The following is a 56,269-nucleotide window of genomic DNA, read 5'->3' as shown; positions in this document are numbered from 1 at the left end:
CCTGCCCCGCAGCCGGCCGAGGTGGGCGACGAAGGCCTCGGCCTCCGGTCCCGCAGCCCCGAGCGCGAACGGGCCGAGGACCGAGGCGAGGGCGAGGGCGTGCTCTCCCACGCCGGGGTCGGCGGGATAGGCGCTCCTCGGCGCCGCGGACAGCAGCCCCCTCGCCGCGGCCGGCGGCTGCCAGCTCTCGTGCACGACGTCGAAGCCTCCGATGCCTCCCACCTCGCCGAGCAGCTGGGTCACCTCGGCGGCCCGGGCGTCGAGGAGCCGGGCGAGGCGAGGTCCGGCGAGCGGGCGGGCGAAGGCCGCCAGCTTGGCCGCGGAGCTGATCGCCTGGCTGATCCCGAGGCCGGCGGTCACGGCGTCCTCGAGGACCCGGACCACGCGGCCGTCGGCCGCTGCGGCGACGTACACGGCCGCGGCCGCGCCCTGCTCGGCGAGCCGGTTCCAGCGGCGCACCGAGCTCGCGGTGCCGACCTTGAGCTGCCCCGCGGCGCTCGCGGCGAGGTAGAGCCAGTGCGGCTGCATGAGGTAGTCCCGCAGCCCGTCGGGGACCTTCCCGCTGCGGTGGAAGGCATGGATCAGGCGGGTGTCGTCGCGCTGCTCGCAGGCAGGGCACGCGACGCCGTGGGCTGCGAGCGCCCAGTCCGGGCACGGGACGCGGGTGCGCGCCTCGGCGGAGTGCACCGTGGTGAAGCCGAGGCAGTGGACGCGCGCGTCCAGCGCCCGCCAGCCCAGGCGCAGCCCGGGCGTGAGGGGGATGCCGCGCAGCGAGCCGTCCGTGCCCGCCACGCTGAGCGACGGGGCTCCGCCGTGGTCGGCGGGGCCGTCCCAGGTGATGCCGTGGACGAGCCAGGGCCCGCCTTCCATCGCGGCGGCCTGGGTGCCTAGACGGCCGGCTGGACGCCGAACGCCGTGGCGAGCTTCATGATCTTCTCGGCGCGGCCCAGGCGCGGCAGGTCGGAGCCGTCGCGGATCACGCGGCCGTTGGCCTCGAAGTCGTGCATGAAGTCGGTGGCCCACGCGACGTCGGTCGGGGTCGGGGAGATGACCTCGTTGATCACGGTGGTCTGGTCGATGGCGAGGCACAGCTTCCCGGTCATGCCCATCATCACCGTGATGGCGCTCTGCTCGCGCAGGATCGGGTGGTTCGTGCCGACCGTGGGTCCGTCGATCGGGCCCGGGAGATTGCCCACGCGGGAGGCGACCACGAGCTTCGCGCGCGGGTAGGCCATGGCCTCGGGCGTCGCGGCCATGCCGGTGTCGCGGCGGAAGTCGCCCGATCCGAAGGCGAGGCGGAAGGCACCCTGGGCCTTGGCGATGCGGTTGGCCTCCTCGATGCCCACCGCCGATTCGACGAGCGGGATGACCGGCGTCTTCCCGTCCATCCGGTGGAAGCTCTCGGTCACCTGGTCGGCGGACTCGGTCTTCGCGAGCATGACGCCGAGCAGGCCGGGGGTTCCGCGCAGCCCGGCGAGGTCATCGGCCCAGAACGGGCTCGTGGCGTCGTTGACGCGCACCCAGGCGCGGCCGCCGGCGGTCAGCCAGCGTGAGACGTTCTCGCGGGCCTCGTCCTTGTGCGACGGGTCCACGGCGTCCTCGATGTCGAGGATGATGGCGTCCGCCCGGGATCCTGCCGACTCGTCGAACAGCTCCGTGCGCATCGCGTTGACGAGCAGCCAGGAGCGGGCGATCTCCGGGCTGATGTCGCGCGCGGGGCGGGCGGGGCGGTAGGCGTCCACGGGGCGCGTCGAATCGGCGGAAGCAGGTGAGGTCATGGGTCCACCGTAGCGCCGCGGAGGCCCCGCTGGCACATCGGAGGGCCCACCTCGGGGGCCGGGCCGGACCGGCTCAGAAGACGCCCAGCTGGTAGCCCGCCGTCCAGCCGCCGCAGGCCTCCCACCAGCGGATTCCCGCCGGGAGGCGGGGCACGCAGGAGGGGACGGAATCGGCGCGGCGGCGATCGGGGGCCTTGGGCCGCCTCTCGGCGGGACGGGACGCCTCGTGGGGGGTGGGGCTGGCGACAGTCTCCTGCTCGGCCATGGGACTCTCCTGACTGACGAACGGTCGAAGAATCGGGCTCCCCAGCCAACCTCGATGCATCAAGTGCACGCCTGCGGCGGCAATATGTCAAGCGACTTTACTAATGGCACGGCGAGGGTCGGCGTGGCCTCCGGACCACAGCGGGCGCCTGCCGCTACTGGGCGAGGTACACGCGCCGGCCGCTGAGCCGGTCGGGGCGGACGCGGACGAAGGTGTCCCGCACTCCCCCGGCCCACGGCTCGTCCACCATCCGTCCGAAGAGGGCCGTGAGCTCGCCCGCGTCCTCGACGATCTCGGCCCGCCCGCTCGCGAGCACGGACCATCCGGCCTGGACGGCCGGCTGCATCGCGTCCACCTGCAGGGCGGCACCGTCCTGGGGCAGGCTGTGGGCCACGGTCCCGTCCGGCGAGGTGCGGAAGTGGATGGCGCCGCCGTAGACGAGGTACCCGACGGGGTAGACGGCGACCCGGCCCTCATGGACGAACGCGAAGCGGCCCACGCCGGAGGCGCCGAGCAGTGACCAGCACTGCTCGGCGTCCAGATCGTAGTCCTCGTGGCGGGCTCCCGGCCCGTACTGGAAGTCCGCGTTGACGTCGGCCATGGCCCCTCCCCGTCGGTGGTCTTCCCCTAGGCTCCCATGGAGCGCGCAGGCGCGGAAGGGCCCTTCGCCCCCTGCTGCCTCAGGCCCGCGTGCGCACCCAGGCCGTCGCGTCGCCGGGCAGCTTGCCGCCCTCGACCTCCACGCTCGAGAGCAGGAGCTCCCCGTCCGGCAGTTCCGTCGGAGCCGCGCCGAAATTGGCCACGACGTGCCAGGCGCCGCCCTCGGGCGCGGTGCGCGCGAAGTGCAGCACGTCCTCGTCCGCGGCGTCCGCCCACTCGAGGCGTTCCTCGCCGGCGAGCTCGCGGCGCAGCGCCAGCGCGCGGCGGTAGAAGGCCAGGGTCGAGCCGGCGTCCTCCTCCTCGACGCTCACCGCGTAGTCCTTGAACCATGCCGGCTGCGGCAGGTGCGAGCCGTTGGCCCCGAAGCCGAACGAGGTGCCGTTGGGCTCCCAGGGAAGCGGGACGCGGCAGCCGTCGCGGCCGATCTCCACGCCGCGGTTGCGGAAGTAGGTGGGGTCCTGCCGGTCCTTCTCCGGAATGCGGCCCACCTCCTGCAGGCCGAGCTCCTCCCCCTGGTAGAGGTAGGCGGACCCCGGCAGGGCGAGCATGAGCAGCGTCGCGGCCTTGGCCCGGCGCAGCCCGAGCGCGGCGTCCACCTCGGCCGGGTCGCCGCCGTCGAGGAGCCAGTCCTTGCCGTCCGCGCCGGCGCCGCCGCGGCCGGTGCCCTTGGGCAGGCCGTAGCGGGTCGCGTGCCGCACCACGTCGTGGTTCGAGAACACCCACGTCGAGGAGGCCCCGGTGGCGGCGGCCTCCGCGAGGTTCTTGGTGATGACCTCGCGGAACTGGGCCGCGTCGAACTCGGCCTGGAGGAGGTCGAAGTTGAAGGCCTGTCCGAGGCCCTCGGGCGAGGCGTACCGGGCGCGGCGGTCGGCATGGACCCAGGCCTCGGCGACGGCGGCGCGCGGGGGGTTGTACTCGTTGAACACCTTGCGCCACTCGGCGTAGATCGAGTGGACCTCGTCGCGGTCCCACAGCGGGTGCTCGCCGAGGGCGAAGAGGTCGGCGCGGTGGATCGTGGCGAGGTCGTCGTGCGCGCCGTCCATGTCCTTCTTGAGGCCATGCGCCACGTCCACGCGGAAGCCGTCGACGCCGCGGTCGGACCAGAAGCGCAGGGTCGTCAGGAAGTCCTCGTGCACCTCGGGGTTGTCCCAGTTGAGGTCCGGCTGCTCCTTGGCGAACAGGTGGAAGTACCACTGGCCCGGGGTGCCGTCCGGCTCGGTGACGCGCTCCCACGCCCCGCCGCCGAAGATCGACGTCCACTCGTTCGGAGGCAGCTCGCCGTGCTCGCCCCTGCCGTCCCGGAAGATGTAGCGGTTGCGCGCCGGGGAGCCGGGCTCCGCGGCCAGCGCCTCCTGGAACCACGCGTGGCGGTCCGAGGTGTGGTTGGGGACGATGTCCGCGATCACCTTGATGCCGGCGCCGTGCAGCGCGGAGACCATCTCGTCGAAGTCCTCGAGGGTGCCGAGGCGGGGATCCACGTTGCGGTAGTCATCCACGTCGTAGCCGCCGTCGGCGAGCGCCGAGGGGTAGAACGGGCTGAGCCAGACGGCGTCGATCCCGAGCTTCGCGAGGTAGGGCACGCGCGAGGTGATGCCAGGGATGTCCCCGAGGCCGTCCGCGTTCGAGTCGGCGAAGCTGCGGGGATAGATCTGGTAGACGGCGGCCTGGCGCCACCAGTCGGCGGACGGGTTCGTGCGGTCGGGCTCGTGGGCGGTGGTGGGCACCGGTCCTCCTGTTCCATGGGTCTGCCGCGGGTGCGCATCACGTCCCCGCGCTTTATATTTAGAATCTAAATCAATGCCGGAGTCCATTATTCGGTCGGCGCGAGGGGGAGGTCAAGCGAATGAGGAGAGGACCTGCGGCGGGGCCGCATGTGGTGCGGCTCGCCAACGCCGAGACGGTGCTGCGGAGGCTCCGGGAAGCCCCCGACGCGGGGCTCACCGCGACAGAGCTCGTGGAGGCCACTGGCCTGAGCCGCGCGACCGCGATCTCGGTCGGCGACGACCTCGTGCGCCGGGGCTGGGCGGTCGGGCTCGACCCCGAACGGGCCGAGGCCGGTCGCGGGCGGCCGCCGCGCACCTTCGCCTTCCGCGCCGACGCCGGGGTGGTCCTCGGCCTCGACATGGGCGCCGGCAAGACGACCGCCCTCGTGGCGGACCTCCGCGGACGCCCGCTCGGCTCGTCCACCGGCACCTTCCCCGGGGCCGGCGCCGCCGGGCGGGTCGACACGGTGAGCACGACGGCCCTCGCGGCCCTCGCGGCGGCCGGCACGAGGCCCGAGCGCGTGCTCGCCGTGGCTGCCGGCGTGGCAGCGCCCGTGGACCGCGACGGACGCATCGCGACCCCGCGGGACTTCTGGGAGCAGTTCGACGTGGGCCTCGCCGAGGGCCTGCGGGCGCGCCACGGGTGGCCCGTGATCCTCGAGAACGACGCCAACCTCGCGGCTCTGGCCGAACAGTGGCGCGGAGCGGCGCGCGGGGTGGACGACGTCGCCGTGGTGCTCGCCGGCGAGCGCCTCGGCGCGGGGCTGCTCGAATCGGGACGGCTCCTGCGCGGCCGCCACGGCGGCGCGGGCGAGCTGTCCTTCCTGCGCCTCGTGGAAGGCGCCGCTGGTCCCCACGGCATCGGCCAGCTCGCGCGCTCCTGGGGCGCCGAGGCCGCGGCGGAAGGCGGGCTCGCGGGCCTCGCGCCGAATCAGGTCACCGCGGAGGCGGTCTTCCGGGCCGCGCACGACGGCGATCCGGGCGCCCTGCGCGTGCTCGCGCGCCTTGCGGAGCACATGAGCCGCGTCGTCGCCGTCCTGGGCACGCTCCTCAACCCGGAGCTCGTGGTCCTGGGCGGGGCGGTGGCCGGCGCGGCAGCGGCGCTGCTGCCGCGGATCAGACAGGAGCTCCCGCGCCTCACGGACACCCCGCCGCGCGTGGAGGTGTCCTCGCTGGGGGGTGACGCGGTGGCCATCGGGGCGGTGCGCCGGGCGCTCGACGACGTGGCCGACCGCGCCCTCGCGATCGAGCTGCCCTAGCGGGACGCCCCCGGGCCGCGAGACGCCCAGAGGCGCGCCCGGGGGGGCCGCCCGGGGGGGGGCCGCCCGGGGGGCCGGTGGCGTCAGCCCGCTGCTGCGGCGGGAACGGCGGCCCGGGGCGCCCAGGTGGCTGTCCGGGCCCTGAGCCAGGCGACGAGGGGCTTGGTCGCGGCATGTGCGCCGGCCGCCAGCACGAACGAGAGCGGGCCGGCGATCGCCCCCACCTCGAGGAACTGCGAATGGGCCAGCACGCCGAGCAGGCACAGCACCGGGTAGTGCCAGAGGTAGATCTCGTAGCTGATGCGGCCCACGTAGGTCAGCGGCCGCAGCGAGAGGACGCGCTGCAGGGGGCCGACCTTGCCGCGCACGATCGCGACGATGAGCAGCAGCGTGCCCGCCGCCGCCGCGAGGGTATCGACGGTGGAGAGGGGAACGAGCGAGGAGTGCACCACGGAGAAGCCGACGAGGGCGACGCCGAGCAGGGCATGCCAGGGACGTGCCGCGCGGTGTGAGCCGTGCAGGATCAGGGCCAGCGCGCAGCCGGCGAACAGGCCGCTCGCGCGCAGGATGAAGGACATGTGGCCCGTGGTGGCCTCGAGCACGAGGGCCCAGGCGCCGAGGCCGACCGCCGCGGCTGCCGCGACGGCGATGGCGTGCCGCCGGCGCCTCCCCTGGACGGTGCGGGCGCCCTTCACGAGGAGCACGAGCGCGATCGGCCAGACGAAGTAGAACCATTCCTCGAGCCCGAGCGTCCACGTGTGGGCGTAGGCGGAGAGGCTGTCGGCGCCCGTCTCGGCGCCGACCGGCATGAGGTAGAAGAGCGCCATGAGCGAGCCCCAGGTGGCGTTGCCGGTGCCCATGAGGACGGCGATGGGCACGAACACCACGGCCAGCATGATCAGCAGCGGCGGGTACAGGCGGATGACGCGCCGCAGGTAGAACCGGCGCAGCGAGATGCCTCCGTGCGCGTCGTGCTCCTCCAGGAGCAGGGTGGTGATGAGGAAGCCGGAGAGGGCGAAGAAGACGTCCACGCCGCCGGCGCCGCCGATGTGCACCGGCATGACGGCGTGGTAGACCACAACCAGGATGATGGCGAGGGCGCGGATGCCGTCGAGCGCCGGGACATGGCCCAGGCCCCCCGCGCGGGGCCGGGTCGGCGCTGCTGGACTGACAGTGGCTGTTGCCGTCATGCTTTCCTCTCGTTCGGGTCCGAGAGAGTGTAGCGGAGATGCCTTGGGACCACTTTGAGGAAGCTTACCCAGAGGGACGCGCCAGGAATCAGACCGGGGTGCGGGGACAGGGCAGCCGGGACAGAGAAAAGGGAGCGGCCGGGACACAGAAAAGGACCCCCGGTCTCCCGGGGGTCCTGCCTGTAGCGGTGCCGGGACTCGATCCCGGGACCTCACGATTATGAGTCGTGCGCTCTAACCAGCTGAGCTACACCGCCACGACAAGGAAAAAGGGCGCGCCATCCGGTCAACACCGGTTGACGCGGACCCTCCTTGCGAGAGCCCCCCACGGGAATCGATCCCGTGACCTCCATCTTACCAAGATGGCGCTCTACCACTGAGCTAGGGGGGCAACAGACAGATACTTTACCGGAAGAGCGGCGGCCTCACCAAATCGGCAGGGCCGCGTCCGGCTCCGCCGAGCGGGCGCCCGCCGCTCCGCGCCGCGGACCGGAAGCGCGGCGGGCCCGCCCCCGGATCTCCGGGGACGGGCCCGCCGTCAGGCGCTGTGGAATCACCAGGCGCGGCTGCGGCCGCCGTCCTTGCCGTGGCGCGGCTTGCGGTCGCCGAAGCTCCCCCGGCCGGCGCCGGCGTACCCGCGGTCGTCGCGGTCGCGTCCGCCGCTGCGGCCACCACGGTCCGGACGGCCGCCGAACCCGCGGTCGCCGCCACGGTCACCGCGGTCGCTGCGGCCGCGGAAACCGCCACGCTCGCCGCCGCGCTCGCCGTCGTGGTTCGGGCGGCGGCCCGAGTCGAGCTCGAGCTTGATCAGCTCGCCGCCGATCCGGGTCTTGGACAGGGCCTTCCACTGGTCGGAGGACAGCTCCGCCGGCAGCTCCACGAGGGAGTGGTCCGCGCGGATGTCGATCCCGCCGATCTGGCTCGAGTGGAAGCCGCCCTCGTTCGCGAGCGCGCCCACGATTGAGCCCGGCATGACCCGCTGGCGACGGCCGACGGCGATGCGGTAGGTCGCGTTGCCCTCGGTCACCGAGCGGGACGGGCCGCGCGAGCCGAAGCCGTCCTTGTTGCGGTCGCGCTTCTGGAACTCCGGCGTGGAGGGAAGCTCCTTGACGAAGAGCGGCGTGTCGCCCTGCACCATGACCGCGAGCGCCGCGGCGATCTCCGCCGCGGGCACCTCGTGCTCGTTCTCGTAGGAGGCGATGAGGTCGCGGAACATCGAGACGTCCTCGGACTCGAGGGTCTCGGTGATCCGGTCGGCGAACTTGCTCATGCGCAGCGAGTTGACCGTCTCGGCCGTGGGGAGGTGCATCTGCTCGACCGGCTGGCGCGTGGCCTTCTCGATCGCCCGCAGGAGGTACTTCTCGCGCGGGGTCATGAACAGGATCGCGTCGCCCTTGCGGCCGGCGCGGCCCGTGCGGCCGATCCGGTGCACGTAGCCCTCGGTGTCGTGCGGGATGTCGTAGTTCACGACGTGGCTGATGCGCTCGACGTCGAGCCCGCGGGCGGCAACGTCGGTGGCGACGAGGATGTCGATCTTCCCGGCGCGCAGCGCCTCGACGGTGCGCTCGCGCTGGGCCTGGGCGATGTCGCCGTTGATCGCGGCGGCCTGGAAGCCCCGGGCCTTCAGCTTCTCGGCGAGGTCCTCGGTGGCCATCTTCGTCCGCACGAACGCGATGACGCCGTCGAACTCCTCGACCTCGAGGATGCGGGTGAGGGCATCCAGCTTGTGCGCGCCCATGACCTGGAGGTAGCGCTGGCGGATGTTCTTCCCGGTCGTGGTCTGGGACTTGACCGTGACCTCTTCCGGCATGTTGAGGTACTGCTTGGACAGGCGGCGGATCTGCGAGGGCATGGTCGCCGAGAACAGCGCCACCTGGCGGCCGTCCGGGGTCTCCTGGAAGATGCGCTCGACGTCCTCCGCGAAGCCCATCCGGAGCATCTCGTCGGCCTCGTCCAGCACGAGGTACTGCAGCTCGGAGAGGTCCAGGGACCCCTTCTCGATGTGGTCGATCACGCGGCCGGGCGTGCCGACTACGACCTGGGCGCCGCGGCGGAGGCCCGCGAGCTGCGGGCCGTAGGCCGAGCCGCCGTAGACCGGCAGGACGGTGAAGTCGTCGAGGTGCTTGGCGTAGGACGTGAAGGCCTCGGCCACCTGGAGCGCGAGCTCGCGGGTCGGGGCGAGCACGAGCGCCTGGGTGGCGCGGGACGGGCCGTTGAGGTCGTGGAGCTCGGCCAGGCGCGAGAGCGCGGGGACGGCGAACGCGGCGGTCTTGCCGGTGCCGGTCTGGGCCAGGCCCACGACGTCGCGGCCCTCGAGCAGGAGCGGGATCGTCGCCGCCTGGATGGGGGACGGCTTCTCGTAGCCGACGTCGGCGAGCGCCGCGAGGACGCGGCCGTCGATGCCGAGGTCCGCGAAGCGGGGGGTGCCGTCGTCCTCGGTGGAGGGCGCGGCGTCGTCCGCAGCGTCCGTGGGGGTGACCTCGTCGTCCGTGGGGGTGACCTCGGCGGCGGGGGTGGTCGTCTCGGGGGTCTCGATGGCCTCGGAGTTCTCGATGGTCTCGGGCTTCTCGATGGTTTCAGGCATGCGTGTGTCCTCGCAGGTGGGGAGCCGGGGAGGCTCGTCGTCGGTCAGTTACTCAGGCCCGGCGCTCTCTCAATCCCAGGCAGGGCTACTACGCTGCATTCGGCACCACATGCACCCGTACAGCGTTTGCTTCAGCCGGACTCCCCTATGCGATTGCCCGCATCGCGGGCCCCAACACACACCAGTCCTGCCTCAAGAATTGGGCAGGAGAAGGGAATTCCGGAAAGTGGGGGATGTATCCATCATACAGGACGCACGACGCCGCCCCTCCCCTCGGGCGATTCCGCGGCCGTGAGGTCGGGCACAGTCGTGCGACCGGCGGCGGCTACTCCCGGCCGCGCCCGGCGGCTGCCACGACGTACTTCCGCAGGGCGGGGGCCAGCCGGAGGCCGTCGTCGGCCTCGGCATCGAGGAGGGCCTCGGCCATCTCGGCCGTCGGGTCCGCGAGCCACGCCCCCACCCGGACCCCGTGGTCGGGCACGTGCTCGATCCCGAACTGCGAGCCGGCCTCGATGTCCCCCGGCGTGATGACGCGGAGGTAGGCGCCGGAGAGCCCGGCGCGGGTGAACCACGACACCCATCCGTCCTCGCCCATGCGCCGGGCGAAGGTCGCGCACGGGATGCGCGGCATCGTCACCTCGAGCACCGCGCCGGAGGAGAAGCGCCACCGCTCGCCGACCACGGCGTTGCTCGCCGTGATCCCGTCGATGCGGAGGTTCTCGCCGAAGAGCCCGGGCGGGATCTCGCGGCCGAGCTCGCGGGCCCACAGGGCGGCGTCGTCCTCCGAGTAGGCGTACACCGCCTTGTCCTCGCCGCCGTGGTTCGCGCGGTCGGCCTGGACGTCGCCGTGGAGGCCGAGGCGCCGGATCCGCACGGGGCCCTCGACGGGCCGCTTGTCGATCGCGGTCACCCCCACCGTGCCGGCGTCGGCGAGCAGCTGGTGGACGCGGCAGACGGCGACGACGCGGGCGGTCTTCATGGCCACCAGCGTACCCGCGGCACCGCCGGCGGGACCCCTCACGGGTCGAAACGGTAGCCCATTCCGGCCTCGGTGTGGAGGTGCCGGGGGCGGGCGGGGTCCTCCTCGAGCTTGCGCCGCAGCTGGGCCAGGTACACGCGCAGGTACTGGGTCTCCTTGGCGTAGGCCGGGCCCCACACCTGGGTGAGGATCTCGCGCTGGGTCACGAGCTGGCCGGCGCGGCGCACGAGGAGGGCCAGGATGTTCCACTCCGTGGGTGTGAGGCGCACCTCGGCGCCCCGGACGGCCACGCGCCGGGCGGCGAGGTCCACGCTGAGGTCGCCGGCCTGCAGGCGGGGGGCCTCCCCCGTCCTGGGCCCCCGGCGGGCAGCGGCGCGCAGCCGCGCGAGCAGCTCCTCGAGCCCGAACGGCTTCGTCACGTAGTCGTCGGCGCCCGCATCGAGGGCCTCGACCTTGTCCTCGGAGCCGTGCCGGGCGGAGAGGACGATGATGGGCACGTCGGTCCAGCCCCGCAGCCGCCGGATCACCTCGATCCCGTCGATGCCGGGCAGGCCGAGGTCGAGCACCACGATGTCCACGCTGCGCGCCGCGGCGATCTCGAGGGCATCCTCGCCGGTGGGCGCGGTGACGGCCTCGTACCCGTGGACCCGCAGGTTGATCTGCAGGGCCCGGGCGAAGCGCGCCTCGTCCTCCACGATGAGGACCGTGGTGGGCACGGGGGCGTGGGCTGCCTGGCTCATGGGGCCCCCTCCCGGGCCGCCAGCGCCGGCGCGCCCTGGGAGAGCGGGAGGGACACGGACATGGTGAGCCCTCCCCCGGGCGTCTCCTCGGCCTCGATCCGCCCGCCCATCGCCTCGACGAAACCCTTGGCGACGGCGAGCCCGAGCCCCACCCCGCCCTGGGCCGCGACGTCGCCGAGGCGCTGGAACGGCCGGAACACGAGGAGGAGGTCCTCGGGCGGGATCCCGGCTCCGTGGTCCACCACCCGGAGCACCCCGCAGGGCCGGCCCCGCTCGTCCTGCGCGCCGCTGCGGGCGGTGAGCTCCACGGCTGCCCCCGGGGCGTAGCGCAGGGCGTTCTCGACCAGGTTGGCCACGGCGCGCTCGAGCAGCACCGGGTCGGCGTCGACCGCCGGCGCGTTGGCGGGGATGAGGTCCGCCACGCGGTCCTGGCCGGCGAGGCCCCGGGGCAGGACCTCGCGCCACGACACGGGACGCAGGAGCGGCCTGACGGTGTCGGCGGAGATGCGCGACATGTCCAGCAGGTTCCCGACCACGTGGGAGAGGCGGTCCGTGTAGTCCTCGATGGTGCCCAGGAGCTCGGCCTCCTCCTCCGGGGTGAACTCGACGGAGGACTGGCGCAGGCTGCTCACGCTGAGCTTGATCCCGGCCAGCGGGGTGCGCAGGTCGTGGGAGACGGCCTGGAGGATCGCGGTGCGGATCGAGTTGCCCTCCTCGAGCCGGCGGTTGGCCTCGCGGCTGCGCGCCAGCTGCGCGCGCTCGCGCATCGCGACGAGGTAGACGCCGAAGGCCTCCAGCGTGCGCCGCTCGCCGGAATCGAGCGGGTGCCCGGAGGCGAGGAGGGTGTAGTAGCCGTCGGGGGCCACGGCGTCGTCCGCCGCCGCGTGCGAGACCGGGGGCGCCTCCCCCGCGGTGGCGAGCACGTCCCAGCCCGGCGCCTGCCCGGACGCGGCCGGCGGGTCCTCGGCGGGGCGCCGGGCGAGCAGCGTGACGGCCCGCAGGCCCAGGGTCGAGCGCACCCGCTCGAGGAACTCCTCGGTCCCGCCGGCCGAGCCGAGGATGCCGAGGGCGAGCTCGGTCATGGCGTCCGCCTCCGCGGCCGCGCGTGTCGCCTGCTCATAGCGGCGCGTCGCGGCGCCGACGGCGAGGGCCACCGCGCAGGCGACGGCGAGGAAGACGAGGAGGCCGACGACGGCCTCCGGCTGGGCGACGCTCAGGCTGCCCACGGGATCGGCGGTGAACCAGTTGAGCGCGAGGCTGCCGGCCACCGCCGCGACCACCGCGGGCCACAGGCCGCCCACGAGCGCGACCAGGACCGCGGCCAGCAGCTGCAGGAGCTCGACGGTCGCAAGGGCCCTCCCGCCGCGGCCGTCCGCGAGCAGCGGGGCGGCCGCGAGCTGCACGAGCGCGGGCAGGACGACGGCGAGGGCGAGCCCGACCAGCGTGCGCCGGCGGTCGAGGACGCCCAGCTCCGCGAGCCGGAGCCGGTGCTCGGGCGCCGGGAGGAACGGGGTCCGCTGGCTCATGCGGCCATTGTGGCAGGCCGGCCCGCGCCGGGGCGCCGCCCGGGGCAGGTCCGGGTCAGTTCCGGGTCACCGAGCCCATGAGGGAGGCCACCGGCCGCAGGAACAGCGGCCGGGCGAGGAGCCAGAGGCCGGCGATGACGAGCACTCCGACGGCGAAGAGGATGAACCCGAGCCAGTCCCCGCCGTCGTGCGCGGCGAACATGTGGTTGAGGTTCTTCAGCGCCCCGGTGGTGAGCACGAGGACCACGTGGACGATCACGAAGACCACGAAGAAGCCCATCACCGGGAAGTGCACGCGGCGGGCCCACTCCATCGGGTAGGCCTTGTTCAGGCGTGGGGCCCTGGCGTTCGTGGGCCAGACGGCGGACATGCGCAGGCCCGTGAGGATCGCGAGCGGGGCGGCGAGGAACACGACCGCGAAGTAGGTCAGCTGCTGGAGCGCGTTGTAGTTGACCCAGCCGTCCTCGAGCGGCCAGTCGAGCGAGGCGTACTGCAGGGCCGCGGACACCGCGTGCGGGAACACGTCCCACGAGGTCGGCACGAGCCGGACCCAGTGGCCGGTGGCGAACATGAGCACGAAGAACACGACGCCGTTCAGGACCCACAGGGCGTCGAGGCACAGGTGGAGCCACAGGTCGAGGCTGATCTTCTTCGGCTGGCCCTTGGTCTTGAGGAACCCCTTGTTGCTGCGCTTCCAGAAGCCCTGCGGCCGGGTGGTGAACCGGACCTGCAGGCCGGTGCGCACGATCAGCGTCAGGAACATCATGTTCAGAAAGTGCAGCACGTTCAGCCACGCGGGCAGCCCGACGGGTGCCCAGCTGGGCAGCGGGGCGTGGCCGGGGTACGTCGCGATGAACTGCGAGACCGCCGCGGTGCTGCGCAGCCACTTCGCGCCGAGGACGACGATCGCGAGCACGACGACGGCGCCGACGCCGACCGCCGTCGGCCGGAACCACGGCGCCCGGGTCAGTCCGGGCTTCGCAGGGGAGCTCTGCGGCATGGAGGGAGTCCTTGGGAGTGTCGGATGGGTGGGGGCCGGGAGAAGGGCGGGGCCGGGGACGGGCGAGTCGCGGCGGGTCAGAGCCGGGAGATGGCCGCGTCCAGGTCGGCGATGAGGTCATCGACGTCCTCGATGCCCACCGAGAGGCGCAGCAGGTTGACCGGGACGGCCAGCTCGGTGCCCTTCACGGACGCGTGGGTCATCTCGGACGGGTAGTTCATGAGCGACTCGATGCCGCCGAGGCTCTCGGCGAGGGTGAACAGGCGCGTGGACTCGGCGACCGTGCGGGCCGCGGCCTCTCCGCCCACGAACTGCACCGAGACCATGCCGCCGAACCGGCGCATCTGCTTCGCCGCGAGCTCGTGGCCCGGGTGCTCGGGCAGGCCGGGGTAGAGCACCTGGTCGACGCCGGGGCGGCCCACGAGCCACTCGGCGATCTTCTGCGCATTGTCGGAGTGCCGCTCCATGCGCACGCCGAGCGTCTTGAGGCCGCGCGTGGTGAGGAAGGCGTCCATGGGGCCGGAGACGGCCCCGACCGCGAACTGGACGAAGCCGATCTTCTCCGCGAGCTCGCCGTCGTTGACGACGACGGCGCCGCCCACCACGTCCGAGTGGCCGCCGATGTACTTGGTGGTCGAGTGGACCACCACGTCCGCACCGAGCGCCAGGGGGTTCTGCAGGTACGGGGACGCGAAGGTGTTGTCCACGACGAGGAGGGCCCCGGCGTCGTGCGCGAGCTCGGCGAGGGCCGCGATGTCGGTGATCTTCATCATCGGGTTCGAGGGGGTCTCGACCCACACGAGGCGGGCCCCGCCCTCGGCGACCGCGGCGCGCACGCCGTCGAGGTCGGACATGTCGACGGGCTGGTTTCCGATGCCCCACGGGGCGAGGACGCGGGAGATGAGGCGGTAGGTGCCGCCGTAGGCGTCGTTGCCGAGCACGATCCGGTCCCCGGGCGAGCACAGGGCGCGGATGAGGGCGTCCTCGGCGGCCAGGCCCGAGCCGAACGAGTAGGCGTGGGAGCCGCCCTCGAGCGCGGCGAGCTGCTCCTGGAGCGCGTCCCGCGTCGGGTTGCCGCCGCGGCCGTACTCGTAGCCGGAGCGGAGGCCGCCGATGCCGTCCTGGGCATAGGTGGAGGAGAAGTGCAGCGGGGGGACGACGGCGCCCGTCCGCGGCTCGAACTCCTGGCCGGCGTGGACGGCCCGCGTGTTGAATCCGGTGGTCTTCTCGCCCTGCTCAGGCATGGGGGTCTCCCTTACTTGTTGAGGTTGGCCAGGAGGTCGTGGCGGGTGAGGATGCCGACGGGCGCACCGACGAAGGTGACCATGACGGCGTCGTCCTCGCTGAGCATCTTCCGCAGCTCCGCCTGGCCCTCGAGGGAGCCGATGACGGGCAGGCGCGGGCCCATGTGCTCGGAAATCTTGTCGGTGAGCTTCGCGTCCCCGCGGAACAGGCTCGCGGACAGCGAGCGCTCGTCCACTGCGCCGAGGACCTCCCCCATCACCACGGGGGGCTCGGTCGAGAGCACGGGCAGGTGGCTGACCCCGTACTCGGTCATGATGTCGATGACGTCGCGGACCGTCTCGTTGGGGTGGGTGTGGACGAGGTCCGGGAGGCGGCCGTCCTTGCCCTTGAGCAGGTCGCCGACCGTCTTCTCGTCCTGGCCCGGGAGGAAGCCGTAGGAGCGCATCCAGTCGTCGTTGAAGATCTTGGCGAGGTAGCCGCGCCCGGAGTCGGGCAGGACGACGACGACGACCGCGTCCTCGGGCAGGTCCTTCGCCACCCGCAGGGCGGCGGCCACGGCCATGCCGGAGGAGCCGCCGACGAGGAGGCCCTCCTCGCGGGCGAGCCGGCGCGTCATGGCGAAGGACTCGGCGTCGGTGACGGCCAGGACCTCGTCCGGGACGGACTTGTCGTAGTTCCCGGGCCACATGTCCTCGCCGACGCCCTCGACGAAGTACGGCCGGCCGGTGCCGCCTGAGTAGACGGAGCCCTCGGGGTCGGCGCCGATGACCTTGACCTGGCCGCCCTCGGAGGCCGGCCGGTCCTTGGAGGCCTCCTTGAGGTACCGCCCGGTGCCGGTGATGGTGCCGCCCGTGCCGGCGCCGATGACCACGTGCGTGATCCTGCCGTCCGTGTCCGCCCAGATCTCGGGTCCGGTGGTCTCGTAGTGGCTGGCCGGGGCGCCCGGGTTGGAGAACTGGTCCGGCTTGAACGCGCCGGGGATCTCGCTGACGAGGCGGTCCGAGACGCCGTAGTACGACTGCGGCGAGTCCGGCGGGACGGCGGTCGGGGTGACGACGACCTCGGCCCCGTAGGCCGCGAGCACCGCGCGCTTCTCCTCGCCGACCTTGTCGGGGACCACGAAGATGCACCGGTAGCCCTTCTGCTGGCCCACCAGCGCGAGGCCCACGCCGGTGTTGCCGCTCGTGGGCTCGACGATGGTGCCGCCGGGGCCGAGCTTGCCGTCCGCCTCCGCCTGCTCGATCATCTTCAGCGCGATGCGGTCCTTGATGGAGCCGCCGGGGTTGAGGTACTCGAGTTTGACCAGGACCGTCGCCTTGATGCCTTCGGTGACCTTGTTCAGCTGGACGAGGGGCGTGTGCCCGATGAGTTCGACGACGGACTTGGCATACTTCACGACCCCCACTGTAGCCTCTGGGCCCGGACGCACAGAGGCGGCCGACTCGGGGGTTCACGCACGGGCCGGAGTTTCGAACAGCCCTGCCGCTCCGATTGACTTCTTCGAACATGTTTTCGAGAATTGGAGCATGTCCCTCGCCCTCAGCTCCGATTCCGCGGCGGCCGCCGCGGGTCAGCTGCGCGAGCTCCAGGAGCGCATCCACACCCTGCAGGGCCGGCGGAACCGCCAAGGCTCGCATCCCGTCCTCCCCTGCCTGACGCCCCTGTTCCCGTCAGGGCTGCGCGGCGGGGCCGCCTACTCCCTCGACACCCGCCTCTCCGTGGCCATGGCCCTGCTGGCCGCACCGTCCGCCGAGGGGCAGTGGTGCGGGGTGGCCGGGATCCCGGATTTCGGCGCGGAGGCGGCTGCCGGGTTCGGCATCGCCCTCGACCGCCTCGTGCTCGTGCCGGACCCGGGGGCCGACTGGCTCGCCACGGTCGGCGCCCTGGTCGACGTGCTGCCGCTGGTCCTGGTCCGGCCGCCCACGCCGGCGCGGCCCGGCGAGGCCTCCCGGCTCGCCTCACGGCTGCGCGAGCGGTCCGGCGTCCTGCTGGTGCTGGGCCCGTGGCCCCAGAGCGAGGCCTCGCTGAGCCTGACCGGATCGAGCTGGGAGGGCCTCGGCCGGGGCCACGGGCATCTGGCGCGCCACCTCGTGGAGCTCCGGGCGAACCACCGCGGCCGGCTCCGCACCGCGACCGTGGACCTCTCCTCGCCCGAGACCGTGGCCCTGCCGGCCCCCGGCCCGCGCCGGGCAGCGGGGAGCCGGCCGTGAGCCCGGCGGCGGGCTCCGCCCAGCCGCCGCGGGCGCTCGTGCTCTGGTTCCCGGACTGGCCCCTCGTGGCCGCGCACCTGGCCGGGGAGGTGCCGGACCACGCCGCGGCGGCAGTGATCGAGAAGGGCCTCGTGGCCGTGTGCTCCGCCCCGGCGCGGGCCGCCGGCGTGGCGCGGGGCCTGCGGGTGCGGGAGGCGCAGGCCCGCTGCCCCGAGCTGGTCAAGGTCCCCGCGGACCCGGAGCACTCGGCCCGGGAGTTCGAGCCCGTGGTGCGGGCCCTCGAGACCGCCGTCCCGGGCGTCCAGGTGCTCCGCCCCGGCCTGTGCGCCCTCAGGGCGCCGGGGGCGGCCCGGTACTACGGCAGCGAGCAGGGGGCCGGGGGCGCCGCCCTCGAGGCGGTCGCCCGGCTGGGACTCGAGGCCCGGGCCGGGATCGCGGACTCGGTCTTCGCCGCCGAGCAGGCGGCGCGGGGCAGCCAGGAGCTCTCCCCCCTGCGGATCGTGGAGCCGGGGGCCTCGGCGCGGTTCCTCGCGCCCCTGCCCGTCGCGGCCCTCGGCGATGCGAGGATCGCCTCCCTGCTGATGCGGCTGGGCCTGCGCACCCTCGAGGACTTCGCCGAGCTGCCCGCCGCGGAGGTCCGCTCCCGGTTCGGCGCCGAGGGCCTCGCCGCCCATGCCCGGGCGCGGGGCCGGGACCCCCGGCCCGTGGTGCCCCGGGTCCCGCCGGAGCCGCTCGACCGCTCGGTGGACTTCGAGCCCGGGCTCGAGCGCATCGACCAGATCGCGTTCGCCCTCCGCCCGGTCGCCGAGGACCTCGTCGCAGGGCTCGTGCGCGCAGGGCTCGCCTGCACGCAGCTGCGGGTGCAGATCACCGACGACGCCGGGGGCCGCTCCGAGCGCTCGTGGGGGCACCCGCACCAGTTCGGGCCGGGCGACGCGGTGGACCGGGTCCGCTGGCAGCTGCAGTCCGGCGGCCACGAGGGGGCGGCCCGGCATCGGGGCCGGCAGCCGTGGCTCTCCACCGGCGAGGCGCTGGCGGCCCCGGTGGTCCAGATCCGTCTGGCCCCGGAGCGGGTGGACCTCCTCGGACGGCGCACCCAGACGCTGTTCGGCGGCGTGGACGAGCGGCTCGACCACGGCCTGCACCGCCTCCAGACGATGCTGGGGCATGGGTCGGTGCTACAGGCGGCCGCCGCCGGCGGTCGGCTCCTCGCCGAGCGCTGCCTGCTCGTGCCCTGGGGCGAGGAGGCCCCGCCCGGGACCTCGGATCTGGCCTCCCGGCCCTGGCCCGGGGCCGTCCCGCCGCCCCTGCCCGCCACGGTGTTCGCCGACCCCCTGCCCGTCGCGCTGTTCGGGGACGACTCGCGCCCCCTCGAGGTGGACGGCCGCGGGCACCTCGCGTCCGCGCCGGCCTGGTTCTCACCGGACCCCGGCGCGGCCCGGCGTGCTGTGCGCAGCTGGGCGGGGCCCTGGCCGCTGCGCGAGAGGTGGTGGGACGCCGAAGGGAGCCGGCGGGCGGAGCGCTTCCAGATCCTCGACAGCGAGGGAGAGGCGTGGCTGCTGCTGGGCGAGGACGGCCGGTGGTGGGCAGAGGCCCGGTACGACTGAAAGCCGGTACGGCTGAGGACTGAGGGAGGAACCGATGGGGTGGACCAATCCGCCGATCCCCTGGCGGCAGCTCCACGACATCCTCGACGGCAAGGAGGTCTCCGCGGACGAGCTCCGCGGACGCACCGGGGCCGGCCGGGCCCCCGTCGAGCACGACGGCGGGGACAGCCCGGCCTGGTCCCGGAAGCGCGGACCCTACATCCCCCTCCCGGCGCTCTCCCCCGGCGCCGAGGACGGGGCGCGGGAGGGGACAGACGCCGTCAGCACGGGGGCCGGCACCGAGGCGGAAGGCGCGGGTGCGCGCACCGGCGGCCGCGCGCCGTCGTCCGCCGTTCCCTACGCGGAGCTGCACGTCCACTCGCACTACAGCTTCCTCGACGGCGCGTCATCGCCGGAGGAGCTCGTCGAGGAGGCTGTGCGGCTGGGCCTGTCTGCCCTCGCCATCACGGACCACGACGGCTTCTACGGTGCGGTGCGCCTCGCCGAGGCCGCCGAGGCCTACGGGCTGCCCACCGTGTTCGGCGCCGAGCTCTCGCTGGGCCTGTCCGCCCCGCAGAACGGCCGGCCCGACCCGGAGGGAGAGCACCTGCTCGTCCTCGCCCGCGGCGAGGAGGGGTACCACCGGCTGGCCGGCGCCATCACCGCTGGGCAGCTGGCCCGGGAGGCCGAGAAGGGCAGGCCCGTGTTCGTCCTCGAAGACCTCGCCGAGCGCCTGCGCGGGCACTGCGTGGTGCTCACCGGCTGCCGCAAGGGCGCCGTCCGCAGGGCGCTCGCCAGCCACGGGGAGGCGGCCGCCGAACGCGCCGTCCGGGCGCTCGTGGACCTGTTCGGCCGCGACGGCGTCGCCGTGGAGCTCTACGACCAGGGCAGCCCGCTCGACACGGACCACAACGACGCCCTCGCCGCCATCGCCGCACGGACCGGGCTTCCGTGCGTGGCCACGAACGCAGTGCACTTCGCCGCGCCGTCGAGGCACCCGCTCGCGACCGCACTGGCCGCCGTCCGGGCCCGGCGCAGCCTCGATGAGCTCGACGGCTGGCTGCCCGCCACCGACGGCGCGCACCTGCGCAGCGGGGCCGAGATGGGCCGCCGGTTCGCGCGCTACCCGGGGGCGGTGGAGAACACCGTGCACCTCGCCGGCGTGCTGGCCTTCCCCCTGCGCTCGGCGCGCCCGAGGCTGCCGAAGCAGGAGGTCCCGGCGGGCAGCACGCCGATGTCCCACCTGCGGGACCTCGTGGAGCTCGGTCTCGAGGACCGCTACGGCGCCCCGGGGCCGGGCTGGCGGGGGCCCGTGCCGCCCGAGGAGGTCCGCGAGCGCCTCGAGAAGGAGCTCGCGGTGATCGAGAAGAAGGACTTCCCGGGCTACTTCCTGATCGTGCACGAGATCGTCCGGTTCGCCCGCAGCCGGGGCATCCTCTGCCAGGGCCGGGGCTCGGCGGCCAACTCGGCCGTGTGCTACCTGCTGGGGATCACGGCGGTGGACAGCATCGCGTACCGGCTGCCGTTCGAGCGGTTCCTCTCGAGCCTGCGCGAGGAGGAGCCGGACATCGACGTCGACTTCGACTCGGACCGGCGCGAGGAGGTGATCCAGCATGTGTACGCGAAGTACGGCCGCGCCAACGCCGCCCAGGTCGCCAACGTGATCAGCTACCGTCCCAAGAACGCGGTGCGGGACGCGGCCAAGGCCCTGGGCTACGGCCCCGGCCAGCAGGACGCCTGGTCCAAGCGCCTCGAGCGGTGGGACGCCCTCTCGGCCGGCGGGTCCGACGACGCCGACGGGATCCCGCCGCGCGTCATGGCCCTCGCCGAGCAGTTCCTCGGCTACCCGCGCCACCTGGGCATCCACTCCGGGGGCATGGTGCTCACGGAGCGGCCGGTGGGCGAGGTCGTGCCGATCGAGCACGCCCGGATGGAGAACCGGACGGTCCTGCAGTGGGACAAGGACGACTGCGAGTGGATGGGCCTGGTCAAGTTCGACCTGCTCGGCCTCGGGATGCTCGCGGCGCTCCAGTACTGCTTCGACCTGGTCGAGGAGCACTTCGGGGTGCGCTGGCGGATCGAGGACATCCCCAAGGAGGAGGCCGCCGTCTACGACATGCTGTGCCGCGCCGACTCGGTGGGCGTGTTCCAGGTCGAGTCGAGGGCCCAGATGAGCACGCTCCCGCGGCTGCGGCCCCGATGCTTCTACGACCTCGTGGTGGAGATCGCCCTCATCCGGCCCGGGCCGATCCAGGGCGGGGCCGTCCACCCGTACATCCGCCGGCGCGCGGGCGAGGAGCCCGTGGCCTACCCGCACCCGCTGCTCGAGCCGGTGCTCGAGCGCACCCTCGGGGTCCCCCTGTTCCAGGAGCAGCTCATGCAGATGGCCATGGCGATCGGCGGCTGCACGGCCGAGGACGCGGACCTGCTGCGCCGGGCCATGGGCTCCAAGCGGGGGGTCGAGAAGATCGGGAGCCTGAAGGAGAAGCTCTTCGCCGGCATGGCCGCGAACGGGCTGACCCCCGAGGAGTCGAAGGCGATCTACACCCAGATCGCGGCGTTCGCCGACTTCGGCTTCGCCGAGTCCCACTCCATCAGCTTCGCGGTGCTCGTGTACGCGAGCTCGTGGCTCAAGCTGCACTACCCCGGCGCCTTCCTCGCCGCGCTCCTGCGGGCCCAGCCCATGGGCTTCTACTCGCCCCAGACCCTCGTGGCGGACGCGCGCCGGCACGGCGTCACCGTACTCCGCCCGGACATCCTCCGCTCGCGGGCGGACGCGTACCTGGAGCCGCACGATAGAGCGCACGACGGCGGCGGGGAGGCTGCGGCGGCCGGCCCACCGGGCGCCCCGGGGCCGGCGGCCACGACGTGGGCCCCGGCAAGCCCGGGCCTGGACGCGTGCCTGGAACGGGTCCAGCCACCGATCGGCCCCTTCGACCCGCAGGCCCCCGACGAGGGCCACGCCCACCGGCGGGACGGCAGCCGCGCGGTCAGGCTCGGACTCTCGAGCGTGCGCGGCATCGGCCGGGACCTCGCCGAGAGGATCGTGGCCGAGCGCGAGGCGGGGGGCGCCTTCCGGGAGCTGGCCGAGCTGTCCCGGCGCACCGGGCTCACGGCGGAGCAGCTCGAGGCGCTCTCCTCGGCCGGGGCGCTGGACTCGCTCGGCCTCACCCGGCGGGAGGCCCTGTGGCAGTCGGGGGCCGCGGCCCTCGAGCGGCCGGGCCAGCTCCCCGGGTCCCAGCCCTACGTCCAGCCGCCGCTCCTGCCCGAGCTGGCGGCGGAGGACGCTGTGGCCTACGACCTGTGGGCCACCGGCGTCGCCACCGACGACCACCCGCTGCGCCACGCCCGCGGCCGCCTCGACGCGCGCGGGGTGCTGCGCATCGACCAGCTCCGCACCGCCGCGCCGGGGGGCCGGATCGAAGTGGCCGGCGTCGTGACCCACCGGCAGCGGCCGCAGACAGCGCAGGGCATCACGTTCATGAACGTCGAGGACGAGACGGGGATCCTCAATGTGGTGTGCAGCATCGGCGTCTGGACCCGCTACCGGCGCGTTGCCCAGGCCGCGCCCGCCATGGTGATCCGCGGGGTGCTGGAGCGTTCGAAGGAGGGCGTGACCAACCTGGTCGCAGACCGGCTCGAGGCCCTGCCCCTGAAGGCGAAGACCTCCAGCCGCGACTTCAGGTGAGCCGCGCGCCCGGCCTGTCGGGACCGCTAGCCGGCCTCCGCCCTGCGGGTCTCCCACAGCCCCAGGACGTTGCCCTCGGTGTCCTTGAAGTACGCGGTGAAGCCCATCTCTCCTACGGGCATGCGCGGGAGGACCGTGGAGCCCCCGAGGGACTCGATCTTCGCCAGGGCCGCGTCGATGTCCTCGACGTCGATGGTGACCACCGGCGCGGACGACGGCGCCTGGGCGCCGCGCGCGAACATCCCGCCGTTGATCGAACCGGCCTCCGCCGGCCTGCCCTGCTCGTCCAGGGGCGTGGTCCCCACCAGGGTGTACTCCATCTCCGGCAACGGGTTGATCTCCCATCCGAACGCTTCGGCGAAGAACCGGCGCCCCCGCTCCACGTCATCGAGCGGGATCTCAAAATGGACGACTCCTCCGGCCATGGCGCTGCAGTCCTTTCATGCTCGTTGGAAGCCTGCTCTCAATGGAAGCCTCAGGCAGTCGGATTGTCGCCCTGCGGGCGCGCACGGGCTAGGGCAGAAGGACACACCCTCCGGCTTCTGTCGGCGGCCCGTGGCATGATGCTCCGGTGACTCTCGCTCCCCCACCGCCTCGGACCGCGGCGCCTGCCGCGGCACCTGCTGCGGCCCCGGCCGCGGGCGGCGCCGGGCCCGGGCACGCGGACGCCGAGGGCGCCTGGGAGGCCCCCGAGCACTACTCCCTGGCCGCGACCTGGTTCCCCCTCCAGCGGGGGGACGGCGACCCGTGCTTCGCGCCGCATCCGGGCGGCCTCTGGGCAGCCTTCGCCACCCCGGAGGGCCCCGCCGCCCTCCTCGCCGTCCACCGGCGCGCGGCCGGGCGCCCCGGAACGGTGACGCTCCGCGCGTGGGGCGACGGGGCGGCGTCGGCCGTCGCCTCGGCGCCCGCGATGCTGGGGCTGGACGACGACTGGTCGGCGTTCGACGACGAGGCCTTCCTCGCCGGGCTCCCCCGCCTGGTGCGGGAGTCGAGGCGGCGCCATCCCGGCTTCAGGCTGCCGGCCACGGGGCGCGTCGTGGAGGCGCTCGTGCCGACCATCCTCGAGCAGAAGGTCACGACCCTCGAGGCGCGGCGCGCCTACCGGTACCTCGTGCGCCGCTACGGCACGCCCGCGCCCGGCGCCGGGCGGATCGCGCCGGCCGGCCTCATGGTCGCCCCGGACGCACGGGCCTGGCTCGGGATCCCCTCCTGGGAGTGGCACCGGGCGGGCGTCGGGCCGCAGCGCTCCGACACCGTCATGCGGGCGCTGCGCTCCGCCGCGGCGCTCGAGCGGCTCGCGGTCCGGACGGCCGCCGAGGCCTCTGCGGCCCTGCAGACCATCCCCGGCATCGGCGTGTGGACCGCGGCGGAGGTCACGCAGCGGACTCACGCGGACCCCGATTCGATCTCGGTGGGCGACTACCACCTCGCCCACTTCGTGGGCTACGCCCTCACAGGCGCCCGGACCGACGACGCCGGCATGCTGCGCCTCCTCGAGCCGTGGCGCGGCCACCGGCAGCGGGTCGTGCGGCTCCTCGGCCTCTCGGGCGTAAGGGCCCCGCGCTATGGGGCGAGGATCACGATCCAGGATCACCGCCGGCACTGAGGCTCCCCCCTAGACTGTGCCCATGCCCTTGGCCGTCGTCGGAGCCCTCCTGCTCGTCCTCGGCGCCGCCGCTGCGGCCGCGGGCATCCTCCCCTGGCCTGCGGTCGGCGCCCTCGCCGAGCGCGTGGGCCCCATCCTCGCGTTCGTCGCCGCCGTCACGGTGGTGACCGAGCTCCTCAACGCCGCCGGGCTGTTCGAGTGGATGGCCTCCTACTTCCGGCGCTGGGGCCGCGGGCGCGTCTGGGTGCTGTGGCTGCTCGTGGTCGGCCTGTCCCTGGCCGCCACGGTGTTCCTGTCCCTCGACACCACGGCGGTGCTGCTGACCCCGATCGTGGTGGTCCTCGCCAGGCGGTGCGGGCTGCCGCCGCTGCCCTTCGCGCTCACCACGGTGTGGCTGGCGAACACCGGTTCGCTGCTGCTGCCGGTCTCGAACCTCACCAACCTCCTCGCCCTGCACGCGCTCGGATCCGTGTCCCCGGGCGAGTTCGCCGCGCGGATGGCGCTGCCCGCGCTGTGGTGCGCCGCGGTGCCGGTCGCGGCCGTGGCCCTCGTGTTCCGCCGCGAGCTCGCCGGACGGTACAACAGCGTCCGGCTGGGCCGCGTCCAGTCCGCTCCGAGCGATGGCGGCGGCACCCCCGCGACCTCGACCGACCCCGTGCTGCTCGGCCTCGGCGCCGGCGTCCTCGCCCTCCTCCTCCCGGCCCTCGTCACCGGAGTGCCGGTGTGGATCCCGTCGACGGCGGCGGCCCTCGTCCTGCTCGTCGCCTTCGGTGCACGACGCCGCGGGGTGCTGAAGTGGGCGCTCGTACCGTGGCAGCTGCTCGTCTTCGCCGCCGGCCTGTTCCTCGTCATGGAGGCGCTCCAGTACGTCGGTGCCCGCGAGCTCGCGGCCGCGGCGCTCGGCACCGGCGACGGCCCCGGCAGCCTCGTGCGGGTCGCCGCGGTGGGCGCGGTGGGAGCGAACGTGATCAACAACCTGCCGGCGTACCTCGCGTTCGAGCAGGCTGCGGGGGGCCCGGCGCGGCTCACCGCGCTGCTCGTCGGGGTCAACGCCGGCCCGCTCGTGGCGCCGTGGGCGTCCCTGGCCACGCTCATCTGGCACGAACAGCTCCGGCGTCTCGGCGTGGGGATCTCGTGGTGGGGGTACGCCGCGGCCGGCGCCGTGCTGGTCCCGCTGATGGTGGTCCCGGCGGCGCTGCTCGCGGCGCTCGGGTGACCCGGGCCGGGGCGCGTGAGAGGATCGGCGCATGGTCACCCGCGCAGAGCTTGACGGAGTGCTCGAGGCCGGCGGACGGCTGGTCGGCGCCGACGGCACAGACCTCGGCTCCATCGACCAGATCGTCCTCGACGCCTCCGGTGCCTCCCCGGCCTTCGTGTCCGTCCGGGCCGGCTTCTTCGGGATCACCCAGCGGTTCGTGCCCCTCGACGGGGCGAGCGTGGACGGTTCCGCGGTTCGGGTCGCCTTCGACGCCGACGCCATCCGGTCCGCCCCGCGCGTCGCCTCCGACCGTGGCGGCCTGAGCGAGGACCAGGCGGCCGAGCTCCGGGACCACTACGGCCTCACCGCGGACTCCGGCACCGCCGAGGTCACCCCACAGGACGCCGAGGTCGGGTCCGCCACCGCCGAGGTCACCTCGCAGGACGTCGAAGTCGGCTCCCCGGACACGAGCGACGCGGGCCCCCACCACGCTGGGCGCGACCACCCTGCTCCCCTGGCACAGGGCACGCCGCCACCGGGGCCGCCGCCGCACCCGGGCGTACCACATCATCCTGGCCCCCCGCACCGCCCCGGCCCGCCGCAGCGTCCAGAGCCGCCGCAACCTGGCGCTCCGCCCTCTCGTCGGCCACCCCGCCTTCCCCCGGCCCCGTGAATGACCCACGGTGACGGGCCCTCGAAACTGGGCCCGCCATACCCAGAACCACCGCAACCGACCGGTGGGCACCGGCTCGCACTCAATCCAATGCCCCCCCTAATACGAGAGGACCTAGTCCTAGACCCGCGCCGCACGCCCAGAATCCGCACCCCAACTCTTCAGGGCCACATCTTGATCTAAGGGACGGACTTCGTCCTGATCCAGCGTTTGCGCCAACCAAATATGGCCGCTTGCGTAACCGCGGTTTCAGGGCCGAAAAGCGAACGTCGCACGCAGTCGCTAGACCAATCACGCGAGAAATCAGCCAGAGGCTGACCCGAACTCCCATGGGAATAGTCGCAGCAGTGCATCCACAACTGGCCTTGCGTATTCCGGATAATTGGGATCATCGTTGTAGTCCATAAGTGCAGGCATAAGATTGCTGAAGGCGTCGCCACCGTCAATCGGACTTGCTACGACGGCTGCGGAGATCTTTTCGATCGCTAACTCGACGCTGCGCTCGTCCGAAATCGCGGACGTCGACCATACTTGCGCGACCCCCTGGGTTGCTCCGCGTCGGAAGATCAGCACGAACACACGCTCTAACAACCGAAACATGGCAGGGCGGTTGACCTGTTCAACGATAAGCACTGCGCTAAGAGTGAGTTTTACCCGTGGGTCACTCCCAGCATCCTCGATCAGCCGACCGAAACGCGTCATGTTGCGAGAATGAGCCTCAGCAACAAAGCGATCGAACATGGCTGGGTCGTGCTGACGGGCAGGGAGACGGCGCATATTTGTGGAGTCAAGGTAGGCGACAACAACTAACGCGGCGATTAAAGACGCCCAGAGACTGTCCACGACTCCAGATACGGATGGGGCGAGCCTGACAACATATGACGCAGACGCGGGAATTGAAGCTAAGACAGCGACCACCAATGCTACGGTGATCACAACAGTAGCTGCGGCTATGAGCAACCTTTTCTCAGCAAGTGTTATCCACTTCTTGAAGAACCGTCTTCCTATTGTGAAGATGAGATACACGAGTGTGGCTAAGAGGACAAACGGAGCGACAGGCAGGTCGGGCGCGTACTTCACCAGTACTGCAGCATAAAGTGTAAGGATGAGCGCCGGGGGGAGCGCGCGAAACGCAATATATCTAACGAACTTTACGTTTCCATGAGAGATGAGCTCTTGCACCGATGCGTAGGTCCATGGAACATAGGCGGCCGGCCAATCGCCATTCTCGACAGAACTGCGTTGGATTAGTTTGTAAAGAAGCCCAATCAACCATCCCGTAAATATCGCAGACGCGATTCTCAAGAACAGTCCGAGAATTTCCCCCATACGTAGATATGTACACAGTGGATTAATCGAGTCAGCTCGCGCGGGGGCTCAGCGGGCGCCGAGGCCCAGCCTGGCCACCGCCTCCTCGCGCATCTGCACCTTGCGGACCTTCCCCGAGACGGTCATGGGGAACGACTCCCGGATGTCCACGTAGCGCGGCACCTTGTAGTGCGCCAGCTCGCCCCGGCAGTACTCGGCGACGTCCTCGGCGGTGAGCGGCTGCGCGCCGGGCCGGAGGATGATGCACGCCATGAGCTCCTCGCCGTAGGTCGCATCCGGGACCCCGATGATCTGGACGTCCTGGATGGCCGGGTGCCGGTAGAGGAACTCCTCGATCTCGCGCGGGTAGACGTTCTCACCCCCACGGATCACCATGTCCTTGATCCGCCCCTCGATCATCACGTAGCCGTCCTCATCCATGCGGGCGAGGTCGCCGGTGTGCATCCAGCCGTCCGCGTCGATGGCCTCGGCTGTCTTGTCCGGCTGGTCCCAGTAGCCGGCCATGACGGCGTAGCCGCGGGTGCACAGCTCGCCGATCACCCCGCGCTCCACGGTCTCGCCGGTCGCCGGGTCCACGACCTTGCTCTCGAGGTTCGGCATGGTCCGCCCCACGGTGCCCGTGCGCTGGGCGAGCGAGTCGCCGGCGCGGGTCATGGTGGAGACCGGCGACGTCTCGGTCATGCCGTAGCAGATGGCCACCCCCTCCATGTGCATGTCGGCGATGACGCGCTCCATGACCTCGACCGGGCACGTCGAGCCGGCCATGACGCCCGTGCGCAGCGTGCCGAGCCGGTACGAGGCGAAGTCGTCCAGCGCGAGCTCGGCGATGAACATGGTCGGGACGCCGTAGAGGGAGGTGCCGCCGAAGTCCTGGACGGCGCGCAGGGCCGCGTCGGGCCTGAAGCCCCGGCCCGGCAGTATCGTGGCACACCCGTGCGAGTACGCCGCGAGGTTGCCGATGACCATGCCGAAGCAGTGGTAGAAGGGCACCGGGATGACCACCCGGTCCTCGGGCGCGTAGCCGAGCAGCTCGCCGATCGCGAACCCGTTGTTGAGGATGTTCCGGTGCGTGAGGGTAGCGCCCTTGGGGAAGCCGGTGGTGCCGGAGGTGTACTGGATGTTGATGGGATCGTCCGCTGCCAGTGTCGCCGCCCGCTCCTCGACGGCCGACGCCGGCACCTCGCCCGCGCGGGCCACGAGCGCCTCCCAGGTCGTCTCGCCGTCCGACGCCGGCACACCGGGCTCGAACAGGGCCTCGCCCGGGGCGTGGGGCGCCGGCAGGAACACGAGCTCGCGCAGATCGGGGCACTCGGCGAGCGCGGCGCGGGCCATCGCGACGTACTCGCTCGTGCGGTCGCTGGGGCCGACGACGAGCATGCGCATGCCGTTCTGCCGGACCACGAACTGCAGCTCGTGGGCGCGGTAGGCCGGGTTGACGTTGACGAGGATGGCGCCGATGGCCGCCGTCGCGTACTGGATCACGGTCCATTCGGCGCAGTTCGGGCTCCAGATCCCCACGCGGTCGCCCTTCGCGACGCCCGCGGCGAGGAGCCCGCGGGCGGCGGCATCGACGTCGTGCGCGAGCTCGGCGTAGGTCCAGCGGCGGGCCGCGTCCGCGCGGCCGTCACCGGCTGCCTCCACGAGGGCCTCGCGCTGCGCGTGCTGCCCCGCGGTGCGGGCGAAGTTCGCCCCGATGGTCTCTTCGAGCAGGGACATCGTCGTCTCGCCTGCCGTGTAGGAGCTCTGCATGGATGAAAGCTACCAACTCGGTAGGCTGGCGACCATGACTGATCCCGTGCGCCTGCAGGCGACCTTCATCCCCAACGAGGGCGAGTTCTTCCGCGTCAAGCTCGCCCTCGACATCGCGATCGAGGAGGTCCAGCGCGAGCCCGGCTGCCTCCAGTACGAGATCACGGACGAGTCCGAGGACCGGCTCGTCCTCTCCGAGCTCTGGGCCTCCGAGGAGGACCTCGACCGGCACTCGAAGGGCGTGGCGGTGCAGGACCTCAACGAGTCGCTGAGTGCGCTCCTGGCCCAGCCGGTGAAGATCGAGCGCCTCTAGTCTCCCGGGACGCAGGAACGGCGCCGCCCCCAGCTGCTGGGAGCGGCGCCGTTCTCGCACCGGCTGCGCGGTGCGTCAGTTCTGCGGCCCCTGGGCCTGCGCCTCGGCCACCTTCTTGTGGACGTCCTCCATGTCGAGGTCCTTCACCGCCGTGATGACCTGCTCGAGGGCAGAAGCCGGGAGGGCGCCGGGCTGCGAGAAGACGAGGACCTTCTCGCGGAACGCCATGAGGGTCGGGATCGAGGTGATGTTCGCCTGGGCGGCGAGCATCTGCTCGGCCTCCGTGTCCACCTTGGCGAAGACGACGTCCGGGTGCTTCTCGGACGCGGCCTCGTAGGTCGGGGCGAACTGGCGGCACGGGCCGCACCACGACGCCCAGAAGTCCACCAGGACGATGTCGTTCTTCTCGATGACCTCGGCGAAGTCTTCGCCGGTGACGTTCTTCGTTGCCATGCCGCGCTCCTTGCTCTCTGTGCGGGTCCCCTGCGGGGTCGGTATGGAAGTCTCAACGATACCCATGGGGGTTTCATTCCCGCGGGTCCGCGCTCCCGGCCTCCTTCCCCGTGGGCCGAGGCTCAAACCGCCGCGGGCTCGTGCGCCTGGACGTACTTCCTGCCGCCGAGGGCGATCGCCATCGCGACCATGAGCGCCACGGCGGAGGCGTAGAACGGGACCGGCGCGCCATAGGTCTCGCCCAGCCAGGTGGCGATGAAGGGGGCGAGGGCCCCGCCCATCCAGCGCACGAAGTTGTAGCCGGCGCTCGCCACGGGCCGCGGCGCGTCGGAGACGCCCATCGCGAGCTCGGTGTAGACGGTGTTGTTGATGCCGAGCAGCGCTCCGGCGACGATCGTCAGGACCACCACGGCGGGGACGGCGTGGGCGGCCGCGGAGACGGCCATGCCGACCAGGACCAGGGCGAGCCCGGCGAGCGTGCCGGCGAGGACCTTGACGTCGCCGAACCGGGCCTGCAGCTGCGGGGCCACGAAGACCGAGCAGAGGGCGAGGGCCACGCCCCAGCCGAAGAACACCGCGCCGATGCCGTAGGCGCCCATGCCGAGGATGAACGGCACGAAGGCGAGCACGGTGTAGAAGCCGAAGTTGTAGAAGAACGCGCTGCCGGCCACCGAGCGCAGCCCGGCGTGGCCGAGGGCCAGGAGGGGATCGCGGAACCGGGTCTTCTTCGCCGAGGGCTGGGTCTTCGGGAGGGTCGCGAGGATCGCGATGAAGGCGATGGCCATGAGCGTCGCGGTGCCGAAGAACGGCATGCGCCACTGCCAGCCGCCCAGGAGCGCGCCGGCGAGCGGGCCGAGCGAGAGGCCCAGGCCGAGGGCCGCCTCGTAGAGGATGATGGCCGTGGACGTCCCGCCGGAGGCGACGCCGACGATCACCGCGAGCGCGGTCGCCACGAAGAGGGAGTTGCCGAGGCCCCAGCCGGCGCGCCAACCGATGAGCTCGGCGACGCTCTGGCTCGTGCCCGACAGGCTCGCGAAGACCACGATGAGCGCAAGACCGATCAGGAGCGTCTTCTTGCCGCCGATCCGGGAGGAGACCCAGCCGGTGACGAGCATCATCACCGCGGTGACGAGGAAGTAGCTCGTGAACAGCAGCGAGACCTGGCTGGGGCTCGCGTCGAGGTTCTGGGCGATCGCGGGGAGGATCGGGTCGACGAGGCCGATGCCCATGAAGGCGAAGACAGAGGCCGCGGCCGTGGCCCAGACGGCCTTGGGCTGGCGGAAGAAGGAGGCCTTCTCGGCCTCGAGCGTCTCGTGCGGGGCCGGGCCGTGCTGGGCCGCGGGCGCGGGGTGGGAGTGGGATTCGGGCTGGACGCCGGTCTCGGCGGTCATGCAGGCAGCTCCTGGTTCTTCATCACGTACTGGTTGATCTTGTCCATCACGGGCAACGCGGCCGCAAGGGCGGCGCGCTCGCCGTCGCTGAGCGTTGCGAGGGCGGCGGCCATCCGCTCCGTGCGGCGGGTGTTGGCACGCTGCGCCGTCGCGTCGCCCTCGGGGGTCCGGCGGACGACGACGGCCCTCGCGTCGCGCGGGTCGCTGCACCGCTCGAGGAGCCCGGCCTTCTCGAGCCGGGCCACCTGCTCGGTGGCCGTGGGAACGCGCACGCCGAGGTTCTTGGCGATGGCGCCCATCCGCAGGCCCTCGCCGGCGACCATGTTCAGGACGCTCAGCTGGGCCGCGGAGAGCTCTGAGAGCTCGTCGAGCCGCCGGGCCATGTAGGTGCCGTAGCGGATGGCGTCCCGGAAGGCCTCGGCCAGCGCGGCAAGCTCCTTGTTCATATTTAGGTACCCTAATAGTTAGGGACCCTAAAGTCAAAGTCGCCCGCATGCTGCTCGACCCGGGGCGTCCTCCCCCGTAGCATGGCGCGCGGGAGGGCCGGTACCGGCCCGCGGAAAGGGACAGTGGCCAGATTCCTGTTCGTGACGTGGGACGGCGGCGGCAACAAGGTCCCGGCCGTGGCCCTCGTCGAAGAGCTCGCGCTGCGGGGCCACGCGGTCAGCGTGCTCGGCGACGCCCCGCAGGCCCCGGACTTCGCCGCCCGCGGGGTCCGCTTCGCCTCCTTCTCCACCAGCCGGACATTCCCCTCCGGCTCCACCCCCCTGGACATGGTGCGGATCGCGTCCGACCCCGCGATGCGGCGCGACGCCCTCGCTGAGCTGGCCGCCCATCCGGCCGACGTCATCGTGGTGGACGTGGCCCTGTTCGGAGTGATGGACGCGCTGCGGCGGGCCGGGCGCGAGTACGTGGTCCTCGAGCACACCCTCGATGGGGTACTCCGCCGGGTGCTCCCCTCCCTCGACGCCGTGCTGCGCGTGCGGGGGCTCCGGGTCCTGCGCCTGCTCAACGCCGGCAGGCCCGTCCTGGCGCCGACGATCCCCGCGCTGGACCGCGGCCACGGCGACGTCGTCCACATCGGCCCCATGGTCCGCGCCGTCCCGGCGCGGCCCGCCGTGCCCACCGTGGTCCTCTCCCTGAGCACCGCCCCGTACCCGGCCCTGGTGCCCACGTGGCAGAGGGTGCTCGACGCCGTGGAGGGCCTCCCCGCCCGGGTCGTGGCGACCCTCGGCTCGGGGCTGGCCGCCGGGGCCCTGAGGATCCCCGCCGACGTCGAGGTGCACGGCTGGCGCCCGCACACCGAGCTCCTGCCGGAGGCCTCCCTCGTGGTCAGCCATGGCGGCCACGGCACCGCGGTGGCCGCGCTGGCCCACGGCGTCCCGCTGCTCGTGCTGCCGCTGGACCGGGCCACCGACCAGCCGTGGATCGGGGCGGCGGTCCAGCGGGCCGGCGTCGGCCGCCGCCTGTCCCGCTCGGCGCGGCCCGCGCGGATCCGGGCGGCGGTGGAGGAGCTCCTCGCGGACGGCCCGCACCGCGACGCGGCCGCCCGGATGGGCGAGCGCGCCCGCGCCCTCGACGGGCGCGCCCGGGGCGCGGACGTGCTCGAGATGGTTGCCCGGCGCGCCGAGCGGGAATGAGCAGCAGGACAGCGACCACCATGACGCTAGGAGCAACCATGCGCATCGCCATCGTCGGGGCCACGGGGAACGTGGGGACCGCGCTGTTGAGGACGCTGGCCGCGGCGGGCGGGCACGAGCTCGTCGGCGTCGCCCGGCGCCCGGACCCGGGCGCCGAGCCCTACCGGAGCGTCTCGTGGCACCAGGTCGACATCGGATCGCCGGACGCGGTCCCGGCACTGCGCACCGCGTTCGGGGGGTGCGACGCCGTGGTGCACCTCGCGTGGATCATCCAGCCCAACCACCACCAGGACGATCTCCACCGGGTCAACGTGGAGGGCAGCTGGCAGGTCTTCGAGGCGGCGGCCGAGGCCGGGGTGAAGCACGTCGTCTACGCGTCCTCGGTGGGGGCCTACAGCCCGGGGCCCAAGGACGAGCGAGTCGACGAGTCCTGGCCAACCGGGGGCCTCCACACCTCGCACTACAGCCGGCAGAAGGCCGCGGTGGAACGGCTGCTGGACCGCTTCGAGGCCGACCACCAGGACATCACCGTGGCACGGCTGAGGCCGGGGCTGATCTTCCAGTCGGGGCAGGCGTCCGAGGTGGGGCGCTACTTCCTGGGACGGTTCATCCCGCAGCAGATCGCGCGGTCACGGGTCCCGGTGCTGCCGATGCCGCCCACGATGGTCTTCCAGGCCGTCCATGCTGAAGACGTGGCCGACGCCTACGCCAAGGTGCTCACGGCCCGGGCCCGGGGTGCGTTCAACGTGGCCGCCGAGCCTGTGCTCGACCCGACCACCTTCCCCCCGGTGCTGGGGGCCAGGAAGTCGGTGCCGCTTCCGGCGGCCGTGCTGCGCGCCCTCGTGTGGCTGTCCTGGAAGCTGCGGATCCAGCGCACCGACCCGGGCTGGATCGACATGGCCGTCCAGGTGCCGATCATGGACACCACTCGGATCCGCTCGGCGCTGGGCTGGCAGCCGCACCGCTCCTCGCAGGAGGCCGTCACCGCGGTCCTCGGCGGCATGCAGGAGGCATCCGGCGTCCCCGCCTCGGCGGCACTGCGGCCCGGGGACCAGGCCGCCGAGAACTGACGCCGTCCGCGCGCGGAAACAGCCGCCGGGGCCTGGAAACAGCCGAAGGGCCCGGCCTCATGGATGAGGCCGGGCCCTTCGTTCGGTGGCAGATGAGGGATTCGAACCCCCGTAGGCAATGCCAGCTGATTTACAGTCAGCCCCCTTTGGCCGCTCGGGTAATCTGCCGAACGCCACGCCGCGCAACGAACGGCCAAGCCGTGTTCCGCGGTGCGAGCAAGACAACCTTACAGAACATTCGTCCACGCGTCGAATCGGCCTCGAAGCCCCGGGATCAGGCGGTTCCGGCGGCGGGTACGCCCTCGCCGTCGCCCGTCTGGGGCGCCTCCTCGGAGGCGATGGCGCGGGCCACCTGGGCCTCGAAGAACGCCGCCTGCTCGTCGGTGATCTGCCTCAGGGCCACGGCCCGCGCGAGGTCCGCATGCACGCCGTCGAGCCGTGCGGAGGCCGCGGGGGCCGGTGACATTGCGATGCCGGCGGCGAGGGTCGCGGCGGCGACCACTCCCCCGGCCGCCGCGGCGGCCCTGCCGGCGATCGACTTCTTCGGTGCTGCATCGTCCGGCGCCTTCGCCGGAACCCCGTTGTCGGAGCGTGGCGCGTTCTCCGCCATGGATCCTCCCTCGCGAGCCTTCAGTGGTCCCAACGCTCGCAGTCCCGCTTGCGATCCGACTGGGCTTCGGCTGTGAGTGAACTGTGGGCGTTGCCGGGCGCATATTACCCGGGTCCGCGGGGGCCCAAGCGGCTAGGCTGGGGGGCAGCATCCAGACCCGTCCAGCCGGAGGTTACCCATGGCAGATTCGACGTTCGACGTTGTCAGCAAGGTCGACAAGCAGGAGGTCGCCAACGCCCTCAACCAGGCGCAGAAGGAGATCGCCCAGCGCTACGACTTCAAGGGCGTGGGCGCCGAGATCGACTTCAGCGGCGAGAAGATCCTCATGAAGGCCAACGCCGAGGAGCGCGTCAAGGCGGTCCTCGACGTCTTCGAGTCCAAGCTCATCAAGCGGGGCATCTCGCTGAAGTCGCTCGAGGCCGGCGACCCGTTCGCCTCGGGCAAGGAATACCGCATTGAGGCCTCCATCAAGGAGGGCATCTCGCAGGAGCACGCGAAGAAGATCTCCAAGCTCATCCGCGACGAGGCCCCCAAGAGCGTCAAGGCCCAGATCCAGGGCGACGAGCTCCGCGTCTCCTCGAAGTCCCGCGACGACCTCCAGTCCACCATCTCCCTGCTCAAGGGCTACGAGGACGTCGACCTCCAGTTCGTGAACTTCCGCTAGGAGGAAGGCGGGCACGACGCTGGCCGCCCACCCCGCGCGGGGTGGGCGGCCGGCGTCGTGCCCGCCCCGTTCTCAGCCCAGTCCGGGCCAGCGGGCCAGGTCGGCGGGGACGTCGATGTCGTCGTCGCTGCCGAGGTGGCCGCACTCGACCGTGTCGATCGCCTCGGAGTGGGCCAGGAGGTACCCGCGGGCCCCGGTGTCCCCCTGCGCCTGGCGTGCTGCGGCCGCGGCGTGGGAGGGGTCGAGGACCACGGGATGTCCGGGGCGACCCCGGTAGGCGGCCCTGGTGATCCGCCCGGGGCGGTGGGCCGAGAGCAGCCGGGAGATGACCTCGGGGCCGACGCCGGGCTGGTCCACCAGCACGATCGCCACGGGCAGCCCGGGTTCGAGCCGGAGCGCGCGCCCGACTCCCGCACGCCAGGCGCAGGACATCCCCTCCTCCCATCCGGTGACGCGCAGGACCACCGGTTCCTCCTCGCGGTCCGGGCGCCGGACCGAGGCCGCGATCTCGTCGGCCCGCGGCCCGAGGACCAGGAGGGGCCGACCGCCCGCCGCGCTGGCGGCCCGGACGGCCCGGGACGCCAGCGTCTCCCCCTCGAGCCGCAGGAGGGCCTTGGGGCCGAGGCCCAGCCGCCTCCCGAGCCCGGCGGCGAGCACGACGACGCAGGGGCTGCTCACCGGGGCGCCTGCCGTTCCTGCAGGATCCTGTGCACCCCTCCAGTGTCGGTGATCTCTCCGGCCCCGATCATCCGGTGCACGTCCTCGAAGCAGTGCTCCGGGACGACCGCCACCTCGGTGCCGTCGCGGTCCACGATGGCTCCGTTGCGGAGCTGGTCGCCGTCGCGCAGATGGGTCAGGGCGTCCGCCCGCACGATCCGCACCGGTGCGGCCGCCAGGACCGACGGGTTCCGGGAGTTGCCCGCCCGCAGCTCGTTGAAGAGGAGGTTGAGGATGATCGCCACGATCGCGGCGGCGCTGATCCCGGATCCCAGGATCGTCTGGGCCCAGGCCGGGAAGTCGCGGTAGAAGTGGGGCGCGGCCACCGGGATCAGGCCGAAGGCGAACGCGACGGCCACGACGACCAGGTTCATCGAGTTCCGGTAGTCCACCTTGGCCAGGGTGCGGACCCCGGAGGAGGCCACGGTGCCGAAGAGCACGATCGAGGCCCCGCCCAGCACCGGGGCGGGGATGGCCGCGACCACCTGGCCGATGGCGGGGAACATGCCCAGCCCGGCCATGATGACGCCGGCCGCGGCGACCACGAAGCGGCTGCGGATGCCCGTCACGGCGACGAGGCCCACGTTGGCCGCGAACGCCGTCTGCGTGAACGAGTTCAGCAGCGGGGCGCAGGCGGAGGAGAGCATGTCCGCCCGCAGGCCGTTGGCGACGCGGCGCGAGTCGACCTTGGCCCCGACGATCTCGCCCACGGCGAGGATGTCCGCCGTCGTCTCCGTCATGGTCACCAGGACCACGATGAGCATCGAGACGATGGAGGCCACCTCGAAGGTCGGCGGGCCGAAGGCCAAGGGCGCGGGGAACGTGATCGGGGCGCCGCGGCCCACGCCCGAGAAGTCCACCATGCCCAGGGCCGCGGCCACACCGGTGCCGAGGATGAAGGACAGCAGGATCGACAGGCGCGAGATCATCCCCACGCCCACCTTGGACAGCAGCAGCACTATGAGCAGGGTCGCCCCGGCCAGGCCGAGGCTGCGGAGGTCTGCGGCCCCATCCGTGCCGTGCCCGGCGGCCCAGGAGATGGCCACGGGGAGCAGCGAGATCCCGATGACGGTGATGACGGTGCCGGTGACGACCGGCGGGAAGAAGCGGATGATGCGCGAGAACGCGCCGGCCGTCAGGAAGCCCACCGCCGAGGAGACGATCACGGCCCCGAAGATGGCGGTGAGATCGTGGCCTCCGGCCAGGATCGCCAGCATGGGGGCGACACCGGCGAAGGACACCCCCTGGACGAGCGGCAGGCGTGAGCCGATGAACGGGGCGCCCACGCTCTGCACGATGGTGGCGAAGCCGCCCATGAGCAGGCAGGAGCTGATCAGCAGTGCGGTCTTCTCGCCGGAGAGGCCGGCGGCCTGGCCGATGATGAGCGGGACGGCGACGATCGCGCCGTACATGGTGAGGACGTGCTGGAAGCCGTAGGCGCCGGTGCGCCCCAGCGGGAGCCTCTCGTCCTCGGGGCCCGGGGCGTGGCCGGTGCGTGCTGCACGCCCCCAGCGGGCCGCCAGGGCCCGGGTCTTGGTACGGGTGGCCGATGTGGTCGGTGACATGGAAGGAGCCTCCTTCGGCGCGCGGGCGGTGCCCGGCGCGCAAGGTTGGGCGATCCTCTGTTGTTCCCGGGGCGGCCGTGCGGGACCCTCGCCGGGAAGTGTCCAGATCTTGTGGGGGTAGGGGGAATCAGTACTCGGTGCGGCTGGCGTTGGCAGCCCAGGCTTCAAACGGTGCGGTCCGGCGCTCCACGGCGATGTGGCGCACCGGGAGGGCGCGGTCCCGCTCCTCGGGGCTGCGGGCGAAGAACTCGTAGAACTCCGCGTCGTCGAACCCGCCGGCGGCGGCGTCGTGGCGGTCCGCGGCGAAGTACACGGCGTCGAGCCGCGCCCACAGCGATGCGGACAGGCACAGCGGGCACGGCTCGCAGCTGGTGTAGAGCACCGACCCGGTGAGGTCGAAGGTGCCCAGCGCGCTGCACGCGGTCCGGATCGCCATGACCTCGGCGTGCGCCGTCGGGTCGTTGTCCGCGGTCACGCGGTTGACGGCGAAGAATTCGCGCCCGTCCGGCGTGACGACGACGGCGCCGAACGGCCCGCCGTCGGCGGCCGCGTTGCGGGCCGCGAGATCGATGGCGCGCTCGAGGAAGTCCTGCGTGCGGAGGGTGCCTTGGGGTGTGGTCGACATGATGCTCACGTCCTGTGCGTCATGGGAGGACCCAAGGGAACGGTTCATGTCCATCGGCGGGTCCATCCGGCTGTCAGATCATGCCCGGTAGATAGCCCCTGAAGCCGGGGCCCGCCATTGGCTGAGACAACCGTAGGGCAGCCGACCGTGAGGCGCAACACATCTTCGGAAAACTATTTCCATTTTGGGTTCGACGCGCCCGGAAGCCGTTGCAGTCCGCGCAGCCTTTCCGCTACGGTGTGACCCAGCCCATGGCGGGTCCTGACTGGACTATCTACCGGGCGAGCAACCACGCCACCGTGCTGGACTGCCGCCAGAGAGCTCCCGGTACCTCCTCCCGACGTACCGGCGCTCCGCCCCGCGGCGGCCCAGAGCCACCGAGGAGTTGACCGCCGTGACCTTCCCTTCAGCCTGCCCCTGCCCCGCCTGGCGGCGGTGACCGTGCTCGAGCGACTCCAGGACTTTGCCCCGGCCCTGGCCGACCCCCAGGAGTGGGCCATCGCCACGGTGGTGGACGCCTCGGGCTCCGTCCCCCGGCCGCCCGGGACGTCCATGGCCGTCCGGCGCGACGGGCTCGCCGTCGGCTCCGTGTCCGGGGGCTGCGTCGAGGCCGCCGTTGTCGACGTGTGCCTGACTGTGCTGGAGACCGGGACCGCCGACGTCGTCGACTTCGGCTACGGCGACGACGACGGCCTCGGTGTCGGCCTGACCTGCGGCGGAAGCCTCCAGGTCCTCGCCCAGCCGATGGCCGACCTCCGCGGTGCGCTCACGTCCCTGGCCGCCGCCGTGGAGGACCTCCCGGTGCGGGCGGTCGCCCTCCTCCGCGCCCTCCCGGGAGCGGCTGTCGACCTGCCGGCGCCCGCGCTCCTGGACCCGGCCGCCCCGCTGCCGGCCGCGCTGACCGGCATGCTGCCGGAGCGGTCTGCGGAGGAGCTGCGGTCGGCGCTGGAGGCCGGAGGCACCCGGATCGTGCCCGTGCACGGCGCGGCGGCGGACGGCTGCCCGACCCTCGGGCGCCTGCTCGTCGAGTCGCACCGGCCGCCGCCCCGGCTGATCGTCTACGGCGCCAACGACTACGCTGCGGCGCTGGCCGCGGCCGCCCGGCCTCTCGGCTGGCGTATCACGGTCTGCGATGCCCGGCCGCTGTTCTCCACCGCCGCCCGCCACCCCTGGGCGCACGAGGTGGTGACCGAGACACCGGCCGTGCACCTGCGGGCCGAGCACGCCGCGGGGCGGCTCGACCCGCGCACGGCCGTCGCCGTCCTCGGCCACGACCCGCGGTTCGACCTCGCCGTCCTGGACCAGGCCCTCCGGATGGACCTGGCCTACGTGGGGGCGATGGGATCGCGCACCACCCATGGGCGCCGCGCCGAGGACCTGCTCCGCGGCGGCCTCCCCGAGGGCCTGCTGCGCCGGCTCCGCTCCCCCATCGGCCTGGACATCGGCGCCCTGACCCCCGAGGAGGTGGCCGTGGCGATCCTCGCCGAGATCATCGCGACCCGGCGCGGACGGAACCACGCGGTGCACCCCCTCCGGGACGCCGCCGGGCCCGTCCATGCGTCCCGCGGCATGGACACGGCTCCCGACTCCTGGAAGGTGCACCCCCGATGGACATGACCAGCGTCGAGGAGGTCCTGATGAGCGCGGACCCCGACAGGTGGCGCCCCGGCGACTCCTGGCTCGCCGGCGGGACCGTGCTGCTCTCCTACGGGACCGACATCACCCGGGGCCGCCCACGGCGCCTCCTGGACCTCACAGGGGCGGGATGGCCGTCCGTGGTCTGGCACACCGGCGGAGACCCCGACGCCGGGCACGGAACCGCGCCGGTCCCCGCGCTCGAGCTGGCCGCGACCTGCCGCGTCGCCGAGGTGTACGCCCTGCCCGAGGCCGCAGACCTGCCGCTGCCCCGGGATCTCCTGCCCGGGCTCGACCTCTTCCGGCCCTGCTGCGACTCCTTCGTGGCCTCCTACAAGATCTGGAACGTCTCGACCGTCGGCGGCAACGTGGCGACGGCCCTCCCGGCCGGGCCCATGACCTCGCTGCTGGCCGGCCTCGACGCGGTCGCCGTCCTGCTCGGCCCCCGGGGCGCGCGCCGCGAGCTGCCGGTCGCCGACCTCGTCCTCGGCGAGACCCGCACGGCGCTGCGCGACGGCGAGCTCATCCGCTGCTTCCGCATTCCGCTGGCCTCCCTGCGCCAGCCCGCGGCCTTCCGGCGGATCTCCCTGACCGAGCGGGGCCGGTCCGCGGCCCTGCTCATCGGCCGCCGCACCGGCCCCGGCCGCCTCCGCATCGTCGTGACCGCGTCCACGCGCCGCCCCCTCGTGATCGACCTCGGAGGAGCAGGACAGCCGCCGGCCAGCGGCGACGGCTGGCGCTCCGCCGTCGACAGCGCGGTGGCGGACGGGGGCTGGCATGACGACGTCCACGGCGCCCCCGACTGGCGGCGCGCCATGACGCACCGGCTCGGTCAGGAGATCCTCGCCGAGCTGCTTCCCGGCACGGCCGGCGCAGCGCGAACCACCGGCGACATCACCGTGGAGAGGACCGCCCGATGACCACCGCACCCCGCACGGCCGGCGATCCGCTGTTCCCCTCGCCCCGGGAGGGCGAGGCCCTCGTCGACGGGCGCCCCGTCCCCGTCCGGCCCGAGCCAGGGCAGTGCCTGCGCACGTGGCTGCGCGACCACGGCGCCCTCGGCGTGAAGAAGGGCTGCGACGCCGGGGACTGCGGCGCCTGCACCGTCCACGTGGATGGGGCGCCCGTGCACAGCTGCATCTACCCCGCCCACCGGGCCTCCGGGCGCACGGTCACGACCGTCCAGGGCCTCGGCACCCCCGAGCACCTGCACCCGACGCAGGAGGCCTTCCTGCGGGCCGGCGGATTCCAGTGCGGCTTCTGCACCGCCGGCATGATCATGACCGCCTGCACCTTCACCGACCGGGAGCGCTCGGACCTGGCCCGCAGCCTCAAGGGCAACCTCTGCCGGTGCACCGGCTACCGCTCCATCGAGGACGCCGTCCACGGCCGCGTGAACGTGGAGGAGGGCTACGGCGGGGTCGGCTCGAGCACCGGGGCTCCCCAGGGCCCCGGCGTGGTGACCGGCACCGTGCGCTACACGATGGACATCGACCCCGCCGAGCTGCCGGGCGCCCTGCTGCACGCCGCCGTGGTGCGCTCCCCGCACGCCCACGCGCGCGTGCTGGGCATCGACTCCTCCCGGGCACTCCGCGAGCCCGGGGTCGTCGCCGTCCTCACGCACGCGGACGCTCCTGCCCTCCGGTTCTCCTCGGCGCAGCACGAGCTGTCCACGGACGACCCCGATGACACCCGCATCCTCGACGACGTGGTGCGCCACGTGGGCCAGCGCGTGGCCCTCGTCGTGGCCGAGACGCCGCGGGCCGCCGACCGGGCAGCACGGCTCGTGGACGTCCGCTACGAGGTGCTGCCCGCGGTGCTGGACCCCGAGCAGGCGGACGCGCCGGGGGCCCCGGCCCTCCACACCGGACGCGATCCCGAGGAGTCCCGCATCGCCGATCCCGAGCGGAACATCCTCGCCGTGGCCCACGGGGAGATCGGGAACCTCGAGGAGGGGCTCGCGGCAGCGGCCGTGACCCACGAGGCCACGTACCGCACCCATCGCCTCTCCCACGTGGCGCTCGAGACCCATGGCGCCATCGCATGGACCGACGGCGAGGGCCGGCTCGTCGTGCGGTCCAGCACCCAGGTTCCCTTCCTCGTCCGCCGCACGCTCTCCCGCGTCCTCGGCCTGCCCCCGGACAGGGTCCGGGTCTTCTGCGAGCGCGTGGGAGGCGGCTTCGGCGGGAAGCAGGAAGTGCTCACCGAGGATCTGGCCGCACTCGCCACGCTTGCCACCGGCCGGCCGGTCAAGCTGGAGCTCTCGCGCAGCGAGGTGTTCTCCGCCACCACGGTGCGGCACCCCTTCCGGATCCGCGTCCGGGCCGGCGCCGACGCCGAGGGACGCCTCACCGCACTGGGCGTGGACGTCCGCGTGGACACGGGCGCCTACGGCAACCACGGGCCGGGGGTGATGTTCCACGGGTGCGGGGAGTCCCTCTCGGTCTACCGCGCCCCGAACAAGAAGGTCGACGCCTGCGTGGTCTACACCAACAACGTCCCCTCCGGCGCCTTCCGCGGATACGGACTGAGCCAGATGATCTTCGCGGTCGAGTCCGCCATGTCCGAGCTCGCCGCCCAGCTGCACCTGGACCCGCTCGAATTCCGCCGCCGCAACGTGGTCGGCGTCGAGGACCCGATGATCTCGATGCACGAGGAGCCCGAGGAGGACGTCCACTTCGGCAGCTACGGGCTGGACCAGTGCATCGATCTGGTCCGCGACGCGCTCGCCCGCGGCCGCGACCGCGAAGAGGCGGCGCAGGCCGCCGGGCACGCCGATCCGCTCGGGCCCGAGTGGAAGGTCGGCGAAGGCACGGCGATCGCCATGATCGACACCGTGCCGCCGCGGGGCCACCACGCCCACGCCCGCGTGCGCCTCCTGCCGGGAGGACGGTACGAGGCCCGCGTGGGGACGGCAGAGTTCGGCAACGGCACCTCCACGGTGCACGCGCAGCTGGTTGCCACCGCGCTGGGGACCACCACCGAGCACGTGGTCCTGCGCCAGTCCGACTCGGACCTCGTCGAGCACGACACGGGCGCCTTCGGGTCCACGGGCACCGTGGTGGCCGGCCGCGCCACCGACGCCGCCGCGCGGGAGCTGGCGGACACCCTCCGCGCGGCCGCCGCCGCACGCACCGGCAGCGACGCGGCGCACTGCGAGATCGCGGGCAAGGTGGTGCGCACCCCGCACGGCGACGTGGAGCTCGACGCGCTCCTCGGCGACGTCGACGAGGGCAGCGACGAGGAGCGCTACGTCGGGCGGGGCCACTGGGGCGGCACCCCCCGGTCGGTGTCCTTCAACGTCCACGGCTTCCGCGTGGCGGTGAACACGGGCACCGGCGAGCTGCGCATCCTGCAGTCAGTCCAGGCCGCCGACGCCGGGAAGGTGATGAACCCGCACCAGTGCCGCGGCCAGGTCGAGGGCGGCATCGCCCAGGCCATCGGGGCGGTGCTGCACGAGCAGATCCGCATCGACGACGCCGGCCGGGTCACCACCGACATCCTGCGCCAGTACCACGTGCCGGCCTTCGCGGACATCCCCCGCAGCGAGGTGTACTTCGCCGACACCGAGGACTCCCTCGGACCCCGCGGGGCCAAGTCCATGAGCGAGTCCCCCTTCAACCCGGTGGCCCCGGCGATGGCCAACGCCATCGCCGACGCCATCGGGATCCGCTTCACGTCCACGCCGATCCCCCGCGACACCCTCCATGCCGCGCTGCGCGCCCGCGAGGACCAGCGCCCGGCGCGGCCCCGCGACGAGGACGTGCCCCGGTGAGCGCCGACGAGCGCGAGGAACTCCTCGCGGTCATCGAGCAGCACGGCCGGACGACGCCGGGACTGGTGGCCCACCGCGCCGGCGACGGGGCACTTGGCACCCCGCGCCTGGAACGGGTCAATCCCACGTGCGGGGACCGGGTGGACCTCACCCTGACAGTCGACGACGGGAGGGCCGTGCTCCGCGGCACGGCCAGCGGCTGCACCCTCTCGCGGGCTGCCGCGTCCCTCCTCGCCGCCACCGTGCACCCGATGGCCCCCGCGGAGGCCGCAGCCCTGCTCGGCGGCCTGGTCCGGGCCCGCTCGAGCGGCCGCCCCCTCGAGCGCTCGGCCCTCCCGGGCCGCATCGGCAGCTGGACCGAGGGGACCGCGGCACGCGCCGGGGCCCCCTCCGCCCCGGACTCCTGCGCCGGGCCGCTGCTCGCCCTCGCGGAACTGGCCGTCGCACCCCTGCGCCGCCGGTGCATCCTCCTGCCGTGGACCACTGCGCAGACGCTCCTCGAGGCGGCGCTGCCGGAGGCTGCCCCGGAGGCAGGCTGAGCCCGCCCGCGCGGGGTGGGCGGCCGGCGTCGTGCTCGCCGCTACGGCGTGGGACGCTCCGCGTCGTAGCGAGCGAAGCCCGGCTGCGCCACATGCAGCACCCAGACGAGCGCGATGCACACGAGGGCCCCAACCACGATCGAGGTGCCCTCGCCGAGCCATGAGGCCATGCCGCCGGAGAACACGTCGCCGAGGCGCGGGCCGCCGCCGACCACCACGGTGAACACGCCCTGCAGGCGGCCGCGCATGGAGTCCGGTGTGGCCGCCTGGAGGATGGTGGAGCGTAGGGCCGCGCTGACGGAGTCGGCCGCGCCCGCCGCGACCATGCAGAGGATCGCGGGCAGCACCCACCAGGTCGGGCCGTCCGGCGAGGTCCGCCCGGCCGAGAGCACCACGATCCCGAACGCGAGGATGCTCGCGCCCCACGCCACCACGGACCACTGGACGCCGCGGCCCTGCCAGCGCAGCCTCGCGACCGGCCCCGAGAACAGGCCGCCGAGGAAGGTGCCGGCGGCGATCCCTGCCAGCAGGGCGCCCGCGGTGGCCGCGCCGCCGCCGAGGGCGAGGGCCGCGACGGCCGGGAGCACGGCGCGCGGCATCGCGAAGACCATGGCGCAGATGTCGATGAGGAACGTCATGCGGATGTTGGGCCGGGTGCCGAGGAACTGGAATCCCTCCGCGACCGAGCGGATCCCGGCCCGCCGCACGGCCCCCTCGGGCGGCAGCGGCGGCAGGCGGAACAGCGCCCACATGGCCACGGTGAAGCTGAGCACGTCGAAGGTGTAGGTCCAGCCGTAGCCCACCGACGCCACGAGCGCGCCGGCGAGCAGGGGCCCGGCGGCGCCGCCGAGGCCGAAGGTGATCATGTTCAGGGCGTTGGCCGCCGCGAGCTTCTCGGGGCGGAGGAGCCTCGGGATGATCGCGCTCCGCGCGGGCATGTTGAGGCCGGTTCCGAGCGCCTGGATCCCCACGAGCAGGTAGATGAGCAGGACGTTCTCGAGGCGCAGCCACGCCTGCAGCGCGATGAGCGCGCTCGTGCCCCACAGCAGCCACGAGGAGGCGATCGCAACGGTGCGGCGGTCGTGGGCGTCGACGATCGCGCCGCCGTACAGGCCCGCGAAGACGAACGGGACGAGGGCCACGAGCCCGAGCAGGCCCACGTTGAAGCTCGAGCGGGTGAGGTCGTAGATCTGCAGGCTCACGGCCGTGACCGTCAGCTGGGATCCGAGGATGCTCAGCAGCTGGCCGAACCAGAGGCGCCTGAACTCGGGGCTCTCCGTGAGGGGACTCGTGTCGGCCAGATAGTTGCGCACCGCAACACCCTAGCCGCGGCCGGCTACGGCAGGCGGATCCTGCGCGCGACCTCGGGCGGCGTGCGGAAGCGGTGGTCCCGCTCGACCTCGTGCACCAGCTCGGTCATCGCGGCGTTCACGGGCGCGTCGGCGCCGAGGGCCCGGGCCCGGTCGACGATCGCGCCGTTGAGGTGGTCGATCTCGGTCGGGAGGCCCCGCTGGACGCTCTGCAGGGTCGAACCGAGGACCGGCTCACGGCCGAGCCGGCGGCCCATGAGGCGCAGCAGGGCGCTCCCGATCGGCGCGGGGGCGGACCCGAGGAGGCCGAGGGCGCGGGAGTTCATGCCGTCGAGGGACCCGAACGTGACGCCCTCGCGCCGTCCTGTCCGCAGTGCCTCGCGCATGCTTGCGAGGATGATCCGCCGCAGGGCCGGATCCGCGAGCGTCTCCTGGACGCTCAGGCCGGTGATGGCCGGCATCGCGTTGATCTGGTTCACCACGAGCTTCGTCCACTGGCAGCCGGCGAAGTTGGCCACGGCCCGGCACGGGATCCCTGCGGACAGCACCCGGGCGGCAGCGGCTGCCTCGGCGGAGGGCGGTTCCGTCCCCGAGCCGAGGTACAGGGGTCCGGGGACGAGCACGCGGGACTCCCCGGGGACCGGGCAGTCCGCGCTGAAGAAGGCGATCGCCCCGATCACCGGGCCGGTGTGGGCACGGGCGCCGGCTGCGCCGTCGAGCCCGTTCTGGACCACGACGAGGGGCACGCCGGCGAGCATGTCCTCGTGGACCGCCAGCGCCTCCCCCTCGTCCTGGGCCTTGACGCACAGGAGCGCGAGATCGGGGACGGCGGTGAGCCGCTCGCCGGCAGCGACGTCAGCCCGGTGCTCGCCCCATCGGCCGGTGAGCCGGAGCCCTTCCGCCCGGATGGCGGCGAGGCGCTCGCCGCGCGCCGCCACCTCGACGCTGTGGCCGGCGCGGTCCAGGAGGGCGGCGAGGGTGCCGCCGATCGCGCCCGCTCCGATGACGCCAACCTTCATGTGCGACCTCCTGACAGCCTTCCCCCACTCAACCCCGCATCAGGACATGCCGCAATCGCTTCGGCATCGCGGCATGTCCTGATGCGGCGTTGGGAAGGAGGGCGTCAGCGGCCGAGCTCGCGGCCGGCCATCTGCTCGAGGCGCACGATCCGGTCCGACATCGGCGGGTGCGTGGCGAACAGCCGCGTGAGCCCTGCCCCGCCGCGGAAGGGGTTGGCGATCATGAGGTGCGAGGTGTTGACCAGCTTCTGGTCGTCGGCGGGCAGGGGCGCCAGGCGCACGCCACCCTCGATCTTGCGCAGCGCGGAGGCGAGGGCGAGCGGGTCGCCGGTGAGCTGGGACCCGTCCTCGTCGGCGTCGTACTCGCGCGTGCGGGAGATCGCGAGCTGGATGAGCGAGGCGGCGAACGGGGCGAGCAGGCTCAGGATCAGGAGGGCGAAGGGGTTCGCGTTCCGGTCACGGCCCCCGCCGCCGAAGAACATGGCGAACTGGGCGACCGAGGTGATGACGCCGGCGACCGCGGCCGCGATCGAGGACGTGAGGATGTCCCGGTTGTAGACGTGCATGAGCTCGTGGCCCAGCACGCCCCGCAGTTCGCGGGCGTCGAGCAACCGCAGGATGCCCTCGGTGCAGCACACCGCGGCGTTGCGCGGGTTGCGGCCCGTGGCGAAGGCGTTCGGGGACTCCGTCGGGGAGATGTAGATGCGCGGCATCGGCTGGTTGGCGCGCTGGGAGAGCTCCCGCACGATCTGGTACAGCCCCGGCGCCTGCTCCTCCGTCACGGGGTAGGCCTGCATGGAGCGCAGCGCGATCTTGTCGCTGTTCCAGTAGCTGTAGAACGTCATGACCAGGCCGAGGCCTGCGAAGATCAGGACGGGCGAGCCGCTGCGCGACCAGACGCCCACCAGCCCGCCGATGCCCAGCAGGACTGCCCAGAGCACGCCGAAGAGCGCCGCAGTCTTGATTCCGTTGTAGTGGTTGTGCACGGTTACCTCCGCCTACTCAACGTTTCTGCCCTGCCCCTTGGTTCCGCGTTCTCGCGGCGATCTTCCCGCAGCCCCGGCCTCATTGAGCAGCTCGTCGAGGAGCGCGAGGAAGGCCGGGTGGGACAGGATGCGGAAGTGTCCCACGACCGGCAGGCAGACGTTGCGCGCGCCCTCGAGCCAGGTCCCGCCGATCACGATCGGGTCGAGCTCTGCGCTGATGGACACGATGGAGGCGTTCGCGGCCCGCTCCGCCGCGAGGGCGAGCATCACGGGGTCCGTGGCGTGGAAGGCGCGCAGGGCCGGCGTGGGCGCGATGCGCGAGAACGGGTGGCCGCCGTACGGGGTCGAGATCGAGATCATGCCGCGCACGAGCGAGGGCTCCGTGACGAGGAGCTCCTTGCCGATGAGGCCGCCCTTCGAGTGGGCCACGATCAGCACGTCGGCGAGCCCGAGCTCGCGGAGGCGGTCCGCGACGAGGGCGGCCGAGTCGGGGACGCTGCGGAGGTTCCAGCCGAGCTCCTCGACCACAGCGACCTCGTGCCCGCGCTCCTCGAGCCGGCGGCGGAGGGGATCGAGGAACGCCGCCGGCTCGTAGATCCCGGGGATGAGCACGACGGCGGGCGGCCGGCCCCCGCGGGGAGGCTCCGACGTCGTGCGCACGGTCGGGCTGCCCTCGGGTCCGGTGGCGATACGCCGGCCGCCCCGAGCGCGGAAGGCAGCGGCCTGCCGGACCGTCGCGTAGAGGGCATCGAGGGCGAGGCCGCCGGCAATCCAGCCCGCGCGTGCCCCGGCCCGCCGCCATGCCGCGTGCACGGGCTCGGTCCTCTCCATGTTCCTCCTCGTTCCCCGGCCTCCAGCCTACCGACGGCGCGAGGCAAGCTTAGGCTGACCTTATTGTGAGTTGCTAAAAATAAGTGCTCTAATGGGGCCATGGAACGGAGCACCGAGCACAGCGGATGGGCCTCGGCCCTGCGCGCTCACGGGCGCCGGGTGACCAAGCAGCGCCTCGCGGTGCTCGGCGCGGTCGAGTCCCACCCGCACTCCTCGGCCGAGGCCATCCTCGCCGCCGCCCGCGAGGAGCTCCCGGACATCACGCCGCAGTCCGTCTACGTGGTCCTCGGCGACCTGACCGACCTGGGGATGCTGCGGCGCTTCGAGCCGCCCCACTCCCCCGCGCTCTACGAGACGAGGGTCGGCGACAACCACCACCACGCGATCTGCTCGGTCTGCGGCCGCGTCGAGGACGTCGACTGCGCGGTAGGCCATGCCCCGTGCCTGACGCCCTCGGACACGCACGGGATGACGATCATGATCGCGGACGTCACCTACGTCGGGGTCTGCGCCGAGTGCGCAGCGCGTCCGGCACCGCACCCCGCGGCCTGATCCCGCCCACAGCCTTCCTCCCCCCGAACCAGTACGGCGCAGTACGCGCGGAACAGAAGGAGAGACATGACGGTCAACTACTCGACCACCCAGTCCGGAGCCCCGGTCGTCTCGGACGCCCACGCCCAGTCGGTCGGCGCCGACGGCGCGATCATCCTCACCGACCACTACCTGGTCGAGAAGCTCGCCCAGTTCAACCGCGAGCGCGTCCCGGAGCGCGTGGTCCACGCCAAGGGCGGCGGGGCCTTCGGTGTGTTCAAGACTACCGAGGACGTCTCGAAGTACACCAAGGCGGCACTGTTCCAGCCGGGCGCCGAGACCGAGATGCTCATCCGCTTCTCCTCCGTGGCGGGCGAGAACGGCTCCCCGGACACGTGGCGCGACCCCCGCGGCTTCGCCATCAAGTTCTACACCTCCGAGGGCAACTACGACCTCGTGGGCAACAACACCCCGGTGTTCTTCATCCGCGACGGCATCAAGTTCCCCGACTTCATCCACTCGCAGAAGCGCCTCCCGGGCAGCCACCTGCGCGACGCGGACATGCAGTGGGACTTCTGGACCCTCTCCCCCGAGTCCGCCCACCAGGTCACCTGGCTCATGGGCGACCGCGGCCTGCCCAAGACCTGGCGCCACATGCAGGGCTACGGCTCGCACACCTACCAGTGGATCAACGCCGAGGGCGAGCGGTTCTGGGTCAAGTACCACTTCCACACGAACCAGGGCGTCGAGAACCTCACGGGCGAGGAGGCCGAGCGCATCGCCGGCGAGAACGCCGACTACTACATCCAGGACCTCTACGAGAGCATCGAGGAGGGCAGCTTCCCGAGCTGGGAGCTCTTCGTGCAGGTCATGCCGTACGAGGACGCCAAGACCTACCGGTACAACCCGTTCGACCTGACGAAGACGTGGTCCAAGAAGGACTACCCGCTCATCAAGGTCGGCACGATGGAGCTCAACCGCAACCCGGAGAACTACTTCGCGCAGATCGAGCAGGCCGCGTTCGCGCCGTCGAACTTCGTGCCCGGCATCGCGGCCTCGCCGGACAAGATGCTCCAGGCGCGCATCTTCTCCTACGCGGACGCGCACCGCTACCGCGTGGGCACCAACCACGCCCAGCTGCCGGTCAACGCCCCGAAGTCCGAGGTGCGCAACTACAGCCAGGACGGCGCGGGCCGCATCAGCTTCAACTCCCCGAGCACCCCGGTGTACGCGCCGAACTCGGCCGGCGGTCCCGCCGCGGTCGAGCCCGCTGCCGGCACCGTGGGCGGCGGCTGGGAGAACGACGGCGAGCTCACCCTCGCCGCGCACTCCCTCCATGCCGAGGACGGCGACTTCGTGCAGCCGGGCATCCTCTACCGCGAGGTGTTCGACGACGCGACCCGCGCCCGCTTCCTCACCACGATCGCCGGCGCGGTCGGCGGAGTGAAGCGCGAAGACATCAAGGAGCGCGCGATCCAGTACTGGACCAACGTGGATTCCGAGCTCGGCGCGAAGCTCCGCGCGGAGCTCGGGAAGTAGCCGCCCGGATACCGGCAGTACCCACGGACGACGCCGGGGTCCCCACTCAGGTGGGGACCCCGGCGTCGTCCTTCTGCAGCCGCAGCGTACCCGGAAGGGCGGAACGGCGACGAGATGCGTACCCGGAACGGGTGGGGGCGGCGGTTAGGAGGGGACCCGGTGCGCCGCGCGGTCAAGGTGGGCAACGAACCCGTCGGCCAGCACGTCGAAGGAATCGAGCGCGGCGCGCCGGTCGCCGGTGAGCACGAAGTCGTACAGCAGCCCCATCACGGCGCCCACGTACGTGCGGGCCATCGCCCGGGCCGTGCGGGGCGGGAGGCCACGGCCCCGCAGCCACCTGGCCAGCAGCCCGCACCAGTGCTCGAAGGACTGGGCCGCCGGCCGGCGCGGGTCGTCGGCGACGACATCCTGCACCGAGGCCTCGAACTCGAGCCGCTGCAGGTGCCGCCCGCGGTGGTCGAGGCCCAGCTCGAACGCCTTGCGGGCCACGGCGACCACGTCCTCCGGGGAGTCCGACGCCGGCCTGAGGGCCGCGAGCGGCTCGAGGCGGCGCATGATGCCGCGGATGATCTCGGTGACCAGCTGCTCCCGGTTGCCGAAGTGGTACACGAGCACATAGCTGCTGATGCCCAGCGCGTCCGCGAGGCTGCGGAACGTCAGGTCCGCCAGCGTCGAGTCGAGCAGGTGGTCGAGGATCTGGTCGAGCAGCTCGTACTTCCGCTCGGGCCGTGGAGGTCTCGCCATGGCCCCATCCTAGACGCGGACCATCACAGGCGTTGACAATTTCTGCAACGCAAGTGGTGGTCTGGGCAAACTCCCAGACAGCGCGGGCAGACTACTGCGACGATTCCGACACCGCGTTCCGCTCCGCCGCGAAGCGCTCGTTGAGCCGGGAGTGGCGCTGCCCGTAGGCGAAGTAGATGACCAGGCCCACCACGAGCCAGCCCGCGAAGTAGATCCACGTCTCGACCGCGAGGTTGGTCATGAGGTACAGGCACAGCACGGCGGAGACGATGGGGAGCACCTTGCCGAAGGGCACGCGGAACGCGGCCTTGAGGTCGGGGCGCTTGCGCCGCAGGACCACGATGCCGAGGCTGACCACCACGAACGCCGAGAGGGTGCCGATGTTGATCATCTCCTCGAGCACGTCCACCTTGGTCAGGCCCGCGACGAGCGCCACGGCGCTGCCGCAGATGATCTGCAGGCGCGCGGGCGTGGCGCGCTTCTCGCTCGTGACGGACAGCGCCCGCGGGAGCAGGCCGTCGCGGCTCATCGCGAGGATCACCCGGGCCAGGCCCATGAGCAGGACCATGATCACGGTGGTGAGGCCCACGAGGGAGCCGAACGCGATGACCTTGGCGGCGTCCGTGTTGCCCACGGCCTCGAACGCCGTGGTCAGGGTCGGGGCCTCAGCCTGGGCCAGGACGGTGTACGGGACCATGCCGGTCAGCGCGAGCGAGACGAGGATGTAGAGCAGGGTCACGACCGCCAGGCCGCCGAAGATGCCGCGCGGGAGCGTCTTCTGCGGGTTCTTGACCTCCTCGGCGCTCGTGGCCACGACGTCGAAGCCGATGAACGCGAAGAAGACCAGGGCGGCGCCGCCGAAGATCCCGAACACGCCGTACTGCGCGGGTGCGGCACCGGTGAGGAACGAGAAGAACGACTGCTTGAGCACCTCGGTGCCGCCGGAGCCGGAGGCCGGGACGGCGGGCGGGACGAACGGGCTGTAGTTCTGGGCCTTGACATAGAAGAACCCGACCACGATCACGAACAGCACCACGGCGATCTTCACCACGGTGATGACGTTGCCCACCCGGGCCGAGAGCTTGGTGCCGAGGACCAGGAGCACGGTGAAGATCGCGACGATCAGGAACGGGCCCCACACGAGCTCGACCGGGCCGAGCTGGATGCTCGCCGGCACATCGAGCCCGGCGAGCGAGAAGACCTTGCTGAGGTAGATGCCCCAGTACTTGGCGATCACGGCGCCCGCGGTGAAGAGCTCCAGGATGAGGTTCCAGCCGATGATCCAGGCCAGCAGCTCGCCCATCGTGGCGTAGGTGAACACATAGGCGGAGCCGGCCACCGGCATGGCGGTCGCGAACTCGGCGTAGCACATGATCGCGAGCGCGCACGCGACGGCCGCGATCGCGAAGGAGACCGTGACGGCCGGCCCCGCGAAGCTCGCGGCGGCCTTGGCCCCCACCGAGAAGATGCCCGCGCCGACGGCGACGGCGACCCCCATGATCATGAGGTCCCATGAGCTCAGCGATCGCTTGAGCCGGCGCCCGGACTCCTGCGAGGCCGCGATGGTGGCCTCGATCGGCTTCGTGCGGAGGATCTGCATCCCACACTCCTGGTCTTCAGTGACGAACAAACCTGTCCACTGTACGGGTCCAGCCTGTGAGACCCTCAGAAGGTCTCACGATGTGAGACCGGCAGGGGCCCGTGCCCCAGCCGGGCTCAGGCGCCGGGTGCCGCCTTGCGCGAGATCCGGATCATGTCCTCGCGCGGCACCACCTTCACGCGCTCGCGCCGCACCTGGCCGCCGCCGCCCGCGGCGCCGGCGGCAGCGCCGGCGTCGGCCGTGTCCGCGGCCCACGCCTCGCCGAGGGCCCGCTCGTGGGCGTCCAGCTCATTCCAGCCCTCCCACGTCGTGTACTCGACACCGCGGTCCTCCAGCAGCGCGATGACGGCGTGCTCGTCCGGGTTCTCGGCGGCAGGGAGCGAGTCGCGGTCCTCGAGGAGGCAGCCGATCGTCTCGAGCGCGTCGCCCTTGGTGTGGCCGATCAGCCCCACGGGGCCGCGCTTGATCCACCCGGTGGTGTACAGCCCGGGCATCGGGGTCCCGTCCTCGTCGAGGACGCGGCCGCCCTCGTTGGGGATCACGCCGCGGCGGGCGTCGTACTCGATCTCGGCGAGCTCCGAGCCGCGGTAGCCGATCGCCCGGTACACGGCCTGGACGGGGTAGTCCTCGAACTGGCCTGTGCCGCGAACGTTGCCCGTGCCGTCGAGCTCCATGCGCTCGAACCGGATGCCGGCCACGTGGCCCGGCGTCTCGGGCGAGTCGTAGATCTCCACGGGGCTCTGCAGGAAGTGCAGGTGGAGGCGGCGGGAGGCGCCGGTGTCCTGGTCCTCGGCGATCCAGTTCGCGAGCGTGTTGACCATGGTCTTGACCTGGTTGTTGGTCTTGATGGCCTCGTCGGAGGCGTCGTCGAACTCGAAGTCCTCCGGGTACAGGACGATGTCCACGTCCCGGGAGTGGGAGAGCTCGCGCAGCTCGAGCGGGGTGAACTTCACCTGCGCGGGCCCGCGGCGGCCGAAGACGTGGACGTCCGTGACCGGGCTGGCCTTGAGCGCGCGGTAGACGTTGTCCGGGATCTCCGTGACCAGCAGGTCGTCGGCGTGCTTGGACAGCATGCGCGCCACGTCGAGGGCCACGTTGCCGTTGCCGATCACCGCGACCTCCTTCGCCGTGAGCGGCCAGTCCCGCGGCACGTCCGGATGCCCGTCGTACCAGGCGACGAAGTCGGCGCCGCCGAAGGAGCCTTCGAGCTCCACGCCCGGGATGTCCAGCGGGGCGTCCTTGAGCGCGCCCGTGGCGAAGATGACCGCGTCGTAGAAGCCGCGGATGTCCGCGAGCGTGAGGTCGCGGCCGTACGTCACGTTGCCGATGAAGCGGATGTCGCCGCGGTCGAGGACCCGGTGCAGGGCGTTGACGATGCCCTTGATGCGGGGGTGGTCCGGGGCCACACCGTAGCGGATCAGGCCGTAGGGTGCGGGGTACTGGTCGAACAGGTCGATGCTGACCTCGACGTCTCCGCCCTTGACCTCGTTGGACTTGGTCAGGATGTCCGCAGCGTAGACGCCGGCTGGACCGGCGCCGATGATGGCAACACGCAGCGGGCGGGCGGGGGCTTCGGACACGTCGGATTCCTTCCGGTGGTCGGCGCGCGGGTGGGGCGCGCCCAGCCCCCTATTGTAGTTCTCGTGCAGACCGGGACGCTTCTGGGACTCGGGCCAGGGGTCATCGTCTCCGTCGTCGTCCTCGCCGCTGCCGCCGCTGCAGTGCACCGGTGGGCGCTCGGCGGCGGGTGGCTTCCCCCGCTCACGGCGAGCCTCCGCGCGGTCGGCCAGCTCGCCGTCGTCGCCCTCCTCGTCTCCCAGCTCGGGCGGGACCCGTGGCTCGCACTCGGGTTCGCCGCCCTCATGTTCGCCGTCGCGACCGCCACGACCGGCCGGCGCGTGGACCCGGCGCGCTGGTGGTGGGCCGCCGCGCCGATCGCCGCCGGGGTGCTGCCGGCCTCCGCCGCGCTCCTGGCCACCGGGGTCCTGCCGTTCGAGGGCCTCGCCCTCATCGCGCTCGTGGGCCAGCAGGTGGGCGGGGCCATGACGACGGCGAGCCTCGCCGGCCGCCGGGTCGCCGCCGAGCTCGCGGGCCGGCGCGGGGAGGTCGAGGCCGCCGTGGCCCTCGGGTTCGACTGGTCTGCCGCGCGACTCCTCGTGGCACGGCACACCGCCCGGGAGTCCCTCGTGCCGCCGCTGGACCAGACCCGGACCGTGGGCACCGTGACCCTGCCCGGGGCGTTCGTGGGCATGGTGCTGGGCGGCGCGAGCCCCGTCGACGCCGCGATCGTGCAGCTCGTGGTGCTCGTCTCGCTCCTCGCCGTCGACGCGCTGGCTGCCGCCGTGGCCCTGTGGCTGTGCACGTCCCGCGGCTGGGGACAGGCGCGGGAATAACCCGGTGCCCGGTGGCGTTGGCTGCAGCCGTGACCTCTGAGCCGACTGCCGCCGCCCCAGCCCCCGCGAGAACCGCCGCCGAGCGCGCCCGCCCGGGCGGCACCACCGGCCTCCTCTACGGCATCGGCGCCTACGGGCTGTGGGGCCTCCTGCCCCTCTACTTCATGACGCTCGCCCCCGCCGGGTCCGTCGAGATCGTCGCGGACCGGGTCCTCTTCTCCCTCGTCGTGTGCCTGGTGCTCATTGCCGTGACCCGCTCGTGGCGGGCGCTCGCCGACGTCTTCCGCAGCGGCAGGACGTTCTGGGCGCTCGCCCTCGCCGCGGGGCTCATCGCCGTCAACTGGCTCACCTACACCTTCGGCGTCCTGAGCGGCCAGACCATCGAGGCCGCGCTCGGGTACTTCATCAATCCGCTCGTGTCGGTGCTGCTCGGCGTGCTCGTGCTCAAGGAGCGGCTGCGCCCGCTGCAGTGGGCGGCCGTGGGCACGGGCGCGGTCGCGGTGGTGGTCCTGACGGTGGCCTACGGGCGCGTGCCGTGGATCGCGCTGATCCTCGCGTTCAGCTTCGGGTTCTACGGGCTCGTCAAGAACCGCGTCGGCGCCAAGGTCGACGCCGCCACGAGCCTGACCATGGAGACGATCGTGCTCACCCCGTTCGCCCTCGGGGTGGTCGGGTGGCTCGGGGCGGCGGGGACCCTGACCCTCACCGGGCACGGCGCCGGGCACTTCTGGCTGCTCGCGGCGAGCGGGATCATCACGGCGGTCCCGCTCCTGCTCTTCGGCGCCGCCGCGCGCCGCCTGCCGATGACCACCGTGGGGCTCCTCCAGTACCTGGCACCGCTGCTGCAGTTCACGATGGCCGTGACGGTCCTGGGCGAGCACATGGCCCCCGAGCGGTGGATCGGGTTCGGGATCGTCTGGGCGGCCCTGGCGGTGCTCACCGCGGACATGCTGCTCGTCTCCCGCCGGCGCCGCGCGGCCCTGCGCCGAGCCGGGCTCCAGACCGGGCAGCAGCCCGCCTGACCCGTTTCGGGTACGCATCTCGTCGCCCTTTAGACCTTTCGGGTACGCATCTCGTCGCCCTTTGGCGATTCCGGGTACGCCCGGCACCCTGCTCCGACGCACGACGGCGCGCGCCCGCCCCGCGCGCCCGCCCCGCGCGGGCGGCCCAGCCGCCGTCGGCCGGCACAGCACCCGGCCGGCACCCGCCTCCGGACTGCGGCTAGGTGTAGTGCCCAGGGACGTTGTTTGATCTGGGTGCTGTGATGTGACGAGAACCTCCCGGCAGAGTG

General features: G+C 72.7%; 49 protein-coding genes and 3 tRNA genes (1 of these 52 cut by a window edge). 19 read left to right on the top strand and 33 right to left on the bottom strand.

The features are described 5' to 3' along the window. The 5 genes from ACYVKZ_RS17860 to ACYVKZ_RS17840 form a co-directional block, all read right to left on the bottom strand. Positions 1-870, bottom strand: partial view of a DUF2797 domain-containing protein gene (locus ACYVKZ_RS17860; RefSeq protein ID WP_460993593.1) — the 5' portion only. 60 nt of this gene lie to the left of the window's left edge; only the first 870 of its 930 coding nucleotides appear in the window; it begins with the start codon at positions 868-870; its stop codon lies off the left edge, out of view. A gap of 17 nt (positions 871-887) precedes the next feature. Next, entirely contained in the window at positions 888-1,778 is an 891-nt protein-coding gene (locus ACYVKZ_RS17855) for an HpcH/HpaI aldolase/citrate lyase family protein (RefSeq protein ID WP_307004618.1), read from the bottom strand. 73 nt (positions 1,779-1,851) lie between these two features. Further along, positions 1,852-2,043: a hypothetical protein gene (locus tag ACYVKZ_RS17850; RefSeq protein WP_307004620.1), complete on the bottom strand. Its 192-nt coding sequence runs from the start codon at positions 2,041-2,043 to the stop codon at positions 1,852-1,854. Positions 2,044-2,197: 154 nt separating this feature from the next. Further along, on the bottom strand, positions 2,198-2,644 hold the full coding sequence (locus tag ACYVKZ_RS17845; protein WP_460993592.1) for a pyridoxamine 5'-phosphate oxidase family protein: 447 nt from the start codon (positions 2,642-2,644) through the stop codon (positions 2,198-2,200). A gap of 79 nt (positions 2,645-2,723) precedes the next feature. Continuing rightward, positions 2,724-4,427, bottom strand: coding sequence for a glycoside hydrolase family 13 protein (locus ACYVKZ_RS17840; RefSeq protein WP_460993591.1), 1,704 nt, complete (start codon positions 4,425-4,427; stop codon positions 2,724-2,726). A gap of 119 nt (positions 4,428-4,546) precedes the next feature. On the opposite strand from ACYVKZ_RS17840, the gene ACYVKZ_RS17835 reads away from it, so the two are divergent. After that, positions 4,547-5,725, top strand: coding sequence for an ROK family protein (locus tag ACYVKZ_RS17835; protein ID WP_460993590.1), 1,179 nt, complete (start codon positions 4,547-4,549; stop codon positions 5,723-5,725). Positions 5,726-5,808: 83 nt separating this feature from the next. On the opposite strand, the gene ACYVKZ_RS17830 is transcribed toward ACYVKZ_RS17835, so the two are convergent. From ACYVKZ_RS17830 to ACYVKZ_RS17785, 10 genes are all read right to left on the bottom strand, one after another. Continuing rightward, the gene (locus tag ACYVKZ_RS17830) at positions 5,809-6,915 is read right to left on the bottom strand and encodes an acyltransferase family protein (RefSeq protein ID WP_460993589.1); all 1,107 of its coding nucleotides are present in this window, start codon (positions 6,913-6,915) and stop codon (positions 5,809-5,811) included. Positions 6,916-7,098: 183 nt separating this feature from the next. After that, positions 7,099-7,172: transfer RNA gene (locus ACYVKZ_RS17825), tRNA-Met, on the bottom strand. Positions 7,173-7,234: 62 nt separating this feature from the next. Continuing rightward, positions 7,235-7,306, bottom strand: a tRNA-Thr gene (locus tag ACYVKZ_RS17820). Positions 7,307-7,468: 162 nt separating this feature from the next. Next, positions 7,469-9,499, bottom strand: coding sequence for a DEAD/DEAH box helicase (locus tag ACYVKZ_RS17815; RefSeq protein WP_460993588.1), 2,031 nt, complete (start codon positions 9,497-9,499; stop codon positions 7,469-7,471). A 325-nt stretch (positions 9,500-9,824) separates the two neighbouring features. Then, entirely contained in the window at positions 9,825-10,478 is a 654-nt protein-coding gene (locus ACYVKZ_RS17810; protein WP_460993587.1) for an MOSC domain-containing protein, read from the bottom strand. Positions 10,479-10,516: 38 nt separating this feature from the next. Further along, complete coding sequence (locus tag ACYVKZ_RS17805) at positions 10,517-11,218, bottom strand: response regulator (RefSeq protein ID WP_460993586.1); 702 nt, start codon at positions 11,216-11,218, stop codon at positions 10,517-10,519. Beyond that, positions 11,215-12,744, bottom strand: coding sequence for a sensor histidine kinase (locus ACYVKZ_RS17800; protein ID WP_460993585.1), 1,530 nt, complete (start codon positions 12,742-12,744; stop codon positions 11,215-11,217). The genes ACYVKZ_RS17805 and ACYVKZ_RS17800 overlap by 4 nt, the downstream gene beginning before the upstream one ends. A 55-nt stretch (positions 12,745-12,799) precedes the next feature. Beyond that, positions 12,800-13,744, bottom strand: coding sequence for a cytochrome b/b6 domain-containing protein (locus ACYVKZ_RS17795; protein WP_460993584.1), 945 nt, complete (start codon positions 13,742-13,744; stop codon positions 12,800-12,802). 77 nt (positions 13,745-13,821) lie between these two features. Beyond that, positions 13,822-14,988: a cystathionine gamma-synthase gene (locus ACYVKZ_RS17790; protein WP_307004638.1), complete on the bottom strand. Its 1,167-nt coding sequence runs from the start codon at positions 14,986-14,988 to the stop codon at positions 13,822-13,824. An 11-nt stretch (positions 14,989-14,999) separates the two neighbouring features. Further along, positions 15,000-16,385: a cystathionine beta-synthase gene (locus ACYVKZ_RS17785; protein WP_307004640.1), complete on the bottom strand. Its 1,386-nt coding sequence runs from the start codon at positions 16,383-16,385 to the stop codon at positions 15,000-15,002. 130 nt (positions 16,386-16,515) lie between these two features. Between ACYVKZ_RS17785 and ACYVKZ_RS17780 the strand changes: the two genes are divergently transcribed. From ACYVKZ_RS17780 to ACYVKZ_RS17770, 3 genes are read left to right on the top strand one after another with little or no spacing between them, the layout of a single operon-like run. Next, the gene (locus tag ACYVKZ_RS17780) at positions 16,516-17,199 is read left to right on the top strand and encodes a hypothetical protein (RefSeq protein ID WP_460993583.1); all 684 of its coding nucleotides are present in this window, start codon (positions 16,516-16,518) and stop codon (positions 17,197-17,199) included. Beyond that, positions 17,196-18,806, top strand: a complete 1,611-nt coding sequence (locus ACYVKZ_RS17775) for a DNA polymerase Y family protein (RefSeq protein WP_460993582.1) — start codon at positions 17,196-17,198, stop codon at positions 18,804-18,806. Before ACYVKZ_RS17780 ends, ACYVKZ_RS17775 begins: the two co-directional genes overlap by 4 nt. A gap of 34 nt (positions 18,807-18,840) precedes the next feature. Continuing rightward, positions 18,841-22,473 carry an error-prone DNA polymerase gene (locus ACYVKZ_RS17770; RefSeq protein WP_460993581.1) on the top strand — a complete coding sequence of 1,211 codons (3,633 nt, stop codon included), beginning with the start codon at positions 18,841-18,843 and terminating at the stop codon, positions 22,471-22,473. A 26-nt stretch (positions 22,474-22,499) separates the two neighbouring features. On the opposite strand, the gene ACYVKZ_RS17765 is transcribed toward ACYVKZ_RS17770, so the two are convergent. Next, complete coding sequence (locus ACYVKZ_RS17765) at positions 22,500-22,898, bottom strand: VOC family protein (RefSeq protein WP_307004647.1); 399 nt, start codon at positions 22,896-22,898, stop codon at positions 22,500-22,502. A gap of 146 nt (positions 22,899-23,044) precedes the next feature. Here ACYVKZ_RS17765 and ACYVKZ_RS17760 point away from each other — a divergent pair, with 146 nt between their 5' ends. The 3 genes from ACYVKZ_RS17760 to ACYVKZ_RS17750 are packed head-to-tail and all read left to right on the top strand — an operon-like array spanning position 23,045 to position 25,950. Next, the gene (locus tag ACYVKZ_RS17760; protein WP_460993580.1) at positions 23,045-24,079 is read left to right on the top strand and encodes a DNA-3-methyladenine glycosylase family protein; all 1,035 of its coding nucleotides are present in this window, start codon (positions 23,045-23,047) and stop codon (positions 24,077-24,079) included. Between the two features lie 22 nt (positions 24,080-24,101). Then, entirely contained in the window at positions 24,102-25,295 is a 1,194-nt protein-coding gene (locus tag ACYVKZ_RS17755) for an SLC13 family permease (protein ID WP_460993579.1), read from the top strand. 31 nt (positions 25,296-25,326) lie between these two features. Beyond that, a complete protein-coding gene (locus tag ACYVKZ_RS17750; RefSeq protein WP_460993578.1) occupies positions 25,327-25,950 on the top strand; it encodes a hypothetical protein in 624 nt (207 codons plus the stop codon). A 303-nt stretch (positions 25,951-26,253) separates the two neighbouring features. Here ACYVKZ_RS17750 and ACYVKZ_RS17745 read toward each other — a convergent pair whose 3' ends face one another. Both ACYVKZ_RS17745 and ACYVKZ_RS17740 read right to left on the bottom strand, forming a co-directional pair. Then, positions 26,254-27,132, bottom strand: a complete 879-nt coding sequence (locus ACYVKZ_RS17745; RefSeq protein WP_460993577.1) for a cyclin family protein — start codon at positions 27,130-27,132, stop codon at positions 26,254-26,256. A 195-nt stretch (positions 27,133-27,327) separates the two neighbouring features. Continuing rightward, complete coding sequence (locus tag ACYVKZ_RS17740) at positions 27,328-29,028, bottom strand: AMP-binding protein (RefSeq protein ID WP_460993576.1); 1,701 nt, start codon at positions 29,026-29,028, stop codon at positions 27,328-27,330. Between the two features lie 34 nt (positions 29,029-29,062). On the opposite strand from ACYVKZ_RS17740, the gene ACYVKZ_RS17735 reads away from it, so the two are divergent. Next, a complete protein-coding gene (locus ACYVKZ_RS17735) occupies positions 29,063-29,341 on the top strand; it encodes a putative quinol monooxygenase (RefSeq protein WP_460993575.1) in 279 nt (92 codons plus the stop codon). Positions 29,342-29,416: 75 nt separating this feature from the next. Here the strand turns inward: ACYVKZ_RS17735 and trxA are convergent, their stop codons facing one another. From trxA to ACYVKZ_RS17720, 3 genes are all read right to left on the bottom strand, one after another. Continuing rightward, on the bottom strand, positions 29,417-29,794 hold the full coding sequence (trxA, locus tag ACYVKZ_RS17730; RefSeq protein WP_066499745.1) for a thioredoxin: 378 nt from the start codon (positions 29,792-29,794) through the stop codon (positions 29,417-29,419). 122 nt (positions 29,795-29,916) lie between these two features. Next, complete coding sequence (locus ACYVKZ_RS17725) at positions 29,917-31,185, bottom strand: MFS transporter (protein ID WP_460993574.1); 1,269 nt, start codon at positions 31,183-31,185, stop codon at positions 29,917-29,919. Beyond that, positions 31,182-31,631 (bottom strand): MarR family winged helix-turn-helix transcriptional regulator, encoded by a 450-nt coding sequence (locus ACYVKZ_RS17720; RefSeq protein WP_460993573.1) that lies wholly within the window; start codon positions 31,629-31,631, stop codon positions 31,182-31,184. Before ACYVKZ_RS17720 ends, ACYVKZ_RS17725 begins: the two co-directional genes overlap by 4 nt. Before the next feature lie 123 nt (positions 31,632-31,754). Here ACYVKZ_RS17720 and ACYVKZ_RS17715 point away from each other — a divergent pair, with 123 nt between their 5' ends. Further along, a complete protein-coding gene (locus ACYVKZ_RS17715; RefSeq protein WP_460993572.1) occupies positions 31,755-32,825 on the top strand; it encodes a glycosyltransferase in 1,071 nt (356 codons plus the stop codon). A gap of 38 nt (positions 32,826-32,863) precedes the next feature. After that, positions 32,864-33,895 carry an NAD-dependent epimerase/dehydratase family protein gene (locus ACYVKZ_RS17710; protein WP_460993571.1) on the top strand — a complete coding sequence of 344 codons (1,032 nt, stop codon included), beginning with the start codon at positions 32,864-32,866 and terminating at the stop codon, positions 33,893-33,895. 86 nt (positions 33,896-33,981) lie between these two features. Here the strand turns inward: ACYVKZ_RS17710 and ACYVKZ_RS17705 are convergent. Next, positions 33,982-34,063, bottom strand: a tRNA-Tyr gene (locus tag ACYVKZ_RS17705). Positions 34,064-34,169: 106 nt separating this feature from the next. After that, positions 34,170-34,505, bottom strand: a complete 336-nt coding sequence (locus ACYVKZ_RS17700) for a hypothetical protein (RefSeq protein WP_460993570.1) — start codon at positions 34,503-34,505, stop codon at positions 34,170-34,172. Positions 34,506-34,683: 178 nt separating this feature from the next. On the opposite strand from ACYVKZ_RS17700, the gene ACYVKZ_RS17695 reads away from it, so the two are divergent. After that, a complete protein-coding gene (locus tag ACYVKZ_RS17695) occupies positions 34,684-35,169 on the top strand; it encodes a YajQ family cyclic di-GMP-binding protein (RefSeq protein ID WP_460993569.1) in 486 nt (161 codons plus the stop codon). Between the two features lie 72 nt (positions 35,170-35,241). Here ACYVKZ_RS17695 and ACYVKZ_RS17690 read toward each other — a convergent pair whose 3' ends face one another. The 3 genes from ACYVKZ_RS17690 to ACYVKZ_RS17680 form a co-directional block, all read right to left on the bottom strand. After that, on the bottom strand, positions 35,242-35,847 hold the full coding sequence (locus ACYVKZ_RS17690) for a nucleotidyltransferase family protein (RefSeq protein WP_460993568.1): 606 nt from the start codon (positions 35,845-35,847) through the stop codon (positions 35,242-35,244). After that, on the bottom strand, positions 35,844-37,451 hold the full coding sequence (locus tag ACYVKZ_RS17685) for a nucleobase:cation symporter-2 family protein (protein WP_460993567.1): 1,608 nt from the start codon (positions 37,449-37,451) through the stop codon (positions 35,844-35,846). Before ACYVKZ_RS17685 ends, ACYVKZ_RS17690 begins: the two co-directional genes overlap by 4 nt. 127 nt (positions 37,452-37,578) lie before the next feature. Beyond that, positions 37,579-38,076 (bottom strand): nucleoside deaminase, encoded by a 498-nt coding sequence (locus tag ACYVKZ_RS17680; RefSeq protein ID WP_307004743.1) that lies wholly within the window; start codon positions 38,074-38,076, stop codon positions 37,579-37,581. A 441-nt stretch (positions 38,077-38,517) separates the two neighbouring features. On the opposite strand from ACYVKZ_RS17680, the gene ACYVKZ_RS17675 reads away from it, so the two are divergent. Genes ACYVKZ_RS17675 through ACYVKZ_RS17660 form a run of 4 tightly spaced genes read left to right on the top strand, consistent with a single transcriptional unit; the run spans position 38,518 to position 44,025 of the window. Beyond that, complete coding sequence (locus ACYVKZ_RS17675) at positions 38,518-39,693, top strand: XdhC family protein (protein ID WP_460993566.1); 1,176 nt, start codon at positions 38,518-38,520, stop codon at positions 39,691-39,693. Further along, complete coding sequence (locus ACYVKZ_RS17670; RefSeq protein WP_460993565.1) at positions 39,684-40,631, top strand: FAD binding domain-containing protein; 948 nt, start codon at positions 39,684-39,686, stop codon at positions 40,629-40,631. The genes ACYVKZ_RS17675 and ACYVKZ_RS17670 overlap by 10 nt, the downstream gene beginning before the upstream one ends. After that, a complete protein-coding gene (locus ACYVKZ_RS17665; protein ID WP_460993564.1) occupies positions 40,628-43,486 on the top strand; it encodes a molybdopterin-dependent oxidoreductase in 2,859 nt (952 codons plus the stop codon). The genes ACYVKZ_RS17670 and ACYVKZ_RS17665 overlap by 4 nt, the downstream gene beginning before the upstream one ends. Further along, a complete protein-coding gene (locus ACYVKZ_RS17660; RefSeq protein WP_460993563.1) occupies positions 43,483-44,025 on the top strand; it encodes an iron-sulfur cluster assembly scaffold protein in 543 nt (180 codons plus the stop codon). Before ACYVKZ_RS17665 ends, ACYVKZ_RS17660 begins: the two co-directional genes overlap by 4 nt. A gap of 41 nt (positions 44,026-44,066) precedes the next feature. Here the strand turns inward: ACYVKZ_RS17660 and ACYVKZ_RS17655 are convergent, their stop codons facing one another. The 4 genes from ACYVKZ_RS17655 to ACYVKZ_RS17640 all read right to left on the bottom strand — a co-directional run bounded on the left by ACYVKZ_RS17655 (position 44,067) and on the right by ACYVKZ_RS17640 (position 48,171). Next, positions 44,067-45,338, bottom strand: a complete 1,272-nt coding sequence (locus ACYVKZ_RS17655; protein ID WP_460993562.1) for an MFS transporter — start codon at positions 45,336-45,338, stop codon at positions 44,067-44,069. 23 nt (positions 45,339-45,361) lie between these two features. Beyond that, positions 45,362-46,354 carry a ketopantoate reductase family protein gene (locus ACYVKZ_RS17650; protein WP_460993561.1) on the bottom strand — a complete coding sequence of 331 codons (993 nt, stop codon included), beginning with the start codon at positions 46,352-46,354 and terminating at the stop codon, positions 45,362-45,364. 104 nt (positions 46,355-46,458) lie between these two features. Beyond that, a complete protein-coding gene (htpX, locus tag ACYVKZ_RS17645) occupies positions 46,459-47,340 on the bottom strand; it encodes a zinc metalloprotease HtpX (protein WP_307004756.1) in 882 nt (293 codons plus the stop codon). Between the two features lie 12 nt (positions 47,341-47,352). Further along, positions 47,353-48,171 carry an esterase/lipase family protein gene (locus tag ACYVKZ_RS17640; protein ID WP_460993560.1) on the bottom strand — a complete coding sequence of 273 codons (819 nt, stop codon included), beginning with the start codon at positions 48,169-48,171 and terminating at the stop codon, positions 47,353-47,355. 99 nt (positions 48,172-48,270) lie between these two features. Here ACYVKZ_RS17640 and ACYVKZ_RS17635 point away from each other — a divergent pair, with 99 nt between their 5' ends. Both ACYVKZ_RS17635 and ACYVKZ_RS17630 read left to right on the top strand, forming a co-directional pair. Further along, on the top strand, positions 48,271-48,723 hold the full coding sequence (locus ACYVKZ_RS17635; protein ID WP_460993559.1) for a Fur family transcriptional regulator: 453 nt from the start codon (positions 48,271-48,273) through the stop codon (positions 48,721-48,723). Between the two features lie 66 nt (positions 48,724-48,789). Further along, positions 48,790-50,241 carry a catalase gene (locus ACYVKZ_RS17630; RefSeq protein WP_460993558.1) on the top strand — a complete coding sequence of 484 codons (1,452 nt, stop codon included), beginning with the start codon at positions 48,790-48,792 and terminating at the stop codon, positions 50,239-50,241. Between the two features lie 144 nt (positions 50,242-50,385). On the opposite strand, the gene ACYVKZ_RS17625 is transcribed toward ACYVKZ_RS17630, so the two are convergent. The 3 genes from ACYVKZ_RS17625 to ACYVKZ_RS17615 form a co-directional block, all read right to left on the bottom strand. Continuing rightward, positions 50,386-50,985: a TetR/AcrR family transcriptional regulator gene (locus ACYVKZ_RS17625; RefSeq protein ID WP_460993557.1), complete on the bottom strand. Its 600-nt coding sequence runs from the start codon at positions 50,983-50,985 to the stop codon at positions 50,386-50,388. A 91-nt stretch (positions 50,986-51,076) separates the two neighbouring features. After that, complete coding sequence (locus ACYVKZ_RS17620; protein WP_460993556.1) at positions 51,077-52,585, bottom strand: APC family permease; 1,509 nt, start codon at positions 52,583-52,585, stop codon at positions 51,077-51,079. A 116-nt stretch (positions 52,586-52,701) separates the two neighbouring features. Next, entirely contained in the window at positions 52,702-54,165 is a 1,464-nt protein-coding gene (locus ACYVKZ_RS17615; RefSeq protein ID WP_460993555.1) for an FAD-dependent oxidoreductase, read from the bottom strand. Positions 54,166-54,228: 63 nt separating this feature from the next. Between ACYVKZ_RS17615 and ACYVKZ_RS17610 the strand changes: the two genes are divergently transcribed. Both ACYVKZ_RS17610 and rarD read left to right on the top strand, forming a co-directional pair. After that, positions 54,229-54,978 (top strand): ABC transporter permease, encoded by a 750-nt coding sequence (locus ACYVKZ_RS17610; protein WP_460993554.1) that lies wholly within the window; start codon positions 54,229-54,231, stop codon positions 54,976-54,978. A gap of 29 nt (positions 54,979-55,007) precedes the next feature. Next, the gene (rarD, locus tag ACYVKZ_RS17605; protein ID WP_460993553.1) at positions 55,008-56,000 is read left to right on the top strand and encodes an EamA family transporter RarD; all 993 of its coding nucleotides are present in this window, start codon (positions 55,008-55,010) and stop codon (positions 55,998-56,000) included. The last annotated feature ends 269 nt before the right edge of the window (positions 56,001-56,269 follow it).

This window comes from Sinomonas soli, from assembly GCF_054782415.1.
The sequence above is the reverse complement of the archived record's forward strand: the minus strand, read 5'-3'. Positions and strand labels throughout refer to the sequence as shown.

What these genes read in the sequence shown, in the direction of transcription:
- ACYVKZ_RS17855 (WP_307004618.1), bottom strand. Translation starts at nt 1,778, where the DNA reads ATGACCTCACCTGCTTCCGCCGATTCGACGCGCCCCGTGGACGCCTAC.
- ACYVKZ_RS17850 (WP_307004620.1), bottom strand. Translation starts at nt 2,043, where the DNA reads ATGGCCGAGCAGGAGACTGTCGCCAGCCCCACCCCCCACGAGGCGTCC.
- ACYVKZ_RS17845 (WP_460993592.1), bottom strand. Translation starts at nt 2,644, where the DNA reads ATGGCCGACGTCAACGCGGACTTCCAGTACGGGCCGGGAGCCCGCCAC.
- ACYVKZ_RS17835 (WP_460993590.1), top strand. Translation starts at nt 4,547, where the DNA reads ATGAGGAGAGGACCTGCGGCGGGGCCGCATGTGGTGCGGCTCGCCAAC.
- ACYVKZ_RS17830 (WP_460993589.1), bottom strand. Translation starts at nt 6,915, where the DNA reads ATGACGGCAACAGCCACTGTCAGTCCAGCAGCGCCGACCCGGCCCCGC.
- ACYVKZ_RS17815 (WP_460993588.1), bottom strand. Translation starts at nt 9,499, where the DNA reads ATGCCTGAAACCATCGAGAAGCCCGAGACCATCGAGAACTCCGAGGCC.
- ACYVKZ_RS17810 (WP_460993587.1), bottom strand. Translation starts at nt 10,478, where the DNA reads ATGAAGACCGCCCGCGTCGTCGCCGTCTGCCGCGTCCACCAGCTGCTC.
- ACYVKZ_RS17805 (WP_460993586.1), bottom strand. Translation starts at nt 11,218, where the DNA reads ATGAGCCAGGCAGCCCACGCCCCCGTGCCCACCACGGTCCTCATCGTG.
- ACYVKZ_RS17800 (WP_460993585.1), bottom strand. Translation starts at nt 12,744, where the DNA reads ATGAGCCAGCGGACCCCGTTCCTCCCGGCGCCCGAGCACCGGCTCCGG.
- ACYVKZ_RS17795 (WP_460993584.1), bottom strand. Translation starts at nt 13,744, where the DNA reads ATGCCGCAGAGCTCCCCTGCGAAGCCCGGACTGACCCGGGCGCCGTGG.
- ACYVKZ_RS17790 (WP_307004638.1), bottom strand. Translation starts at nt 14,988, where the DNA reads ATGCCTGAGCAGGGCGAGAAGACCACCGGATTCAACACGCGGGCCGTC.
- ACYVKZ_RS17780 (WP_460993583.1), top strand. Translation starts at nt 16,516, where the DNA reads ATGTCCCTCGCCCTCAGCTCCGATTCCGCGGCGGCCGCCGCGGGTCAG.
- ACYVKZ_RS17770 (WP_460993581.1), top strand. Translation starts at nt 18,841, where the DNA reads ATGGGGTGGACCAATCCGCCGATCCCCTGGCGGCAGCTCCACGACATC.
- ACYVKZ_RS17765 (WP_307004647.1), bottom strand. Translation starts at nt 22,898, where the DNA reads ATGGCCGGAGGAGTCGTCCATTTTGAGATCCCGCTCGATGACGTGGAG.
- ACYVKZ_RS17755 (WP_460993579.1), top strand. Translation starts at nt 24,102, where the DNA reads ATGCCCTTGGCCGTCGTCGGAGCCCTCCTGCTCGTCCTCGGCGCCGCC.
- ACYVKZ_RS17750 (WP_460993578.1), top strand. Translation starts at nt 25,327, where the DNA reads ATGGTCACCCGCGCAGAGCTTGACGGAGTGCTCGAGGCCGGCGGACGG.
- ACYVKZ_RS17740 (WP_460993576.1), bottom strand. Translation starts at nt 29,028, where the DNA reads ATGCAGAGCTCCTACACGGCAGGCGAGACGACGATGTCCCTGCTCGAA.
- ACYVKZ_RS17735 (WP_460993575.1), top strand. Translation starts at nt 29,063, where the DNA reads ATGACTGATCCCGTGCGCCTGCAGGCGACCTTCATCCCCAACGAGGGC.
- trxA (WP_066499745.1), bottom strand. Translation starts at nt 29,794, where the DNA reads ATGGCAACGAAGAACGTCACCGGCGAAGACTTCGCCGAGGTCATCGAG.
- ACYVKZ_RS17725 (WP_460993574.1), bottom strand. Translation starts at nt 31,185, where the DNA reads ATGACCGCCGAGACCGGCGTCCAGCCCGAATCCCACTCCCACCCCGCG.
- ACYVKZ_RS17720 (WP_460993573.1), bottom strand. Translation starts at nt 31,631, where the DNA reads ATGAACAAGGAGCTTGCCGCGCTGGCCGAGGCCTTCCGGGACGCCATC.
- ACYVKZ_RS17710 (WP_460993571.1), top strand. Translation starts at nt 32,864, where the DNA reads ATGCGCATCGCCATCGTCGGGGCCACGGGGAACGTGGGGACCGCGCTG.
- ACYVKZ_RS17700 (WP_460993570.1), bottom strand. Translation starts at nt 34,505, where the DNA reads ATGGCGGAGAACGCGCCACGCTCCGACAACGGGGTTCCGGCGAAGGCG.
- ACYVKZ_RS17695 (WP_460993569.1), top strand. Translation starts at nt 34,684, where the DNA reads ATGGCAGATTCGACGTTCGACGTTGTCAGCAAGGTCGACAAGCAGGAG.
- ACYVKZ_RS17685 (WP_460993567.1), bottom strand. Translation starts at nt 37,451, where the DNA reads ATGTCACCGACCACATCGGCCACCCGTACCAAGACCCGGGCCCTGGCG.
- ACYVKZ_RS17680 (WP_307004743.1), bottom strand. Translation starts at nt 38,076, where the DNA reads ATGTCGACCACACCCCAAGGCACCCTCCGCACGCAGGACTTCCTCGAG.
- ACYVKZ_RS17670 (WP_460993565.1), top strand. Translation starts at nt 39,684, where the DNA reads ATGGACATGACCAGCGTCGAGGAGGTCCTGATGAGCGCGGACCCCGAC.
- ACYVKZ_RS17665 (WP_460993564.1), top strand. Translation starts at nt 40,628, where the DNA reads ATGACCACCGCACCCCGCACGGCCGGCGATCCGCTGTTCCCCTCGCCC.
- ACYVKZ_RS17650 (WP_460993561.1), bottom strand. Translation starts at nt 46,354, where the DNA reads ATGAAGGTTGGCGTCATCGGAGCGGGCGCGATCGGCGGCACCCTCGCC.
- ACYVKZ_RS17640 (WP_460993560.1), bottom strand. Translation starts at nt 48,171, where the DNA reads ATGGAGAGGACCGAGCCCGTGCACGCGGCATGGCGGCGGGCCGGGGCA.
- ACYVKZ_RS17635 (WP_460993559.1), top strand. Translation starts at nt 48,271, where the DNA reads ATGGAACGGAGCACCGAGCACAGCGGATGGGCCTCGGCCCTGCGCGCT.
- ACYVKZ_RS17630 (WP_460993558.1), top strand. Translation starts at nt 48,790, where the DNA reads ATGACGGTCAACTACTCGACCACCCAGTCCGGAGCCCCGGTCGTCTCG.
- ACYVKZ_RS17625 (WP_460993557.1), bottom strand. Translation starts at nt 50,985, where the DNA reads ATGGCGAGACCTCCACGGCCCGAGCGGAAGTACGAGCTGCTCGACCAG.
- ACYVKZ_RS17620 (WP_460993556.1), bottom strand. Translation starts at nt 52,585, where the DNA reads ATGCAGATCCTCCGCACGAAGCCGATCGAGGCCACCATCGCGGCCTCG.